We start from the raw sequence: 57,671 nt of genomic DNA, 5'->3' as shown, positions 1-57,671 counted from the left end.
CCGAAGGCTGACGGTGGTGAGCGTCCGATCAGTGTATTCTGTCTGGAAGATAAGATAGTCCAGCAGGCAGTAGTCAAGGTATTGGAGGGGATTTACGAGAATGATTTCCGTGGTTTTTCTTACGGTTACCGACCTTTGAAAAGCCAACATGATGCATTGGATGCTCTGACGGTGGGAATCAAACGTAATCCGGTGAACTGGGTGCTGGATCTGGATATTCGGAAATTCTTCGAACAGGTCGAACATGAGTGGCTGATCATGTTTTTAGAGCATCGGGTGAGGGACAAGCGCATTATCCGCTTGATAAGACAGTGGATACAAGTAGGGCACTACGACGGGGATGGTCGTCGTGTTCGAAGCGTAAGAGGGATGCCACAGGGATCGGTGATATCGCCGCTATTATCAAATATTTATTTGCACTACGTGTTTGACCTTTGGGTTGACCAATGGCGAAAGCGGGAAGCCTCTGGACGAATGATTGTGGTTCGCTTTGCGGATGACAGTGTGCTGGGCTTTCAGCGTGAGCATGATGCAAAGGTCTTCCTGAGTGAGCTTGGTAAAAGACTTGGGCAGTTTGGTTTGTCCTTGCATGAGGATAAAACCCGATTGATACGCTTTGGTCGCTTTGCCAAAGTTGACTTGAAGAAAAGGGAGCAGGGAAAGCCGGAGACGTTTACGTTTCTTGGATTTACTCATATCTGCGGTATTAGTCGAAGCAGTGGAAACTTCAACATTGTCAGACGAACCAGCAAAGAGCGAATGCGAGCGACATTGAGCAAGATCAAAGACTATCTCCTGAAACACAGGCATGACCCCGTGCCGGAGCAGTTGAAGTGGTTGAGACGTGTACTGCAAGGTCACATGAACTACTTTTCGGTGCCTGGCAATGGACTGAGAATCAATGCCTTCAGGACAGCAGTGCAAAAGATTTGGTACAAAGCCTTGAAGCGGCGCAGCCAGAGAAGCAGACTGAACTGGAAGAAGTTTGGTGCCTTCATCAACACTGTGTTGCCCAAAGTAAAAGTTCTTCATCCATGGCCGGAGCAACGGTTTGACGTTAAATACTCGAGGTAGGAGCCGTATGCGCTAGCAGTGCAAGTACGGATCTGCGCAGGGGGTGGCGGGTGACCGCCATTCCTACTGTGACCACCATGCCAATCATGGACTTCACTAACGCGACGGTAACATTTGCACTGTCTTACTCTGACACTGAAAACGCTTACGGAAACAAAGGCCAGGATTCTGATACCACCGCCTTCCGTACCCGCTTCAACTACTACTTCTAAGCACCAACACGCTTAAAGTTAACCCAAAGGCTCCTTGCTCCGGCAAAGAGCCTTTTTTTACGACCGGACTTGTTCCCGCAATCCCTGGACTGTAGCGATGCCCGAAAGCAAGCCTCTCGCAGGTCAGCCTCCTGGTAAATTATTTCGATGAGTTTGATGTGTACAATCTCCGCTCACCCTGAGCGGAGTCGAAGGGTGATTGGCACAGTTTTCAGGCGATGGAGTTTACGCCTTTCGACTCCGCTCAAGACGAACGGGGTTTGGAGGTCAATAAAGGAACCCATCAATCACATTGAAACCATGTGCTAGCTTTCAGCAACTCCGGTTGCAGACGGGCCTGATACCGGAGCCGGGTGGTTTCTCTCCACTCCCCGCAAAATACAAATATCTTCTTGCAATCGGATCTTATCCTGTTCAAGGCGCTCCCGGTATTGGCAGTACCTGGTTTTGAGCAGGTCCTGGTAGAGTTCACTGACCGAGTGACTCCGGGTTTTGCCCAGACTTTCCTTAATGATGTGGTGAAAGATAAACATCATTCTGGCAAGATCTTCCTGGTCTTTTGCCGGGACAGGAAACTTGGTCATCAATCGTTTGAAATCCGGAAGTTCTGTTGCAGCTTCCGGGGAGTCGATATCCCCCATACTGGCAATAACGTTGCTAATATCCTCCTTCTTCACGCCATATTCACCTTCTAACACAGTGCTGAACTCATTCATGCTGTTATTAAAGTTACTCTGGTGATAGGCGGTGTGAATACCTGCCCATAATAGCCAGAGTGACTTCCAGGAATCCTGGTATCTATTGGTCATATTTTTGATAACCAAAAAGTCATTGCTGCTGTATTCATGGTCAGGCTGATCCAGCGGATGATTGAGCAGATAGGCTTCATCTTCCATGGTCTGCTCCAGTTCCTGGCTGGCATGCTCCAGTGGTGTCATGGGCCTGGCATTGGCGATGGCTCTCAATACGTTCAGTGTGGCACCCGCTGCTGCCGCTATGGCCACCGGTTTCCATGAGAACTCGCCAATGGCTCTGGTAAGACCAACATAGGTAACGCCTGCAATACCACCCAAGGCACCTGAAATACCACCTTTAGCGGCCATGCCTGCAAGATAGCCTGTTGATATATTGAGTTTTTTGACAGTATGGCGGCCTAGTGCCGCCTGTTTGTCATCTGCGGTATATACATGCCCGTCCGGGCTCTCTATGCCAAATGCGGCATTTGATGCGCGAATTAAAGATTCGCCCATTTGCTGTTGCAAAGCTGCTGATTCCATAAATTTTACCTTTGCTGCTGGAGTGAATAGTTATTTGAATTATCCAATATATTGCAACCGCCGCCGGACAGGTATAACAACCGGGTCAGTACCGATTGCAAGCACGTCATGAGATACTCACAGAGTCCTTCTATTTCTCTTTCAGCTGATTCTAGAGAATGATTTTCATTTTGTAATGTTGGAGAACTTAATTGAATACGGGGTGTCTAAAATATGTTGAAACAATCAATATTAAATATTCGGCTGGATAAACTCTGAATTTCCGGCTCAATTAGAGGTCTCGGCTAAATTTAATGCCCTTTCCCTGGCTAGCCAATTACAACTCTACTCGTTTCTGTTCGTCAGTAAAGGTGAAAATGCGTGAATATGGACTCAGCAATTGTCTGCTTTCACCCGTCAGGTATTTCGCTAGTAAAAGCCTGTCCTATACCTAATTTAGTAGCTGATGTTAATAGCCCCTCTCCTGTTGTCTTTACGAGTTACTGTTCAGGGGGTGTTCAAGCCATTCCCAATAATGTCAGGGCTGAGATGAAAGCCGCTCAAGACAGTCCGAAAACAGAAGCGGGTTTCAGTTGGTTGGAAAGGGAAAAAAGGGAAATATGTGACTATAAAATTGCCCTGGAGGAGTTTATGGCCTTTGGGATGCCAGTTTCAAAAGCGTCCCCTGACTGTAATGATGATCCCATGTTTCTCGATCAGCTCAGCGCTACAGGCAGGATAAAGGTTCCTCACACAGACTACCCGGAACGTTTCAGCCATGGGCCCCTGGCTGAGCAATTCGCCAACAGCATTATCCACTGGCTCCAGCTCATTAACACACCCTACGCTGAACGAGACTCTTATTCAGTGACGGAAGATGATGCTGCAAAGCAACAGCTGAAACCACAAAAAAAATCTCTGGGAATCTTTTATCCTGAGGATTATCAGGTTCATGAACTTCCCAAACTGTCTAAAAGCAAGCTCTACGGGATGCACTCTCTACCGGAATATTTTGACTCGGAATTCAAAGCCAGCTTTGTCGCAAAGGGTAACAAACATACCCCAAGTGAGTCTCTTGAGGCTTTTTTTCATGGTCCTACCATAGCGGACTGTGCCACAGCCATGCTGGCCTGTCAGTATCGAGCCATTGAAACCATCATTGGCACCAGCAAGTTCAACAGGATCTTTGGTTCACCGGTCTCAAAATTCAGAATTGCCCGCTGGCTTTATGATGGCAGCAACAATACTGATCCGATCGATTTTAACAACCCTCTTTACAGTCTGTTTGACGATCTTCTGTATGTGAAACAACCTTCCCTGGATCCAGTGAAGAAGCTGTCTGAGTCGGATATCAATAAGGGTGATATCCTCTATATTCTGGGCGTTGACAGCTACCGCGCAAAGCACAAAACCGGTGATTATATGGGGTATAATCTGATATGCACCGGGCAAAACAGCAGTGGCCGCAATCTCTATCTGGGGTTTGGTCCGGATAGTTTCGTTGAGCCGAAAACCTATGACCAGATAAAACGCATGTTGATTAATGGTTATAACAAGCCACCGAGTACTGAGACACTCCGTGCTATCAAGCGGGGGGAAACGCATTATGCTCAGTGGGTTGACCACATCGTGCCTGATGACCATTCTATTGGTGGTATCAAATGTGCGCTTCGTTTCAGTCTTTTTCGTTGGGAATGCTTTACGGCACGTTACGATCAAGCCTGGCATCAGCAACCACCGTTGCCTTTACCATCGGTCAGGGAACCAAAGCCGGTGGATCATGGTTCACCGTTCCCCAGTGAAAATCTTGTTGATGATTTCGAACATTTTGAATCCGCCTCATCACAGCAGGACCTGATGAAGCAGACTGCCCTGAAGTTCACTTACTCCGTGATTAATAATCTGAATGGGACACCGGACAAGAAAAAGCCCATGGGACTATTCCTGACCGGACAGCCGGGAATAGGAAAAACCCATCTTTGTGTGGCGGTTGCCAGAAAGGCAGCTGAATATGGTGTCAACACCCTGTATATCAACGAAGCAAAAGCAGGTAGCCTCTTGCAGGATTTTGGCGGTGATCTAAAACGATGGTATAAAAATGTTGACGAAATCCTTGCCGGTAAGGATTTGGTGGTATTCGATGATGCCAACAGTGAGTCCGGGTGTACCCAACTATTTCTGGCGGAAATAATGGAACATGTGATGACGGGTAACAACGCCATCTTGATCAGCTCAAATCACCTTATTCCGGTCAAAAATGCAACGCCTGGCTTTGTTGACCCTTTAACTGAAACTGCCCATAACTTTTTTTACCTGAGTGAATTGCAGGGACGCAGTTACCGTTCCCAATGGTGGGACAATCCTGAAGTGAACTCAGCTGACGCATTATCGCGACTGGGTCAGTATCAAGGTTGCAAAGCGGCGGCCGTGCTTACAGAGCAATCGGTATCAATGGACGATGTCGCTAAAAAACTCAGTATTCCGGTGTGCCAGATCCGTCGTGTGGGTCGCTGTCATTTGTCTGGAAGCCGTTGTTTCAGCCCCGATTACTATTTCAGCGATTTATCCAAGGCACAGCATCAGGCTGTTTTTATGGAGTGTCGTATCAAGGGTGATGAATCTCACTATTGCAGAAATAAAATCGAGCAGTTCTTACATGTTGTTCAGAGAGTACATAACGAAGGCTTGAAGCTGGTTGTCAAAACCGATAAACGCCTACTGTTTTTACAAGATGTGCAGAAATTTCTGGATAAAAATATTTGGGAGCGAGAGAACACCCCGGGAATTATTGACCGGCTAAATCATATGTTTCCGGACTTCATTACGACGCGCTCAATATAGACCAATCTGTCAGAAAAAAGTTTGAACGCCGATTACTGACGATAACTATCAAACCCATCTGCTTTTGTGGCGTATTCATTAATTGTTTTATTAAGATCCTCTGGAATCTCCTTCAGTGGTGCTTCGGATGGTGTGAATTCATACAATGTGAATAATGCATCCAGAGTATCTCGGAAAACTTTTACGTCCCGGGTAAACAGAAGAACGGTAGAGCAGAAGTTAGCTACCGTATTGGAAGAAGATTCCGGATAATACCCATTCCCCAGCTCCTCTTTTATAAATTTAATATCTCTCTGGTCGGCATAGTTCTTACGTCCATATACAATATCTTTCTGTTGGGCATAGTTCTCATGAGCTGTTGCTGTGAGTAGCTTGTCACAAAATTCAGTGAGTGCCTTTTTTTGGTGATCAGTAGGCCCCTCGGTTTTGCTGCATTGACCAGTACTCTCGAACAATCGATAGATCGCTTTGGAACACCGGCTGAAATCAGAGGGGGTCATAACAAGCTTGAAAACATCCAGTGTGGATTGTATGAAATTAGGTCTGTAATCATAAGGGTTAAAACATCTTTTATTGAGTTGAGTGGCTATTCTGGTCAGGCCGTGAGCCTTGGCAGTAATTTCCTTATGATTTTTACTATCGATTATTCTCTCAAATTCCGATACTTCTTCGTTAAATCCCTCTACCAGTATGTTTAAACCTTTTAACAAATCAGTATTTCCATCTGCTTGCATCAGTTGTCTGATTGGGGATAATCTTGTTGGGACACTTACACTACGTTCAGATAAATGCGGGCCAGAACCAGCTCCTCCAACTAATTCACCAATATTAATCTGGTACTCATCCAGTAGTTCTTTAATCACTTCTTTCGCTTTTACAAGAGCTATATGCCGGGGAAGCGACTTTAAGCCTTGCAAAAAAACTATCTTTGCAGTTGTTTCATATGCAGGTGGTGCGTCAGCAGGTGGTGTGTGGGTGTCGTTAAATGTGGGTAGTGTGTTACTGCCAAGCCCAGTATTCAATTTTTAATCCTCATCAATTATTTTCTTACTGTAAACCTGAAGCTGTTCCATCCTCAGCAGACAATTCATTCGACGCGATTATTGTAGACCAATCTGTCAGAAAAAAAGTTGGAACCTTTTAACCAATTACTAATCCAAGTTATATACAGGCTTGTTTATTAGAACCAACCTACTAATTATGATTTATGCAGGAATGATAATTGATGCTGTAGTGACTGTTGCACTTTGGCTATTAACTATCTGAATTTAAACGCCAACTTTTAACAGATTAATATAAATCACAAAGGTCAATCAAGTATGGATACTACACCCACCACCTATCAATCAGGCGTTCGTCTTGAATCCCAAAATCAAGAATCCAGGGGGAGAGAAACGGCTACTCAAAATAGCAACCCTCCGACTTTTTGTGGTCATACCTTAAGTGGTGATCACCCCCTAACCCAAAAACAACCATGCCAGAACGGGAGCGCTGATGAAGGCCTGAAAAAAATTCCTGATTCTGATGGGCAGAGGCCCGTGGCAATAAGTAAGGAGATGAGTGATTTCAGAATTACCAAAGGTAATCCAGCCGCCTGTTTACCAGGTACCAAAGCGTCTTTTCGCGAAGATAACAGTACTTTAAGAATTCATTTTCAGGCTGTAAGCATGATCACTCCTCCTCAGGAATATTTCCCGAAAAGTAACAGCAATGCGCCCCTGGATGAGCAATTAACCAATGAAACGATTCGCTGGCTCCAGCACAGCAATACACCTTACGATAAACGGGGTTCAGTCAAGACGAAGTATTACCCACCTGTGAAGGTAACAAGTGACAATCGAATGGGACCGATACCAAGAAGATATAGACCGCCACCACTGGAGGTTAACAAAAGCCTTGGGATCTTTTACCCTGAGGACTATCAAGCCCGTGATCTTGATCTTAGAGATCTGATCAACGGTTCGTCTCTCGGTTTTCACTCACTACCGAAGTATTTTGACCCGAGATACAAGTCCAGTTTTGTAGCAACCAGTGAAGGAGAAACACCAAGTGAGTGTCTGAGTGCTTTTTTTCATGGCCCTACTACTGCGGACTGTGCCACGACCTTACTGGCCTGTCAGTATCGAGCCATTGAAACCATTCTTGGCACTGATGAATTCAACCGCCTGTTTGGTTCGCCGGTTTCGACATTCAGAATTGCCTGTTCGCTTTTCTGCAACAGTGGAACAATGGTTCAAGATGTGTGTGAAGATATGTCACTTCCCTCTGGCGTTTTAAAGCCATTCGAGATGATCAACCCTTTCTCTGGCAGCTTGTTTAGCTTGTTTTCGTTCGGGGAGCCTATCTCGAATCCAACGGGCATTGAAGCGGGCGATTTGGATATCAAAAAGGGGGATATTGTCTATATCCGGGGCGTTAAGAGCTACAGTGCAAAACACAAAACCGGCAGTGCCATCGGTTTTAATCTGATATGCACTGGACAAGACAGCAGTGCACAAAATCTCTACCTGGGATTTAGCCCAGATAAGTTTGCTGAACCGAAAACGTTCGAGCAAGTCAAAAAACTCCTGATTGATGGCTATAACCAACCACAGAGTACGGATACAATTGCTGCTATCGCAAAGGGGGAAACGGGGTATGCCGATTGGACCGATCATACCCTGAGCTATCAATCTCCCATTGTTGGTCTTACCTGTGGATTGCGCTTCAGACCTGAGCGCTGGACACAATTTTTTTTAAGTGATAAAGCCTGGCATCAGCAACCGCCGTTGCCTGTCACACCGGTTCTGAAACCAAAACCGGTGGATCATGGTGAACCGTTCCCCATTGAAAATCTTGCTGCCGACTTCGAGAATTTTAAAACCGGCTCATCACAGCAGGACCAGATGAAACAGACTGCCCTGAAGTTCACACACGCTGTGATTAATAACCTGGATGAAACTCTGCCCAAAAAACCTATGGGGCTATTTCTGACCGGATCAGCGGGAATAGGAAAAACGCATCTTTGTGTAGCCGTTGCCAAAAAAGCAGCTCACTATGGCGTCAACACCCTCTATACAAGCGATGAAAGAGTAGGTTGCCTGTATCTGGACCTCGGCAGTGATGATAAACAATGGAATAGAAAGGTTGACGAAATGCTTGCCGGTAAGGATTTGGTGATAGTGGATGATGTTACCAAATGTCAGTCCGGCATCACCAAAATGTTTCTGGCGAAAACCATGAAACATGTGATGGCTGAAAACAAAGCCATCATGGTCAGTTCAAATTATCCTGTCCATATCGATAAAAAACATTTCGGCATTATTGATCCCTTGACCGAAACTGCCCATAACTTTTGTTACCTGAAGGATCTACAGGGAGACAGTCGACGTTCCCGATGGTGGGATAGCCTTGAAGTCCAGACTGATGATGCATTATTGCAACTGGCTCACTATCAAGGGGACAAAGCGGCAGGCGTGATCACTGAGCAGGCGGAATCAATGGATGAGATTGCCATAAAACTCAGTATCCCGGTGGAGCAGATCCGTGAGGTGGGTCCCTGCTTTTGCCCGGAGGCCAAAGGCTAATGTCTGATTTCTATTTAAGCGATTTATCCAATACAAAGCATCAGGCGGTTTTTCTGGAGTGCGATATGACCGGCAGTCAATTGAGTCGCGGGTTGAAAATTGAGCAGTTCTTAAACATTATTCAAAGAGTTCACGATGAAGGCTTGAAGCTGGTTGTGAAAACCAATGATCGCTTATTGTTTATAGAAAAGGTAATGAATCATTATGAAGACGACTTTCTTGCTGAGCAACAGAAAAAGATTCGTACTACTGACCGGCTGAAGAATATGTTCCCAGATTTTTCGTAATGATTTTACGGTTCAGAACATTCCTCATTTGGCAGTGAACTAAAACTTTTCCCTATGGTCAGAAATCCATGTTGGATGTGTCAGAAAGTCATAACTGGCACATCTTCTTGAGATCACGTGTAACACTGTCATGAAGAATTGACCATGTTAACTACTACTGCCAGTCCCACCATTTCTCAACCAGAAATAGCAACATCCGCCAACTCATCAAAAGTACCTGCTTCCCCTGCAAATTGGCTAAGCCCAGTGCTGAATTGTGCTTATGGGACTGTCAGCGCTCTTCACAAAATTACGCGCAAGATCGTATCTGCTCCTGCTCAGACGTTTATTTTTCTGGTCCTGGCGAACAGATGTATAACACCGGTGAATGCCTCCCCCCATTCTCCGTCCTCGGCCACTCCTGCAACAATGGGGCTGGGGCCGTCGGTTAAAGTACCCTCTGCACCCCCTTATTTACCGCCACCACCTGAACCCGGGTGGATGGCTACGCTGACAAGTGGTCGTCCCGCTTATCGGGACCATGAACGCCCCCGTACTGCAAACCGTGGCTCACCGGCAAGGAACGGTCGACCCGGTATGGACAGGGTCACTCCGCCCCGCCCTGAGAACCGGTGTGTTGAAAAGAACCTGTTCCCCTTCTATTCAGGACCACGGATCAGCCTTGCCTGTCCCGGAAAGATTTTGCCATTGGATCAAAGCCGCAATGTACGACATGAGTACCTGCAGTGTGGCAGTGCCGAATCCTCCTGGACTCGCTTTCCGGATCCGTTGGATGAAGCCGCCTGGCATGCATTGAAAAAAACAGACCCTGATCAGGCCGTCCAATGGTTGCGCGACCTTCCGGCCCCTGAGTATGGGGGCATTTTGGACTACCCGATTGACGTTGTCTGGAAGTGGGAAGATTGCCGACTGATTAAGGATTCGGCTATCTGTGGGACTTACCGGGTATGTGATCAACAAACGCCCACCGGACAAAATCGACGTCAGTCCGATACCAGGAATTGCAGGGATGTTGCCCGAAGTTGCTACGCCGATGTTGTCCAGGTGGGACGCAGCCCCTGTGGCATGGGCAAACTGGTCTATAACGTGAAATTTGTGAAAATAGACTCGCCTGACTTGAGTCCTGGAAAACCCGGGGTTATCACGCGTCTGGCCAATGGTTATGACTTGTTACCTGGTGAAAAAGAGCAGCTGTCGGTCAGCATTTTTTGCCCGGCCAATGGTGATGACCTGTTAGGTGGTGAAGAAGGGCAGCTGTCGGTCAGTAATTTATGCTCGCCTTCGGTTCGGCTGAAACCAACACTGAATATTAATGACCCAAAGAATGCCTACCAAATTCACACACGTAATAATAATCTGTGGCAGCCTGCATCCCTGCAATGTCGCCTGAACGGTTTTGACAATGTCAGCTTTGAGGTGCTCACCGATCGACGAATTCTATCCAGTCCACCCAATACTCTCTGGTTCCCTGACGGCGATATGTCGTCAGCCATTGTGTGGGGGGGCGCATTTGATCTGAACGGGGGCTATCAATCCAGGGGCTATCCTTGTGGGTTAATCGTCGCAGACACGGCAAGTTACACCTTTAAAGATCTGTCGTTATCAACCATGTCTGCCGAAACATCACCACTGATCAGGGTGCAGCTTTACCAATCCACCTGGCTGGGAGAGCGGCTGAAATCCACCGCCTATTTTGATGAACATATCCAGCAGCTGGTGGACCCCGCGACAGATAGCGGGGCCAGTGATACCCTCAGAACTTCGACACGCTACCAGCTCAGTTTCGATTATGGAGCCGGCGCAGCAATTTACCGGACTTATTTACCCGGGCTCATCTATTATCCGGGGCGACTGTTATTCTCCCCTGATGCGTTGAGCTTCGAAGATTATCTGGCTCCCGATAGCAGATACACGTTCAAGGTAACCATGAATCTGAAAAATATGCCGTTCTACTACCAGCCCTGTGCATCAGAGCCTGCGGCTCCGGATTGCCAATGGTATGCATTATGGGGGTTGTTCAGCCCGGAGCGATATGAATCACGCAGTTTTTCCCTCAAAAGCCTGGATATTACCGTCACAACTCCGCCGCAAGTTGAATTGAGAAGCTGGCAGCCGATATTCTGGGAGTTTGTACGGTACGCTCAGTTTGTCGCTCCGCTTTATGGGGCCTGCAAAGTGGTAATGGCGGGGAATTAATACTGATACCCACCAGGGGGGCGGAGTGCTTACTACAGCAAAATAAATGCCCGTCGATGGAACCTTTTATTGGTCGGATGGTCGAATCTTATAAAATAATTTTTTAATTACCTTTATATCCCTTTCATGGAGGAAATATGACCACTTTAACGGTAGTACTCACATCGATATTTGTTTTCTTCAGTGGTCAGCTCCAAGCCGGGGGTACAACCGCTGAAAAGCACTACGCCGTTGTTGTTATTGGTGGTGGGCTGATGGGTAGTGCCGCTGCCTGGCAGCTGGCCCGGGACGGCAAAGAGGTTATTCTGCTGGAAAAACAGGATCGTGAATACAGTCAGGGTTCCAGTAAAGGGCTGACACGTATTGCCAGAAGCAACAACCTGGGCAGGGATCTTTGGTCTTACCTCCACAACCGTTCGGTTCAGGAAACAGCAACGCTGGTCAACTATCTCGGTAATCAGGGCTACGATACCTCGATGTCTGCTGTCTACCAGACAACACCGGTCAATTATATGAGGCCGCTGAAAGCGGCTGATGCCATTATTGCTTCCTCTGAACGACAAAAGGTGGACTACAAATTAGCTCTAACGCCGGAGGAGGGAATGGATATGTTTGGTGTCCAGCTGCCGGAGGGGGTTTTTCTGCATCGTGAATTCAATGAACACTCTGGCACCCTTAATCCTGAAGCACTGATTTCACTGTTGCACAAGGCCATTAAACTGAAAGGGGGGACAATTGTTTACAATGCTTCCGTTAGCGATATCCAACGTCAGGGTAACCACTACGTTATTGCCACCAAAGATTCGCAAGGTTCCGAAAGGGAATTGACAGCCAGCCAGATCGTCAGCGCTGCGGGCCCTTACACCGGCCCATTGCTCACTGAGTTGGCACCCTACATGGATAAACTGATCACGCCAAAGCGGGTATTTCTTGCGTTCCTGCAGATCAATACGGCGAAGTATCATCAACTTGATGATCACGCCCGCAGTCAACTGAGACGGGCCTATCCGGTGATTAACAGCTCCGCTGGCACCCGGGAGGGTAGTTTTTATTCCATGTTTGAATCTTCTGATGGAGATGGAAATCCGGTCATCAAGATTGGTGGCCATTTCCAGCGCAGCGACATTAACAACCTGGACGATGTCTGGCACCAGGCGTTGTCCGAAGAGGAGATTCGCTGGAGCATTGAGAACACCGGTCGGTATTTACGCATGCATGGGGTGCCGGTGAATGATGAGGATCTGCAACTGGTTGGTGATGTTTCCTGCGTCTACAGCCTGACCAGTACCGAAGTACCCATTGTTTCCCAGCTGGTCTCGCCATCCGGTGACATGGACAGCAACTTTGTGGTGATGGCCGGAATGTCCGGCGTCGGTGCCAAAGGTGCCATGACCTACGGAAGAATTGCCGCCAACCTGCTTCAGGGCAAGAGCGAAAGTGATCCCGGTTATCTGGAGGCTGTGGAAGCTGTTGGCTTTACCAGACTCAAAGAGGATGTTGATCAACTGCAGGTAAGCCCGGAAAAATAAGGCATTGAGAACCGACCGTGTCCTGTTGGGCAATGGCTGGTGTCACTGTCATCAATCAGCAGGACTTTGTTGTGGTTTGGTTTCCATCTGCCCATTTTCCAGATGCGAGTACGCCTTCTATTTCCCGGCAGAGTAGCCTCTTTGACGGTCAGAAGCAGTTGGTAGGACGCGGCAGTCCGGCAATTCGGGCAGCAACTCTGGCCGGGCTTTCAGGAAAAAGCGTCATTAGGTAGAGGCTGTTCCCTTTGTCTTTGCCAAGGGTATTGGCAATATGCTTAACAAAAGGCCGCTGGTTGGGGGCCAGTTCATATTGTTGATAGAACGCCCGCAGCGCGTAAATCACTTCCCAGTGCGCTTCAGTAAGCACTATACCCTCAAGCGCCGCCAGCTCTGTGGCAGCTTCTGTATTCCATTCGTCAAGGTTGGCCAGGTAGCCATCGTTGTCGAGATTCAGGGGCATTGCTGATTCCGCTACAAAAAAATGAACAGGGCGGGGAGTTTACACCGGAGCCCCGCACATAGACAGGGGCTTCAGCTGACGATTTAACTGGGTTGCAATAGGCCAGATGAGGTATTGCGATTACGGCTTTTCCAACGACAGTTTTTGGAAAACTGGGTTCTGAGATAGTCCGCCTGATCCGGCAGGATCCGCTGGCTGTTGACCAGGGCAAGATATTCGGCCGCATTGGGGCGATAGGGCAGGGCGATCAGTGACATCCCGGAGTTTTCCAGCAGTTTGTCACCTTTAAACTGGTTGCAGCGCCGACAAGCAGCAACAACGTTCATCCAGTCATCAACGCCTCCTTTGGATTTTGGCACAATATGATCCCGGGTAAGCTCCCTTGTTTTGAAGAAACGGCCACAATACAGGCATTGATGATTGTCTCTTTCAAACAGCGAGTAATTGCTAAGGGTTGGATTTCTCCGGCAGGGAAAAAGCCGTTTACCGCCACAGGCAACGATACTGGGGAGTTCGATAATCGTTCGATCTCCATGCCATCGGTTATAGCCGCCATGGATCCGGTAAATAATATCTCCCAGGCTCCAGTGAACCAACTCTCTTGAGTAAAGGCATACTGTTTCCTGCCAGGTAAGCCACTCAACAGGCTGGCCAGCAGTATTCAACCGCAGAATATACACGACAGAGGCTCCCGTTTATCAGTCCCTGATAAAGGTCAACCTGACGGGCCATTCACACTCACGATCAACGCATTCGCTGAGCAGAGTTCTCTGTAACCGGGCAGGCTGCTACGACCATAAAGGTCGTTTGGTTAATTTTATCGACTCTATTATTCTGATTCGTATCCATTTCAGGCTAACACATTCATTCAGCATTAATAAACCCGAAGCAATGATATGGCCTGATCCAGTCAATCTGACCATTCGTACAGATAAGGCACTGCTATCCTTCACTGTGAGACCAAAGGAGAACCTGGTGGATCGCTTTCAACGACTCATATACTGGCTCGCCTGGCTTGGGATAATGCCTTTCATTATTATGCTTTCTCTGTCCATCAGGGGGCAGTCTCTGTTTGATAACTCAGGGGAACAACTGTTCATTATTTATTCCGTCGTTATCAGCAGTTTTATGGCTGGCTCATTATGGGGGCAGGCCGTCTACAGTGAGAATCAATCCAGAAACATTGTTAAAGTACTGGCCAGTAATGTCATTGCACTGTTTTCTCTATGCCTCCCTGAAAATGACGTAAGCGGGGAGCCTTGCTTTTCTGAAGGAGTCAGTCCGTGGATCAACATATCGATATTCAAAAGTGTCTTTTGGCATTTGCCCGAATTCTGGACAGGGGTGAACAGGTGGCCGGGGGCTACTTGCTGGAAGGTGTTACCGCAAAGTCAATGGATGATGGCTATACCGTTATACTCGGCAACAGGGATTGTCAGCTGTCCATCTATTTTCATAATAAATTCGGGATTGAGTCCCCCAGCCAGAAAAGTACAGACGCCTTTATCAAGCTGCTTTATCGCATTGCCGAGCAATAGTTTGCTGTTCACCAGGACCAGTCAGCAGTGTTGATTTGATTATTCTCCTGATTGTGTTTTTCTATTACTGTAATATGCATTAACCCTTAAAAATACCGGGGAGTCGGTCAATGAAAAAAATTAAACTGGGATGCAGTGAACTGCAGGTGACAGAGGTTTGCCTGGGATCCATGACCTGGGGAAAGCAGAACTCTCTGAATGAGGCGTTAGAGCAGATTGACTTCGCGCTGGACCAGGGAATTAACTTTATCGATACGGCCGAGATGTATCCGGTTCCCCCTGATGAACAGACCAGTGGTGAAACTGAGCGCTGCATTGGTGAATGGATCCGGGCCAATCCGGGCAAGCGTGATGAGGTTGTCATTGCCACGAAAATTGTCGGTGCAGGACTGCCGTGGATACGCAGTGGCAGCCCAATCAGTGGTCAGCGTATTAAAGAAGCGGTGGAAGGCTCTCTGAAACGCCTGAATACAGACTGTATTGATCTTTACCAGCTGCACTGGCCAAACCGGGTCTCTCCCCATTTTGCCAGACACTGGCCAGGGATGGTGCCCCATACCCAGGTGGATCGAGCGCGGCAGGAAGCGGAAATGGTGGATATTCTTCAAGGGCTGGATGATTGCATTAAAGCGGGGAAGATCCGTTATTGCGGCCTTTCCGATGATACGCCCTGGGGCATTGGTGAGTACGTGCGGTTGAGCGAAAAGTATGACCTGCCCAGGATGGTATCTATCCAGAACGAGTTCAGCTTAATACATGCCAAGGACTCACCCTATGTATTGGAGTCCTGTGTATTAAATGATGTCGCTTATCTGCCCTGGTCGCCACTGGGTGGCGGCGTGCTGTCTGGCAAGTACCGAAATGGACAGATTCCGTCGGGTTCCCGCTGGTCTTTCCAGCAGAGAAATGGTCTCTTCCGTAATACCCCTGTGACGCACAGGGCGATTGAAGACTATCATGGGGTAGCTAAGCGCCATGGGTTGTCTCTGGCGCAGATGGCACTGGCCTGGGTATATCAAACAGAGGGTGTAACATCGACGATTATCGGAGCCAGTTCACTGGCGCAGCTTAAGGAAAATATTGATGCTTACCAGCTGAAATTATCAAAAGAGGTGCTGGGTGAGATCAATGCTGTATTCCGTCAATACCCGGTGCCTTTTTGAAGCAATCGATCACCGGGGGCAGGTGGAGCGGTTTACTCCTTTACCATTATCGCCATCTGCCGGGAAACGGTTTCAACCTGATCAAGCTCCTCTGAAGTCAATGGGCGATAAAAACGTGGATACTCCCAGCCAAATCCCCAGCGGAACGGTGTGGGCCATAATGGACTGCCGCCAAACCGAACCCCGGCATACATCACGGTGCCAATCCGGGGATGGCCCGCTTCTCGGAGACACTGTCGCAATGCCAGGTCTGAATGTAATCGGCCTTCTTCGGTGCCGCCCTGCCAGTAAGTAAAATCATGACTAACACAGCAGTGCAACCATTGATCAGGCTGGGATAATGTGCCATTCGGAAACAGGCTGCAGCCATCACTGACAAAGGGTTTTAACTCACTGGCTGTTGCAGAAGAGAAAACCAGCAGTAATGTCGGTAATAGCAACTTTGCATGCATCATTCTATTGCTCAGTGAGAAAATCGTTTTATACCTTTCGGACCTGTTGGCGTTTCGTTACCGCATTTACTCCAGTAACCACTCGGCACTCTCTTGCCATGCCTGTCGGTTCATGCTTTTTTTGAAAAATCCGAAGTGGTCAATGGATTTCATCCGGTAATCCCCAGGTTTCAGAATTCTGACATGACTGTCTGCATTACTGAATAGCTTCTCAAGCTGATAAACCGTTGTCGGTGGTGCAAAACGTCGATCATCGGCCATGCCGTAAAAGCGCATCTTGCCGGTGTATTCCCGAAAACCCTCCCGTAATGGCCGTCCTTCGGGGTCAGCAATATAGGCCTTTCTGCGCCCAAAACGGCTCCAGTCCCGGGCAACCTGTCGGGGCAGGTACTCTGCACCTAATACCCATTTAGGTAAACCGCCCGTCAGGGTATAGAACAGTGGTAGTACACCAAAGAAAAACGCCACAGTTAATGGACGGTCTTTCAGTGGCCAGTGCTTCCAGTAAATATGCTGTGATGCGATGTTTAAAAATCCGCAGTAGCGGTTATTATCCGGTAAAACGCCCAACAGTTGGCCACCCACGGAGTGACCAATGCCTTTCACGGTCAGCTGTGGGTGGCGCTGGATAAAATCAGTCAGTACTGCATCCATATCCCGTTGCCCCCAGTGGAGCATGCTGGGAGCCGGGGCATTGCTGTGAATCGGCTGGCTCTCGCCAATCCCCCGAAACTCATAGCTCAGCACTGTAAAGCCCTGTTGGCATAAGAACTCGGCATAATCCTGGTAATACCTGCGCAAAACACCGGTGGCACCATTGATAATTACACCAATCCCATTGGCTTGTTCAGGCAGAAACTCGGTACCGGCAAGGTGATAGCCATCCGGGGTTTTGATAATCATTGTTGTTATTTTCATAAATACGTCTTTGTGGGGTTATAACTCAAGCAGTCCAGTGTTGCCGCCACTGGTGGTCAGTGTCAAGGATTCATGGGTTGGGAAGAAATAAGGAAACCTGGATTTCATGATGTCTGGCGGTTGATCAGGGCAGTTCCATTTCCAGTGAGGCCGTGAGCCAGCCTACGAGGGGGGGGGGCTGGTTTGACTTTACTCAAGGCATGAGTCCTAGGGTTTTAAAATAATCAGCAACAACAGGATTCGATAGATTAAAGCGATAATGCTGTCTTGGCAGGTGGGTGCCATTCTGATCAAATTTAGTCATTATGCCTGTGGTATAATAATTCCTGATTGCTCTTGCAATATTTTCAAAGATAACGGGAGTTGTTCTTTTTCTGTGAGTGGTCCATTGCTCTGAAAATTTGTCGAGATCTTTAAATTCAAAGATACCTTGTCTGATATTTACCCAGGAAGTGGAGTTATCTCGATTGTTAACAATATTATTTAATATAAATTTCCAGAGATGTTTTTCGTTATTTACATGTCTCTTTTTTTTACCAGGCTGTGGCACATAAGATTGTGGCTGCCTTATTATGCCAGCATCAGAAAAATAGGGATGCATAGTTTCAAAGGTGTTACTTCTGACTCCTGGGTTATCATCATAAGTATTTTCTAAGAAATAAGGAGGATTCAAATGGTTAAAAGGATGATAGTTAATCTCCATCTGTCTCTGTGACAAGTTGGTTTGATATTGTATTGAACTGAATTGGTCGTTCGTAAATATTTGCCGTGTGGTGGTATAAGGGGTGTATCTCAGGTTTTTTTCTTTATTCCGTACCGTTGTGGAATATCTTCGGTGCAGTTGATCATCGTTAGGGTTAGAAATTTTATTTAATGTATTGTTGGCAGATATCGGGTTGCTCATAATAAATTTGTCCCTGAGTTTTTTTAGCCTTTCTCTTTGTCAATATTATATGGCTAAAAGTTCCATCTTTGAGTTATCTTTTTTGTCAGGTGGAACTATTTTTCAATGTGTTGATACCTATTCATTGTCGCTCTGTTGAAAGATAACATTATGATAGTGCTTCCTTCTTGTGCGCCTGACTGCGTTTCCTCTTATAGCGCTCCCTTTGGATCCTCTTTCGATACTCTGCATACTCGGGATTATTCCTGTAGCGTTCTCTCTGGTAATTTCTGAAGCGCAGCCTCTGTTTCTCTGCGAAAGCAGGATCTTTGCAACGCTCCCTGTAGCGTTCCCTTTCGATTGCCAGGTAGGCAGCACTTCTTTTCCGCGTCCTCTGTTTTTGTGCGTAATTGGGGTTATTCTTGTAGAACTCTCTTTGACGCTCTCTTTTGCGCTGAGCGAAGACGGGATCATTCCGGTAATGCTCCCTCTGGTGCGCCCTTTTACGCTCCTTTTGACGTTCCGCCTCCGCAGGATCTTTGCAACATTTCCCATTGCGCTTCACTGTCAGGGTGGCACTTGCATCCGGGACCTTATCTCTTGATCGGGCTGATTCAGCTGATGAGCCAATACCTAAAATAGACTGGATCGAAAAACATTCATTAGCAGGAATATATGTGGGGGCATGATCAGTAGTCTGCTGCTCTATCCTGACGGGTAAATACGGCAAATGGCTATTAACAATGACTATCGTTCTTTTTTCAAACCGGGGGTCATCAAATGGGTTATGAAAAGGTACTGCTGACTGCTGAAGATACCTTTCAGGCATTGTATCAGCAGGCATGGCGTATTGTGCAGTAGCTGATCTTGCAACGTCACGGCAGAACGCCTGACCCGATACAACCGGAGATGAAAATGCAGCATCCTGAAAATAAGAGTAGCAGTCAAAATCTGCGTTTAATTGAGTAGGGGGATTCGCTATATCCATTGAATTATTGAATGATGGAAAATTAGCATTCTGACCAGTCTTTTTACATAAAGTTCCCCTCCTGACACCACGCATTTAAAATCCTGATTATGGATTGTCAGATACCCGTATATCATGGCAGGGGTTGCGGTGAAGTGAAGACAGGATGATTACCGGGGTGATTCTGTGTGGGTATTATCGCTTGTCTGCACTATTCGAGATCCTCTTCCCAGTCATCAATCAACCAGTCACCTGTCATCCAGTACTGGTCAATATCCATGCTACGCACTGGGTCATCACCTCGATCAAACATGTCCTTGCCTTCTTTAAAGGCTTCCAAACACTCTTCTGCCAGTACCTGGCCATGAATGCTTAAGCCATTGGAGAATTCATCCGGAAAGTGCTTGAGGCTTTCAGCCAGTCCCTGGCTTGGGTCAGATGGCCACAGTTTTTTCAGCACAGCGCGGGAAGCGCCGTAGGTGATCTCATCAATATGAATTCCCTGGCAGTGAGCCCGGTAGATCGCCATCAGGCTCAGGTCATCTGGCTCGGCGGTGGTGATCATTACCAGGGGCTGTTTCTGCTGGCAGTCAAACTCACTGGCCAACAGGTGAAGCGCCAGCCCTTCTGCGGAATAGAGAGGGCTGATATGGCAGGCATTGCAGGCAGTAATCAGTATCTGTCCAGAGGCATCAAGAATACAGGCTGTATAGGGCGATGCAGGGTTTGCATTGACGCCAAGCTCCAGCAGCTCACCCATCAACTCGGTGTAATCAGACATGTTGATAACTCCAGATCACCGTGATCCCAACAGGCGGTCAAGACTCACAGTCATCGATATTGAGGCATGTCTAAACATAGTTGATGGCCAGCATTTTGTCTGCCCATAGTCCTAAAGGGTGATTACCAGTCCATCATGGCCAGCTTCAATATCTTTTGGTAACGGATTGGTATTCATCCAGTTATCAAGCTCATGGCCAATATGGGTAAGAATCGTGCGTGATGGTTGTATCCTCTGGTGCAGCTCCATAACATCATTCAGGCTGTTATGAGCTCCGGGAGACGCTGACATGTCCGGAGGGTAACTACAGTCAATAATCATGACATTGACCGGATTGCCGGTAAAAAAGGTGAGGGTCTCCTTTGGCAGTCCCAGGGTATCGGTCAAATAGACCAGTGTCCTGCCATTACGGTGAAAAACATAGCCCATGGTTGGGCGTGAGTGGCTGAGTGGCACAGGGGTTATCCTGACACCGTTGACTGTAAAGGGAGCGAAGGGCGTCACTGTCTGGCTGAAATCCAGAATGCCGGAATGTTTCAACAGCTCTTCCGGGGCATCCGAGGTGTCTGGCCCGGTCACGGATATTTTCAGGCCACTTCCCCAGCGCAGGCTGAATAAACCGGCAATATGATCCATATGGTAATGGGTCAGGATAATCTGTTTCAGGGAGCCTGCTGGAAAACGATCTTCAATATCCGTAAGCCCTGCATCAATAAGCATCATTTCATTGTCGGACTCCAGGATAGCGGAAGCCGGGCGGCGAGCGAGAAAAGGGTCCATGATGGCTTTAATGCAGGCGGGGCAGTCACAACCATAAACCGGGCATCCTTTCACGCTGCCTGTGCCGGTCAGGGTAAACTTCATCGGGAACTCCATAAAAGACTCTATAAGCTGAGGGGCAGTACCGTGGTGGATTTAATGGCAGAGAGAGCCAGGGCCGTTTTAATCTGGCTGATGCCGGGAATTTTCATCAGTTCTTCCATCAGGAAAAAAGAGAGTGCGTGCTGATTTTTGGCCACCACCTTTAACAGGTAATCGCCATCACTGCCAGTGATGGCATGACACTCCATAACCGGAGACATATCCAGAATGGCCTCTTGGAAATGGGTTGCAGAGTCCGGGGTATGATTATCCAGGGAAACCGTGATAAAGGCTTCAACATCCAGGCCAACCGCCTGCGGGTTCAGTAAAGTCACCTGTTTCTGTATATAGCCTTTTGCCTTCAGCCGACTGATACGGCGGGAGCATTGTGATGCAGAGAGGCTGACCAGCTCTGCAAGACATTGCAGGGATAGCGCATCATTCTTCTGGAGTGCAGACAAAAGTCTGATGTCGTAGGTATCCAATACATTTCTGCTCGCCATCCGATCCCTCGCTGTGTTGTTGGCCGCAATTCTGATCAATGCAGACATAAGTAGCTAACCATATGAAATCATACATTTCTGACTCCTTGTTCAGGTACTCCCGGCAACTGCTCCTGCGTTGCTCTAGCTCCTGCATCCATGCAGTCGTGCTTCGTTACAACTCCGGTCACATAGCTACGGCTATGCTCCCTCCGTTGTGCCTCGCATAGCACCTGCCCAAGTAGCCAGAAATATATGATTCCATATGGCCAGCTACTTACCCGGATTAAGCATCTTCTCTAACCGTAATAATGCACTTCTTTCATTAACAACCTCCGGCAATCAGGGCAGCTGCCGAATTTATTGACAGGATCCCGACAAAACTGGCTGGCTGCTTTCAGGTAGTGTAAGCCCGGTTTGATGGCTCCGCCAATTCATCTGATGCAAACCTTTTGTATCATCTTGCGTAATGAGGCTGCATATCGCAAGGCTTTTGCATCAGGGCGATCGTATACTTTTTCTATACTGTGGCTGGACTGTAAAAGAGGACGAAGCATGACAACGAACAAAATGTCAAAGATTACCAGCACGAACCCGATGGGAACCGACGGGTTTGAATTTGTCGAATACGCAGCGCCGGATGCGCTGGCTCTGGAAAGCCTCTTTAAACAGTTCGGATTTGTTGCGGTAGCGCGCCACCGATCCAAAGAGGTGACACTCTATCGCCAGGGGGGAATTAACTTTATCGTTAACAGTGAGCCTGACTCCTTTGCCCAGAAGTTTGCCCGGGAGCATGGCCCTTGTGCCTGTGCCTTTGCCATTCGAGTAGAAGATGCGGCGTTTGCCTATGAGAGGGCGCTCAAGCTGGGCTGTCAACCCGGGCCAACCCAGAGTGGTTCCATGGAGCTGAATATCCCATCCATCGTGGGCATCGGTGGCTGCCTGATTTATCTGGTTGACCGATATGGCGACAAAGGGTCGATTTATGATGTGGACTTCGTTCCTGTTGAGGGCGTTGATCAGGAACCTGAAGGTGTCGGCCTGACCTTTATCGATCATCTTACCCACAATGTCCAGCGGGGCAATATGGATAAGTGGGCATCTTACTACGAGGATATTTTTAACTTCCGTGAGATTCGATATTTTGATATTGAAGGCAAGTTGACCGGGTTGAAATCCAGGGCAATGACCAGTCCCTGCGGGAAGATCAGAATTCCCATCAATGAATCTTCTGATGACAAGAGCCAGATTGAAGAGTATCTGCACCAGTATAATGGCGAGGGTATCCAGCATATTGCGCTGTACTCCAAAGATATCTATCAATCGGTACCGGCGATGCGGGGCAACGGTGCCGCCTTTCTGACCCCGCCACCGGACACCTATTACGAGATGCTTTCTGAAAGGCTGCCCTGGCATCAGGAAGATGTTGCTAAGTTGAAAGCCAGTGCCATCCTTATGGATGGTGCACCTACTGAGGAGGGTGGATTGCTGTTACAGATTTTCACTGAAACCGCCATTGGCCCGATTTTCTTTGAGATCATCCAGCGCAAGGGGGATGAAGGGTTTGGTGAAGGTAACTTTACCGCGCTGTTTGAAAGCATGGAAAGGGATCAGATGAGAAGAGGGGTGTTGTAGCTTTTTCTCTGATCTGACTGATCACCAATCCGTCGGGTTTTCTTATGGAGCTGGTTCTATTACAGGGCTTTTCAGGGGAATAAACTATCAATCCGGTGGGGTAGTGATTCACTACCTTGCTGCAAGGCCGGGGAGAGTTTTATGAAGTCATCCAAATATCAGGCCAGGAAGCCTGACGAGTCAGGCTTTATTGAATATACAGATGAGGAGCATGAAACCTGGAGTATTCTGTATCACCGACAGATTGAGTTATTGCAAGGTCGGGCATGTGATGAATACATGGACGGCATCGAAGAATTGGCCATGCCGTCAGAGCGGATTCCACAACTGGATGAAATAAGCCGTGTGCTTAACGGTAAAACCGGCTGGGGGGTTGCCAGGGTACCGGCGCTGATCTCCTTTGATCGTTTTTTTAAGCTTTTAGCCGACAAACAATTCCCGGTTGCCACCTTTATCCGCGTCAGAGATGAGCTGGATTATCTGCAGGAACCGGATATTTTTCATGAAATATTTGGTCACTGCCCTCTGTTGACCAATCAGGATTTTGCTGACTTTACGGAAACCTATGGCAGGCTCGGTCTGGCTGCCAGCAAAGAAGAGCGGGTTTACCTTGCCAGGCTTTATTGGATGACGGTTGAGTTTGGCTTATTGAATACCTCCCGGGGGTTGCGTATTTATGGCGGTGGAATTCTCTCCAGCTTCGGTGAAACGGCCTATGCCCTGGAGAGTGATATTCCCGTTAGAACCGCCTTTGACCCACTGACAGCACTGAGAACGCCCTACCGGATCGATATTTTGCAGCCATTGTATTATGTACTGGACGATATTGCGGTGCTTCATCGCCTTGGTGAAATGGATATTATGGCGCTGGTCCATCAGGCGATGGCGATGCCTCTGCTTCCCCCAATGTTTGAACCCAAGTCTGAAGAGGGTGCTGCGTGAGTCAGCACCCTGTAACTTATTGGTTTTATATTATCCAATCATATTCGTTATATTCATCGGGATGTTCGGAGAAGTCAAGGCGAAGGACTGATAGCCTGTTCAATCACGGTTGTGCTTTAAACGACTATGTTTCTATTTTCTGATCTGGATCAATAAAGTGTGTTCGGGAAATACGTATTCTGTAGTCGCTCCTTTAGCGGGTTGCCGAATTCAGCAGGTCGCAGCAAAAAAAAGAAGGCGGGATCGGATTCCCTGCCGCTAAAGGAAAAAGAATATATACCACTCCAATAACAATAAAAATCGCTCTGTGCTGTCTGACAGTAGTTCCACCCCGTTTTTACGGGGTTTCTGTTTTTGTTGCCTCCCTGTGTTAACATTCACGATTTCTCTGATAGATTGGCTGTGATTGCAATGATCAGCCATTCGGCCTTACTTCTTTCCTAAATAAGTCAATACTTTGAATTGCAAGGAGTCTACGATGCATCCAAGGGAGCTGAACATTCAAACACCGCATTTAACATTTGCTGCGTTGGAGTGGGGGGACCCTGAGGGTGTTCCGGTGATTGCACTTCATGGGTGGCTGGATAATGCGGCCAGTTTCACTCCCATGGCCCCAAAGTTAGAGGGCATCAGGCTGATAGCTCTGGACCAGGCGGGCCATGGTCTTTCGCAACATCGTCCAGCATGGTTCAGTTATGATGTTTGGCACTACGTTGAAGATCTGGTTTATATCGCTGAGTCATTGCAACTTGAACGGTTTGGTTTGCTGGGGCATTCCATGGGCGGTGTGGTCAGTGCGATGGCAGCGGGTTCCGTGCTGAAAGATCAGGTTAGCGGGTTGGTAGCTATTGACGGGCTTTTCCCCTGGCCAAGAAACCCTGAAGATGCTCCTCAAGCACTGGCGAACTATATCAATCAACGCAGAACACCGGTTGATCAGCTGCCAGTGACCCGCTATCGATCGAAGGAGCTGGCCGTTCGGGCCAGGGCCATGGGTCAGTTCAAAGTTTCCAGGCAATCGTCAGAACTGCTGGTGGATCGATCTATTATTCAGGATGGAGATGACTGGATCTGGACGGCAGATCCCCGTTTAAAGCTGGGATCTCCCACCCGTTTTTCCCTTGAGCAGACCCTGGCATTTCCCCGGCAGATAACCTGTAATGCTCATATGGTCTATGTTGACAGTGGTCCGATCAGTGACGCTATTAACCAGTATCATCAGAAGCTGCAAAATATTCATTTTCACCCGATGAGTGGCAACCATCATCTTCACATGGACGATCAGGTGGAAGCGATTGCCAATATAGTTAACTCTGTTTTAGGCAGTAAATTATGATAGTCTGAAACGTCGTTGGGGGAAGACTTGGATGGTGTTTCATGAATAAAGTGATTGTGGATATCCCGGGTCTACTGAAGACTCTTAAATCTGGCTCCTTAACCATTGCCTGCAAAATAATCAGTACCCTGCTTTGCCTGGTAATTGGCGCTTCAACCTATGCGTCGGGACTTCCTGCGTATCCTAATGCCCGCATAGAGCTTGCCATCGATGAGAACCGACAGAACCACCCGATCATTACCAACCGGATGAAGCGGGTCAACGGCGTTGTCACCTCGGATGGCGCTCAGTGGCTTGACGGGCACCTGATCAGGGACCTCTACTTTCTGCCGCCCGGGCACAGCAGCAATCAGGGCTATGAATTTTATGTCAGCCTGTTGCAAGGGGAGGGTGTTGAGACGCTGTTTGAATGCCGCAGTTTTTCCTGTGGTGCCAGTAATTTTTGGGCTAACGATGTCTTCGATATTTCCACGCTCTATGGTCAGGATAAGGAACAAGCGTTTTATATTGGGAATAAGCTGAACACTTTTTATACGGTCTACGCGGTTCGCCGGGGCAATGGACGCATTTATACATTGGTGGATATTTTTAAGCCCCATGACTATGAGATGGAACGTACAATCGAACAGGATGCTGGCAACAATGTCTTCAGGCTGGAACCCGGTAAATCCGGGATAGAAAAAAGTTCTGATCTGGCCTCATTTATTACAAATATGAACATTGACTCATCAATGAACGCACTTCTTATTATTCACAGCACGGTACCCGATACTTTGGCAGAGCTGGATACCTGGCAGAACAAAATGGAAGTACTGCAGGAGAATATTGTTCAGCATTTAAATGAGCAGGGGATCAGCGAGTCACGACTACGCTTCAATATTTCTATTGGTACGGAAGATAATTCGCTGGATCCGGGAACAACGCCATCTTTCGGGCTGGAAATTGTGCCTTTAAATTAAAGGTCGAGTGCCATTTCAAATTGGGCTTATGTTCACGGACTTATCCGCACCTGATGATCTTTATCCGGAACTATTAGCGATTTTACAGGTCGAACGTGTTCAAGCAGTGAAATAGCTGCTGATAATCAGCGATTTTAAAAGAACTCGATTTTAAAATAACTATCGTTAACTACTTTCGGATTGATCCAAAATGCAAAGCTTGCCTGCTACACCGTCAGGAGCGAATGGTTACATTAATAATCCCGGCTGTACTTTAGAAAATGATAATTGCCGTTCAACATGCCTCGGCTCCATCTGGGGCGGTGCAACTTTTATCGGTGGGGCGGTTGGTTCGTGCTTACCCTTAGAAGGCACCATGGTAGCTAAAGTGTGTTTCGGTGCTCTTGCTGGTTCGGGTGTCGGTATTTTAGCAATGCTTGGAATAGGTGCCTATTTCGATGCTAAATATGGTGGCTGTTGCGGTATAAAGTCTCGGGAGGCTGCTCCTGTTCACACAGATCTTTCAATTAGCAGAACAGCCCAGCAACCAGGGAGAGAGTCCATCGTGGCGGTTCAGCCCTTGCCTATGCACAACGATTCAAAGCATAGAGATTCAGACCAGACATTGACGGTTATTAACCAGGAGTCTGAGGATTTGTTGCCAGAGCCACCTCCATCTTACGTGACGGTTATGAGCTCGCAGTTAGAGCTTCAGCCGCCACCTCCATCTTACAGAGAGATTTTTCCCAGCTAAATCATGAAGCATTAACCCGGAAATCGCTGTGTGATCTCGATGGTAATGCTGTCGGTAGCATTGCCAACAGTTATCTGCTGATCTTGTATAATGCAGTGTAGTTTCATGGTTTTACCAATCAACCTGGCCAGTTCATTACCCTCGGCAGGGATTTGATAAATGTACAAATTATCAAATCGCTGTACTTTACCCTGATATTGTTGCCACCAGATATTCGAATGGCGTCCGCCATAGTTATAGATATAAACCTTCTTTGCCCGGCCACAGGCCTTTCTTAGCCGCTTTTCATCCGGTTGACCAAGTTCTATCCAGGTGTCAATTTCACCACTGAGATTCTTCTGCCAGATATCAGGCTCATCATCAGTGCTGATACCTTTGGTAAACTGAAGCTCCCCTGAAGCATGGAGTGACCAGACCATCAGTCTCAACATTGCCCGTTCATCATGTTCCGATGGGTGGCGGGCAATGGTTACATCATGGTCTGCATAATAGTGGCGGTTCATATCCGCTATATTGATACTTGCTTTATAGATCGTTGCTTTGAGGGCCATGGATCATTAACTCGATAAAAAGTGGAGTTTACCCTGAAGCAATCAGGAGATTATGAAAAGGATGATGTAATGTTGATTCAGGTCAATATGTCAGAAAAAAACAATACGTATTATGGCTTACGCCTGAAGGGGAAAGAGATGGGGGGATTTCTCCAGAAAAGGCCTTTACGTCGCGGGGGAGGTGACACAAAGGCCACAAAGATGAGACAGGCAACAACAATAAAATTTTGAAACCGGTTCTTGTGACCGGTTTTTTGTTTCTGCTCAGAAAAACTCAGATTAAAAAAAGCCCGTAAATGGGCTTTTTTAATGACAATGGCAGTTGCAACCAATGTATTGAATGCCTTCACGGGTTTCAATCAACTTACCTTTCCCAACAAACTGATCAACCAGTTCTGCTGCTGTCAGTTCCTGTGCGGAGCAGGTGTGGTATCGGGCTTCTTCACCAAACTCTGCTGACATTGCTGCTAGGAGCGCCTCTTTACTCAGCGCAGCTTCCTGTTCTCTGATCATATTCAGTACATTATGACCGTGTACGGATTCCATGGGCTTATTCTCATATAAATAGTGTGGACTTCAGCCAACAATACGCCGACTAATGCAATTAAACAGTCGTATATATTCGTATTAGTTTGGTGTCACCATTCTGAATGTCTTTGTGTGAAACGGCCGCGAATGCACTGCGGTGGTCGCTAAATTCAGCTATGTTCATGGGGTGTATATGGTTTGCAATGTGGCCTTGCTATGACTTCGACATCGACCATCAGATCATACCCTTCAAACATTGATAAACTGAGCCGGATAAAGGGTGGGGTGGCTGGCCTGCTCATTGGTGATGCCCTGGGCGTCGGCACCCACTGGTATTATGACCTGGATCAACTGGCTCAGGATTATGGCCCCTGGATTGATACTTATCAGGACCCGGCAGTTAATGGCAGCCATGGTTTTGCCAATATCAGTCATTTCCGTTATCAGCAGGGGGTCAGGGCAGGCGACGTTTCCCAGACGGGCCAGGTGATCGTATTGCTGCTTGAGTCTCTGGCCCATTGTGATGGCTTGGTACTGACAGATTTCCTTGCCCGGCTTGATGATTTCTTTGCGCCATTGTCCGGTGAGTCCTTTTCCGGGCGCTATACCGATGAATTGATGGTGGACCTGATCAGGGCACGTCGCACGGGGTTACATTGGGGTGATCCCGGGATTGCTTCGGGTTGTGACACAACCGAGGGAGCGCAGTTTGTATCCCTGCTGGCTCTGGCGATTGATGACCCGGTTGAGCTGGTAGACGCTGCTGGTCAACTGCTGCAGACGTTCTATAGGGAGCCTTTTATACGGCAGAATACGCTGGTATTTGCCCTGGTTGTTCAGGCCATGGTCAACAGCGTTCCTCTGACCGAATTACCGGCCTATTTAGCGGCTATGGCAAAACGCTCAGATGTGATGTCGGCAATACAGCGTTACGACCATCTACTGACGCCCGGGAATGGGCAGGTGGCCTGGCAACCGGAGACCGTTCGTATAGAACCGGCCCTGCATATCAGTCAGGTCTATGGCATGGATTGCCAGCTTGTTCACCTGCTTCCCTGTGCTTACTACCTGATGCACCGCTACCCTGACCAGTTTGAGCAGGGTGTTTTGTCTGCCATTAATGGCGGCGGCAACAATATGGCCAGGGCGGCGTTAACGGGTGTGCTGCTGGGAGCGATGAATGGGCTGGAGGCGATACCGGAGCGTTTGCTGAGTGGGCTCCATGACAGTGACCGCTATTTGCAGCTGGCAGACATGATGAGAACGCAGTGATGTTTCGGCAGCTATGTTGAGAATGTTTGCCGGCGAGTTTCCCGCAGAGTCTCATTGAATTTTCCCCCTATAATCCCTGTCGATGGCAGTTTATCCGCTGCCACCGAAACCAGGTTTGCGTTATTTCCCAACAAACCGGGCAATCATTACCGTCGGACTCAATACACCCACAATCGCTTCGAGAGATACCAGACCCTGTGCCAGAGGGCTGAGGGGCAGAATGTCACCATAACCCAGCGTGGTCAGGGTGACAAAACTGAAGTAGAGATAATCCGGCCAGCTGGAAATACCCTGATTAGCAAGATCAAATGCCCCGGGGGTAATCAGGTTCGCCAGTAGATAAAGATAACTGAACGTGATGCCCGTCAGTAAATAGAAGTTAATCGCCGCCAATAGTTTCTCGGCCTGGGGCTTAATGCTGAACAGGTGCCCGATAAGCATCAGCATCATGCCCAGGTGGAACAGCATGCTGGCTATTAAGGTGAAGAAGGGCAGCCAGTTTGGCGGGTTTGGAAACTCAACCACCGCCCTGAGTATCACGATAGTGGTGCCGGTGATCTCTAACAAGAGACGGATTTTTGGACTGTTTTCCGTCAGCGATCCGAGGGTCAGAACCAGACTGGCAATCATCAGGCAGGAAAACAGGGTGACCCCAATGGATTGGTACTCCATGACAATAGGGGAGAACAGGATACTGCACGTCAGGGTGGTCAACAATAGACCCATTGAAACAGCCGGGTGGCGGCTCATTCGCTGTGAGAAGTCAAGAAAGGATGGTCGTAACATGGGGGATTGGCCTTAAGGGCGCTGTCTGATAAGAAACAGCGCTCTAAAATACCCTGCAAGCAGATCCGGGGCTACAAAAACTGTTCATTTTGACCTAATTGGTCGATGTTTGTTCTTTGTATAAGAATGGATGCAGGATTGTCCGCAGTTAAGGGCTCGTGTTATCTTCTCGGGTTAAACTACTGTGTTTATAATCAGTTATCTCAGGGAGCCGAATGGCAGGGTCCGTAAGCAAAAAGAGTCATCAGCCGGATAAGAGTCATCAGCCGGATAGTGATCAATCACAAGAGCCTGTTTCCATACGACGGCGCAAGCGTACAATCCCGGGCGAAGCAGCGGCGGAAACGCTCTCATCACGGGTGCGTGAAGGCATTATGTTTGGCTGGCTGGTACTGGCCGCTTTTCTGGTATTGGCACTGGCCAGTTATGATAAGGTCGATCCCGGCTGGTCTCATGTTGGCCCGGTCAGGGATATTGCTAACAGTGCCGGCAGAATCGGGGCATGGTCAGCGGATTTGCTGTTCACCCTGTTTGGGTTTCTGGCCTGGATGGTGCCGGTTATCCTGGTGATCAAGGCGATCCGGGTTTTTCGTTACCGGCATGAACCGGATGAATGGAATTCCTGGTTACTGCTGATTCGCAGTATGGGTTTTATTCTGTCCATTGCTTCAGGGGCTGCCCTGGCTTCACTCCATTATCATGGGTTGAGTGGACTGTTTCCTTCGTCCAGCGGCGGGATTATTGGTGAGCTGCTGATTCATCTGTTCCTGCCAGCCTTTAATGTCACCGGCAGTACACTGCTGCTGATGGCGCTGTTTCTCCTCGGCGTGACACTTTATACCGATCTTTCCTGGTTTCGTTTGATGGACAGTGTCGGCTATTGGAGCCTGCGCTTCGCCGTTTACTGCAAAGAAAAGTTGATTGCGCTGTATTTTGCTTTGCAGGAGAAGCTGGCCGCCAGAAAGCAGCGGGAACCTGAGCAAAGCGACCTGTCACCGGTGCAGGAGCCTGCATTACAGCTGCAGGAAGATGCTATGCAACCGGCTCCACCGGTGGTTGAGAAGAGAGCCGAAAAGCCAAAGCCGGTAATAGTCCCTCCTCCGGCGAGGGAGCAAGCGCCACCTCTGGTGGAACATACCCCGCAGGGAAGTTTACCAACCGTCTCGTTGCTCGATGAAGCCCGCCCCTCCGGCAAGGCCATGAGTCCAGAGTCTCTGGATGCCATGTCCCGGTTGCTGGAACTGAAGCTGAAAGACTTCAGTGTCGATGTCGAAGTGGTTGCTGTCCATCCCGGGCCGGTTATCACCCGTTTTGAGATTCAACCGGCACCCGGTACCAAGGCCAGTAAAATTACCAACCTGGCCAGCGATCTGGCCCGTTCTCTGGCGGTGGTCAGTGTCCGGGTGGTGGAAGTGATTCCCGGAAAGTCAGTAATGGGGATTGAGATTCCCAATGATGACCGCGAAACCGTTTTCTATAGCGAAATTATTTCATCCAGGGCGTTTGATGACGCCCAGTCTCCGGTCAGCCTTGCCCTGGGACATGATATTTCCGGTCAGCCGGTGATTGTTGACCTGGCTAAAATGCCGCACCTTCTGGTGGCCGGTACCACGGGTTCCGGTAAGTCCGTCGGTATCAATGCCATGATCCTGTCCATGCTGTTCAAGTCCAGCCCGGAAGATGTACGGTTGATCATGATTGACCCGAAAATGCTGGAGTTGTCCATCTATGATGGCATTCCGCATCTTCTGGCACCGGTAGTGACGGACATGAAAGAAGCGGCCAATGCCCTGCGCTGGTGTGTTGCCGAGATGGAGCGTCGTTACAAGCTGATGGCACATCTGGGGGTTCGTAACATTGCCGGTTATAACCGCAAGGTGAAAGATGCCCTGGAAAAGGGCGAGCCACACCGGGATCCCTTCTATCAGCCAGTATCAGCGGAAGATGTGGCACCAGAGTTAGGCTCGCTGCCCTTTATCGTGGTTGTGGTTGATGAATTTGCCGACATGATGATGATTGTTGGTAAAAAGGTTGAAGAGCTGATTGCCCGTATTGCCCAAAAGGCCCGGGCAGCGGGTATTCATCTGATTCTGGCCACACAGCGCCCATCCGTGGATGTGATTACCGGTCTGATTAAGGCCAACGTTCCTACTCGCATCAGTTTCCAGGTATCCAGCAAGATTGACTCCCGAACCATTATTGACCAGGGCGGCGCTGAGCAGTTACTGGGCCACGGTGACATGCTCTATCTACCCCCGGGAACAAGCGTTCCTGTTCGTATTCACGGGGCTTTTGTTGCTGACGATGAAGTGCATCGGGTGGTGGCTGACTGGCAGCTGCGGGGAACGCCGGATTTTGTTGAAGAGATTCTCAATGGTGTCAGCGAGAGTTCTGAAGGCAGTGCATTTTCCGGCGGGCTGGATAACAATGAGCAGGATCCTCTTTACGATGAAGCCGTGGCTTTTGTTACCGAGTCGCGCAGGGCGTCCATTTCTTCGGTTCAAAGGCAGCTGAAGGTGGGTTATAACCGGGCGGCCCGAATGATTGAAGCCATGGAGGCGGCAGGTGTTGTCAGCCCGGCATTGACTAACGGCAATCGTGAAGTGATTGCTCCACCACCGCCCAAGCATTAATTATCCAGATTAAGTTCCTGTTTATGATCAAGAAAACGCCGTTATTGACTGTTTTACCAATGGTTTTTGCCATCAGCATGCCAGCCTGGTCTGCTGAGCAGGCGTCAACTCATTCATCCATGCAGGCCAGGGCACAGAGCAATACGCCGGCCAGTATAAAACATGATCAGATAGCCGCTGATGCGCTGGCTCAAAAGCTGCAGGCCATGAATACGGTCAGTGCCAATTTTTCTCAAAGTACCATTGATAAAAGCGGACGCTCCAAAGTTGAGAAGGGGAGTATGCAGCTTAAGCGGCCAAATCAGTTCCGCTGGCATATTACTTCACCGTTTAACCAGGAGATTATTGCTAAAGATGGCAAGCTCTGGATGCTCGATCCTGACTTTAAGCAGGTGGTGATTAAAAAGATGGACAATCAGTCAGGACCGACCGCCGTGCAGCTACTGAGCGGCGATGCCAGTGAGTTTCTGATGGAGTACGCGGTGACTCGAATGAACTATGGCCCGGAGGTAGTTTATACCCTGAAACCCGGTAAAGCGTCCGATCTTTTTGAAAAGCTGGAGATCCATTTTTCCAGGGAGGAGATTTCAGCCATCACGATTGTGGACTCCCTCGGTGGTAAGCGACGAATTGACTTTACCCGGGTGAACCTCAATCAACCGGTGGACAATACACTGTTTGAACCTGACCTGCAGACATTAGAGAAGGCCGGTTTTGATATTATTGATGAGAGCAGGGTATGACCTCACTCTTTGATGCCCCTGCTTCCGGTCGCTATGAACCCCTGGCGGCAAGGATGCGCCCCAGAGTCCTCGATGAATACCTGGGCCAGGAACATATTCTTGCCAGGGGCAAGCCCCTGCGTGAAGCGCTGGAGCAGGGTATGCTCCACTCCATGATTTTCTGGGGGCCGCCCGGCGTTGGCAAGACGACGCTGGCAAGGTTGATTGCGACAAAAACCGATGCCCATTTTGAAACCCTCTCTGCCGTACTTTCCGGGGTTAAAGACATAAGGGAAGCGGTAGCAAGGGCAAAGGATGAACAGCGTTTTTACCAGCGGAAAACAGTACTGTTTGTGGATGAGGTTCACCGGTTTAACAAGTCGCAACAGGATGCATTCCTGCCTCATATAGAAGACGGTACCGTGATTTTTATTGGGGCCACCACCGAAAACCCATCGTTTGAACTTAACAATGCATTGCTCTCAAGGGCCAGGGTCTACGTACTTAAGTCGCTGGGGGAAGAGGCTATTGGCCAACTGGTTGACCAGGCTTTGACCAATGAAGAGCGAGGTCTGGGCGGCAAGGGGATTCAGCTGGAGCAGAGTGCCAGGGATATTCTGATTCGCTATTCTGACGGCGATGGTCGCAAGGCGCTCAATACTCTGGAAGTTGCATCGGATCTGGCTGAGAACGGCATTATCACGTCTGAGGCGGTTCAGGCCATTCTTGCCGATACCGGGCGACGTTTCGATAAAGGCGGTGACGCGTTTTACGATACCATTTCAGCTTTTCATAAATCAGTGCGCGGCTCTAATCCCGATGCCGCACTCTACTGGGCCGCTCGAATTGTTGATGGGGGAGGGGATCCTCTCTACGTGATTCGTCGGCTGGTGGCTATTGCCAGTGAAGATATTGGCAATGCTGACCCGAGAGCACTGGAGATTGTTATTAATGCCTGGCAGGCATTTGAGCGGCTGGGGGCACCGGAAGGACTGTTGGCCATGGCCCATGCAACGGTCTATTGCGCCTGTGCACCAAAAAGTAATGCCGTTTATAAAGCCTGGAAAGCGGCATGGGACGATGTAAAAAGTCATCCATCCTATGAGGTGCCTCATCACCTGCGGAATGCACCGACTCAATTAATGGGCAGCCTTGGCTATGGTGCTGGTTATCGCTATGCCCATGATGAGCCCAATGCCTATGCCGCAGGGGAGCGCTACTTTCCCGAAGAGATGGATGTGCCGGACTATTACCAGCCGAATGATCGCGGGTTGGAGATTAAGATCAAGGAAAAGCTGGCCTGGCTGAAACGGCTTGATGAAGAGAGTGCCGTAAAGAGATAGTCTTTATATTATCCAATCATATATTTATAATTTCAAAAAAACCACACGACCTGAATTACTTAATTTTAGGTTGCCTGGCCTTTTGATATGGTTAGAACCGTTTAATGGCGATGAATTCAAAATTCTCTATCCCTCATCTGAAAGGAAGCTCTGATGCAATACCCGTATTTGCTGAATTACCTCGCTGTAGCCGCCGGTGGAGCCCTTGGGGCACTGGCGCGTTCATTGGTTTATGAGTGGTATGCAAAATCCGGAAATGATCAGTTGTTTCCACTACCGACCTTAACGGTAAATATTATTGGTTCGTTGCTTATCGGGATTGGCTGGTACTGTCTGGTAGAGAAAAGTCTGCTTCCTGCGGTCTGGAAAGATTTTGCCACCGTCGGCTTTCTGGGAGCATTAACCACCTTTTCTACGTTCTCACTGGATATTTTCCGGCTTTTTCAAGCCGATCGGTTGGTTGAGGCAATCGTTTATATGCTGGCCAGTGTGACTCTGTGTCTGGCTGGTACCTGGTTGGGTTATCAGGGCATTCGAGTGGTCCTGAACGGTTAACTTTCCTCACTTCCTGTTTATTATCTTTATCGAATGTCGCAGAGTCATGGTGTATCATCAGCAGGTTATCCGTGACGAGAATGGTAAACGTTTGCAGCGTCTGCCCGGATAAGAAAACCATCGTCCAATCAGTTAATTTGGTAGGAATATGCTAGACCCCAAAATCGTTCGCAGCAATCCTGAAGCTGTGGCGGAACAGCTGTTGAAGAAGCACTACAAACTGGATATTGAGCGTCTGGTTTCTCTGGAGGAGCGTCGCAAGTCGCTTCAGGTTAAAACTGAGCAGCTGCAGAGCGAACGTAAGTCGGGTTCCAGGGAATTTGGCAAGATCAAGGCCCAGGGCGGTGATGTTTCCGCGCTTAAAGAACGCATGGATCAGGTAAATGCCGAACTCAAGGAAAATGAGCAGGCCCTGACCGAACTGCAGGAAGCATTGAATAACCTGCTGCTGGAAGTGCCTAACCTGCCAGACAGCTCCGTGCCAGAAGGTAAAGACGAAAACGACAACGTACTGGTTCGTACCTGGGGTGAGCCACGACAGTTTGAGTTTGACGTCAAAGATCACGTTGATCTGGGTGAAGTTCTTGGTCTGGATTTCGAAGCGGCTGCCCAGATTTCCGGCTCCCGGTTTGCCATGCTGCGTGGCAAAATTGCCCGCCTGCATCGGGCGCTGGCGCAGTTTATGCTGGATGTTCAGACCACTGAGCACGGCTATGAAGAAGTTATCACCCCGCTGCTGGTTCATGATAAAGCCCTGTATGGCACTGGCCAGCTGCCCAAATTCGGGGAAGACCTGTTCAAAACCGCCTGTGATGATGATTCCGGTGCTGACCAGAAACAGTTTTTCCTGATTCCTACGGCAGAAGTTACCCTGACCAACCTGGTGCGTGAACAGATTGTTGATGCTGATCAACTGCCCATTCGTCTGACGGCTCACACGTCCTGTTTCCGAAGCGAAGCGGGCAGTTATGGTCGTGATACCCGTGGCCTGATTCGTCAACACCAGTTTGAAAAGGTTGAGATGGTGCAGATCGTCCATCCTGATAAGTCCTATGAAGCGCTGGAAGAGATGACAGGGCATGCAGAAGCCATTCTCCAGAAGCTGGGGCTGCCTTATCGCGTTGTGGCACTGTGTGGTGGCGATATGGGCTTTGGGGCCGCCAAGACCTACGACCTTGAAGTCTGGCTGCCCGCCCAGAATCAGTACCGTGAAATCTCTTCCGTCAGTAACTGTGTTGATTTCCAGGCACGTCGAATGATGGCGCGATTCCGCAACGAATCAGGCAAGCCGGAGCTGGTTCATACGCTGAATGGTTCAGGTCTTGCCGTGGGTCGTACTCTGGTGGCGGTACTGGAGAATTACCAGGATAAGGATGGGCGTATCCATATTCCCGCAGCACTTCAGAGCTATATGGGGGGCATTAGTATTCTCTAACAAGATCAGCAGGGTGGAACGTTTGATTTCACCCTCTTAATTTACATCTAAAGTATTATCATCAATCAACTTTGTTCAACAATAACGGTAGTCATGAACAAAAGGAGAGCGTGGTGAATAATCTTTCCGCGAGGGACCCTGTAGAGACAACTGTTGATTTGGGCAGCGATGATGAATCTGATGTTTATAATGCCCATGCGGCGGCTGTTTCAAGATATCAGTCATACCTTGTAAGGCCAATTGCCAGTCCATCAGGCAATTATTTATCGGGTAACCCGCAGCCTGTTGCTAATACTGATTCCTCTGGTCATGAATATGACCTTCCTTCAGGTTTTCAGAGTCACCAGAATCAGGCGGGGAGTTCTTATCAATTTATCATTAATGGCCAGACTAAAACATTTAAGTCGCTACGGTTACTGCTCCAGATTCAGCCTTTTATGGATAACTTCAGGGCGAGTACCGGAAGATATCTTTCTGATGTCCATATCCCCCGTGAGGATAGCGCACTCAAAACACTGATTCTTGAGAATGCTCGTGTTCAGCAAGTATTCTTGTTGGTGAATGACATAGAAACAATAAATGTATTCACACCAGCGGATCAAACACATGTGACGGAACAGGCAGCAGCCAGTGGATACAGGTCAGATGACTATCGTTTACCGGCAACATACAGTGGCTTGCAGCGAATGGTTGCCCGTGAAAACCGGCGGTTGAATTCAATCACTGGTCAGATAACACCAGTGCAGTATTGCCAGCCTGCTCTATCTTCGGAAAGCTCAAATCCTGCTGCTGACGTTAACAGCACTACCCGGTATTTCGGCCATATAAATGGAGAAGATAAACAATTTGATTCGATTGCTGCGTTATTATCGGAGCGGAAACTGTTACGAAACTTTCGTGATAGTGCTGAGTTATACAATGTAGGTTCAGATATTCCTATTAACAATACTGAACTGAAACACTTTATTATCAATAGACAGGACCGGTTTAATGCATTTCTGTTAATTAATGATATTACCGCGATACCAACCACTAATGCTGGTAATGGTGCTGATCATGCCGCAGCCTCTGATGCGGGGCTGGTTTCTACAATCTTTAACCCATATATGGTAAACAGTAACGATCGCAGAAACTCTATCGTTCGGCATGGTGCAGTCAGGCAAATGAGATTTATACGTGATTTTCCAGCTGGCAATAAGAGTGCTTTTACAATATCAGATGCTGGATTTTATTTGTCACTGGTGGAAAAAAGGTTGTTATGTTTCACCTGCGGAGGTTCAATTAAAGAGTGGCAAGAGGAGTGGGGAGTGCGCTCCCTTGATGAGGTTCATGCAAGACTTTACCCTGAGTGCTCTTTTTTGCGGGAAAAAAAAGGTGAAGGGTTTATCGAAGCCTGTCAACAACAATTAACTCAAGCACAACAATGTGTGTTAGCCCGACCTTTGGAAAGTCATCCCCATTTGTATCGCTCACCTTTGGATGTGTATCAATGGCAGCAAGAACAAGTAGAAGTGGATTATTATAAATTTCTATCCGACTGGCGTGAAGGACGAGCACGATTGGACGGAATGACGTTACATGAATTGGTACGGGCGCAAAATCAAGCTGGTCAACACAGTAGTTACAGACAGAGTCAGGCAGATGCCACTTATTCTATCATACGCAATATTCAAAGATGTCTGCAGGCATTTCACCGTAGCTTTGTTCCTGGCTCAGCGCTTCACAATGCAATGGACCGATTGCATGGGAAAGTTAATGCTGCTCAGAACCAAGGCTACGTGCTTAAATTAAAATTATTGCAAATCCTGCAGAATCTATTGGCACTTCGAGAAGATCAGTCGGAAGATGTAGGTGCTGAAATTGCTTCGATTATTGACGCTGCTTATGACCGGGATTGTCAGGATCATACAACAGAAATCATTGATCAGATCCAGACTCGAATGGCTTTAATTGATATCAATCGGGAGCTGGAGTTTGATTCTGATGTTGTCCATATATTCAACCTGCTGAAGAAATTAAAATTATTTTACAACGAGTCAGTACTTTACAGTGTATTGTCTACTACAAGGGGGGTAACTGGTACTCTACTTATTGCGGGTAGTGAATCCACTGAAACAAGAGGTTACATTAAGAATCTGTTTTCCCAAAGTATCTGCCAATTCCCTGAGAATCAAATTCCACAATGTTACGGCACTATTGGCAGGCAGCCAGCAATTGTGATGGCTGAAATTAAGAGAAAATTCATCAGCGGTATTATGAATCTGGCCGATTTTCAAAATTTTATTATGGACATGTTTAGCACGGATCCGGCATTACTTAATCTTTTAATAACGAAAAATGCTGAGTTTTCAGTTTGGCATGGCAAGACAGAGAGTAGCGCTGAGTTATTGATGGAACAGTACAGTCCCGATACACCAGGGCTCTCTGAGCAGGAGATTATTGAAGGTGCCGCTAACGTTGCTGATGCTCGTGCAAGGTTCATGCGTGAAGATCTTTACCAATTCATCAGCGAGAAGCTGGACATGTTCTGGGATAAGATTATTCGGGAAACATCCCGATAGTGAGATGCTTCAATAGTGCATTGTCAGTACCCGGTAAAGCAGCAAAATCGCTTTAGACACTTCTTCCATCAGAGCGCAGAGAAATGAGCACTACGCTGGCCATGTTCAAGGTGTCATCCTGAAGTTTTCCGGACATCATTAAAACGGTTAGTCAATCTAACCATTTTGATAGCTACATTTGAAATCTAAAACACTATTATTAATCAATTTTGTACAAATATTTAACGGTCATAATGAACTCAAGGAGAATCATGATGGATCATATCACACCCGGGGAGCTTACACAGAGAACTGTTCATGGGAATGAGGCGATTAATAGTGACCGTCCCGATACTGATGATTCGAGGTATCGTCTATACGGTGTAAGGTCGATTGCCAGCTCGAACAACTTATTATTATCTGATCAGGGAGCTGTTGGTGGTGCTGATTTTTCTGAGCGTTCATATCCCCGGGCTGCAGGTTTCCAGAGTCATCAACACCAGCCGGTAAGAACTTATGAAGTTACTATTCGTGGTTATACTCAAACATTTACTTCGCTAGGGGAATTGCTCCAGATACAGTCTTTTATGAATAACTTCAGGGGTAGCGCCGAAGTGTATCTTCCTGGTATCGATATTCCCCCTGAGGATGCTGAACTGAGGAAATTGATCCATGGGAATGAATGTATTCAGCAAGTATTTTTGCTGGCTAATGAAATAGAGACATTAAATGTAGCCGCATCATCGGATCAAACGCAATTGATCGAACACGCATCAGGCAACGACTATCATTTACCGGCACCATCAGGTAGCCGACAGCGCACTGTTTCCATTGATAACCATCAAATTAATAATATTGAAACGGTGCCCTCTGGCGTGGAACCGGTTGTTACGATTTATAACCAACGTATGGCATGTGCGACAGAGCGAGTGTACTCTTTCGTTAAGCACCATGCATCCAAGTGTGTAGAATTCCTGGATGATTTTCCTCATGATAATAGAAATGCCCTTAGACTATCCGATGCAGGATTTTATTTGTCACTGAATGAAGAAAAAATATCCTGTTTCTCCTGCGGAGGCTCCATTGGAGAGTGGCAACAGGAGTGGGGAGTTAGTACCATCGATGAGGTTCATGCCAGACTTTACCCGAAATGCTCTTTTTTACAGGAACACAAGGGCGAACATTTTATTCAAAATTGCCAGCAACAGTTACGACCCGAACAGCAACACTGGTTGGCCCAACCTTTGGAAAGTCATCCGCATTTGTATTCTTTACCCGTGAGTGATCATCAATGGCAACAAGAAGAGGCTGCAAGATCCGAGCGGGAAGCGGTGTTTAACTTGTATAATGGACAAACACTGGTGGATGGAATGACTGTACCTGAAATCCTGCGTCAAAACAGGGTTCATACTCAACGTGTCCAACAGAATTGGGGCTGGCAAAGTCAATATCAGCCTGGTGCTTCCTCTGCGATCGAAGGCAATATTCAAAGATGCCAGCGAGAATTACACAGTAGCTTTCCCGTTGATTCTGAACTTCACCACGCAATAGACAGGCTGCATGGAAAAGTGAATGCAGCCCGAGACCGAAACAATCAGCTTAAATTGAGCTTATTACAAATCCTGGAACATCTGATAACACTCCCGGAAGATCTGCGGGCAGATACTGGTGTTGAAATCACTGAGATGATTAACGCTGCTTATGACCATGATTGTCAGGATCATACTTCGGAAATCATCGATCAAATCAAAACCAGAATGGCTTTCATTAATATCAGACGGGAACTGGAGGCAGGGCATGATATTGTTCAGATATTTGACTTGTTGAAGAAATTAAAATTATTTTTTAATGAGTCAGTACTCTACAAAGCCATGTCTACTACAAACAGTGATGGAACTCTACTTGTTGCTGCCAGTGAATCCACTGAGATAAGAGGGCGTATCAAGAATCAATTTTCCCGAAGTATTTGTCAATTCCCGGAGAATCATGTTTATCAGCGTTTTGGAGCAATTGGTAAACTGAAGCCGGAAGTGATGGATGAACTTGAAAGAAAATTAATCAGAGGCATCAGGAATAAAGCCGATTTTCAGAATTATATTGTTGACATGTTTAAAACTGAGCCTCAATTACTTGATCTTTTAAGAAAGGGAAACGCTGAATTTTCAGTTTGGCATGGTAAGACAGAGAGTAACACCGAGTTATTGTTGGAACAGTACAGCCCGGATACCCAGGGACTCTCTGAGCAGGAGATTATTGAAGGTGCTGCTGGCGTTGCAGATTCTCGCAGAAGGTTCATGAATGAGGATCTTGAACAATTTATCAGCGAGAAGGTGGACTCTTTTTGGGCGGAGATTCTTCAACAAACATCCAGCCCATGAGCAAGTCGCCCTTGCTGAATTAGCAAGGGCAATTGGTTAGCATTCAACTGTAAGATTCTTCAACCAGTATTTTGCCAGCACCCGGTAAAGGACCAGAATTGCTTTAGTCACTTCTTCCATCAGAGCGCAGATAAACACCAGATGCAGTGGCCAATGCCAGATATTCACCGCTGCCCAGGTCAGCGGTACACCGACAAACCACATACCAATAATATTGATGGCTGCCGTGGCTTTCACATCGCCGCCGCTGCGCAGTACACCAACAATCCCGGTCAGGTTGATGACCCGGATGCATAGGGCAAATCCGGCAATAATCAGCACCTCACTGGCCATTTTCAAGGTGTCACCCTGAAATTTGCCGAACATTCCGACGATCTGCTCATTGAAAATCAGGGTAAAAATGCCGATCACCAGGGCGGTGGCCGGGGCGACCAGCATAAAATAACGGCTCTGTTTCCAGGCCAGCTCAAATTCTCCAGCGCCGAGCTCCTTCCCGAGTATGATTGAGGTAGCGATAGCGAACCCGATAAACAGGGAAATCAGCACGCCTTCAACGGAAGAGATGGCGCTCATCACCGCCAGCTCAACAACCCCCATCTGGGCAAACATCAGGTTGTAAAGCACCAGACCAAATGACCAGAGGCCGTCCTGAATCAGCATGGGAACACAGATGCCGATGTATTTCATCCAGTGTTTACGACTCTTGCATTGCAACAGGTCAGCTTTTACCGGTTTGAGCCCCGGGCGAACCTCAAGGATGTAATAGATAAGCAAGCCCACCTGAATCAACCGGGAAATGGTTGTCCCCCATGCCGAACCGGCAACCCCAAGGGCTGGAAAGCCAAAATGACCATAGATCAGCAGATAATTAAACAGCACATTCATAAGAATGGTGATAAAACCGATGCGTGTCGGTGTTTTTGCGTCGTTATTGGTTCTCAGCAGGGCTTCCAGCGGGATGGTGACCGCTATGCAGAGAAAGGAGGGTGCCGTGATGAATAGATAGCTGCTGCCCAGAGCCTTCAGCGTGAGGTCTTCACTGATCAGGCCCATGATCTGTTCTGGAAAGAGCAGGTAGACAATGGCAAATGGGGTGGTGATGGCCAGTGTGGCAATAATCGTCTGAACCAGCGTCCTGCGCAAACCATCCATATTTTGGGCACCGATATACTGCGCCGCCAGAATGCTCATGCCACTGCCCAGGGCAGCGATCAGAATCAGGTTAAAGAAGAAAATCCGGTTGCCCATGCCGACCGCAGCAACTTCTGTTTCACCCAGCATGGAGACCATGAAGATATCGATCAATCCAAGCATTGAGAACATCATGGATTGCAGCGAGATAGGCAGTGCCAATTGCCAGAGATTGCGCAGGAAGTCCCTGTTTGGGGCTGGGTTTTCAATAGTTTGACTGGTCATAAAGCGACTAACAATGATAGGGGCCTGAAGCGCGTTTCCATCCGTGAAAGAGGGGAGTAGTCTCATTCGGATATAAACAGCCATGGACTGTATAGCATTCTCTATATGGTTATGTCGGAGTGATGCAATAACAGTATAAAAAGCTATATCGTCATATTTACTATCAACTGTACTCTTATAGTCGTATAAGTGAGAAGTCGGATTTTTCCCTATCCTCCGTTCAGCTTCCTGCTTTCTATAACTTTTAATAATAAAAAGTAAGAAAATATTGTTATCTTTATTCTGTCGTAGGCTGGTAAACTCGGCCAATACATGGTTCGGCCAGCCGGACCGCAGGCTTACATGATTTGTGCCTGCAACCTTATGTCAACAGAGCTATATCAATAACGAGAAAAACATGGACTATCTGCCATTATTTCTACAGGTACGTAACCAGCGTTGTCTGGTGGTGGGTGGTGGCGATATCGCCCTGCGTAAAATCAGGCTTCTCAACGCCTCAGGTGCCAATATTCGAGTGGTGGCCAGCGAGATATCAGCAGAAATTCGTGAGTTTCTTGCCAGCGGTGAGCACCAATTGCTGGACAAACCCTTTGAAAATCATGACCTGAACGATGTCTGTCTGGTCATTGCGGCAACGGATGATGAGGGTGTTAACCGCCAGGTAGCCAGAGTGGCACAGCAGCGACAGCTGTTTGTTAATGTGGTGGATGACGCACAAGCCGGTAATGCGGTAATGCCGGCGATTGTTGATCGCTCTCCGGTGGTGGTTGCCTTTTCCACCGGTGGTAAAGCACCGGTTCTGGCCCGTCTCCTGCGGCAGAAACTGGAAACGCTGTTGCCCCGGGGATATGGCCGTCTGGCGGCACTGGCAGGTGAGTGTCGCGATATGGTCAAGGCCCGGTTCAGTGAGATCAATGATCGCCGGTATTTCTGGGAGAGTGTGTTGGCAGGGCCTGCTGCGGAAAAGGCACTGACAGGTGATCTGCAGGGGGCCCGTAGTTTGATTGAACAGACTCTGGCTAACACATCGGAGCAGAAAATTGGCGAAGTGTATCTGGTGGGCGGAGGCCCGGGCGATCCAGATCTGCTGACATTTAAAGCACTGCGGTTAATGCAGCAGGCGGATGTTGTGCTGCATGATCGGCTGGTGTCTGAAGATGTTCTGGCACTTTGTCGTCGGGATGCAGATTATATCTACGTTGGTAAAAAGCGGGATCGACACACACGCCCCCAGGAAGAGATCAATGCCCTGCTGGTCACATTGGCCAAAGAGGGCAAGCGGGTTTTACGGTTGAAGGGCGGTGACCCCTTTATCTTTGGGCGTGGTGGTGAAGAGATTGAAACGCTGGCCAGTGAGGGTATTCCTTTCCAGGTGGTGCCTGGTATTACTGCCGCTTCCGGCTGTGCCAGTTATGCCGGTATTCCCCTGACCCATCGGGATCACGCCCAGTCTGTCCGTTTTGTCACCGGGCATCTAAAAGATGGCAGCTACGCCCTGAACTGGCAGGAAATGCTCGACCCCGGTCAAACGCTGGTGTTCTACATGGGGTTGCTGGGGCTTCCCCGGATCTGCCAGGAGTTAATGGATCATGGCAGGGATGCACAGACACCCATTGCCTTGATTCAACAGGGTACTACCCGGAACCAACGGGTCTTTACCGGAACCCTGGCCACCATTGATAAAATTATTGAGTCCGAAAAGGTAAAGGCTCCAACAATCATCATTATTGGCAGTGTGGTTAGCCTTAGAGACAAATTAAGATGGTGTTAGCCTTTTTTTGAAGGCTTGTATTGAACGTGAAATACAGGTGATGAAAAATCTCTGGAAAGTTCATATTGTCGAGCTGATGGCCTGATTAGATAATTGATTCCGTCTATGGTTGTGAAGAATTTATAGTTGCCTTTGCAGATCTCCTCCTGATTCTTTGGTTTACATTTTTTATCCCGGAACTCCCTATTGCTTGCAAAACGATTTCTGGCAGCGTAACGATAAATTGGCAGATATAACTTGTCAGAATCAGGATTTACTTCAATGAAATCATGCTTGATATATTCAGGCTGTAACTTGGCTGACATTGGTCGTGGTGTCATCTTATACCCATTGATTTCCTCACGGCTAAAAGGCACGTGTAGCTTTGTTAGCAAGCTGTAATCATAAGGGGTAACTTTTCTGATTATTTCTGGCGACTTAATCAATGTATAACCATATCGGGTTTCAGGTGCGGGCGTTATATAAAGGCAGTTTTCTATATGGCATTTGTCATGTCTTATATCTTTTATTATTCTCTTCTTAAACATTGGATATCGTTGGTCCAGAAAAGAGGAAAATGGACTGTCATTTTCTAGAGACAGGATGTTTATATCTGGTTTAATAAATATGGCCAGTATGGTGATTGGGTTTCCCTTATTATAACCTTTATGGAGGTAACCCCTGGCGGCAGCGATGCTTGGAGTACTGTATAAGCCAATACCATGGGCCTGACCCTGTTGATTGATCGTTTTAGGGTCAAAAATTTTCTCTTTCAGGATGGAATTTCTGCTGCGGCCCATTTCGTCATTGACACAAGTGAATTTGCCTGCACGGAAAAAAATATTCGTGCCTGCTGTTTTTGGGCAATATTCACTATGTATAAAACTTTTTATTGCCATTTCGGTGGTTATATTAAATTCCGTAAATAATGAGATTGTCCGTAAGTCCTCATTAATATGTCTGAATAACGTATTCTCAATCTTTCGTAGTAGATAATTCGACCTCACTTTAAAGCGTTCAAAAATAAAATTGGATATATCTTCCTGGCTGAGAAGATATATCTTATGGCCTCTCAGGGTTTGGCATTCAATATTTATAATATCGAGCAGGATATTTGCTGCCTGTTCACTTGCCTCAGGTTTAAGAAAAGACCGTATTTGCGACAGTAGTATACGGCGTTGCGACAGGTTGCTGCAAAATGGAGTTTCTCTGGTGTCCAGATTCATTGCAGGTTCATTGGAACCTGAACCGGGAATAACATGGCGGTTGCCAAAACATGAACTTTGATCAACGGTTTTGGTGTTGCTGGTTCTGAAGGAAGTGGGCGCTGGGCCAGGATCTAAGGAAAAAGGGTTCATTGGCTCACACTCATCTAAATGGTTTTTGGTATATTCCATCCGCTCAAGGAATATACCATGCCAATTAAATATTCGACGTAGATCTAGTCAGACAATGCTGTTAATGGGTCTGGATAAACAAACTGATAGTTCAGCGCTTTTTTCAATTTATCGCAATTCACCAGGCGATAGGGCATGGGTTTGTCAATAAAAACGGGCGGCTCAATGCCCATGATTTCGCAGGACCGGGTATAGAGTTGACGACGGGTAGGGTGCTCATCCGCTGAGGCGTTAAAGACTTCCCCAAACAGATTTTTAGCAATAATCTGCCCGATGATTTGCAGGCAGTCTTCCCGGTGTATCATATTCACCGGATCATCAGCGCCGCCCAGCTCTTTGCCGGAAAAGTATCGCCCTGGCTGATATTCACCGCCAATAAGGCCTGAGAAGCGAAGCACCGTGGTTTTCAGGTCGTCATGGTCCGTGAACAGCTGCTCAATATCCAGCCAGGCAGTATCAGAGAAGGGGGACTCAATACGAATGGCATCGTCTTCCGTTACTTCAACGTTATTTTGCGGGTAAACGGAGGTGGCACTGATCAGAATAATTTTTTTAACCCGGGACTGCTCTATGCGGTTAAGCAGTGCCTCCATCTGGCGAAGGTAAAAGTGGGGTAGGCCATCGCCTTTTCCGGGTGGAATATTGATAAAGAGAATATCGGTATCCAGAAACGAGTCAATATCACCCTCAGGCTCTGGTGAAAGACCGATAATATAAGGCTTCATGCCAACCGCAGAAATAGCTTCCAGCTTTTCCTCCCGGGTGGTTGATCCCTTGACTGGATAGCCATCTTTCACCAGTTGTTCGCCCAATGGCATGCCCAGCCAGCCACAACCCAGAATGCTGATGGTTTCTTTCATTATCGGTCTCTTGCTTGTCGAGGAAAAGGACGATGAATTGCAAATGCGAACTATTCTCCCCGATTGTTCCCATAAATGAAACCGTTTTGAATAACCGAGTTGTCAGGTAGGGATTCTCTGAAGCGCCCCAATGACATAGAATAGCCATGAAGTTAATAGAGGAAGTGTTGCGTTGAACATTACATTCACTGAAGCCGCACAGAAGTATCTTGCCCAATTATTAGAAAAACAGGGGGTTGAGGGGATTGGTGTACGCCTGTTTGTCAGCAACCCCGGCACGCCCCATGCGGAAACCTGCCTGGCCTATTGCAAGCCGGGGGAAGAGAAAGAGGGTGATCTGACGCTGGAGCTTGAGTATTTCAACTGCCATGTTGAAGGCACCAGTGAGCCATTTCTTGAAGAAGCGGTGGTTGATTTTGCCGAAGACAAGCTGGGTGGTCAGCTGACCATCAAGGCACCCAACGCCAAGATGCCCAACGTTAATGAAGACAGCCCTCTGGATATGAAGATCAACTACTTCCTGCAAATGGAAGTGAATCCCGGGCTGGCTTCCCACGGTGGCGTGGTATCCCTGGTGGAACTGGATGATGGTATTGCTGTTCTGCAGTTTGGCGGTGGTTGCCAGGGCTGCGCTGCGGTCGATATGACCCTCAAGGATGGTGTTGAAAAAACGCTGATGGAGCGTATTCCGGAGCTGAAAGGCGTTCGTGATGTGACGGATCACAGTAATACTGAGAATGCTTTTTATAAATAAAGCAGATCAATAAAGGGAGGTGGCATCCACTTCCTTTCTCCGTTTTTTCAATGTTGTTTCAATTTTACCGTTGGTGTTCGGTGCTACTCTATGAAGTCTCCCCTTATTACCCGTGCCGGAAAGGAAAATCTTGAGCAGGAGCTTCAGTATCTGTGGCGAATTAAGCGCCCTGAAGTCACGCAGGCTGTTTCTGAGGCCGCAGCGCTTGGGGACCGCAGTGAGAATGCGGAATATAAAGAGGGCAAGCGACAGCTCCGGGAAATTGACCGACGCATACGCTATCTGACCAAGCGGCTTGAAATCCTGAAGGTTGTCGATTATTCGCCAGAGCAGGAAGGCAAGGCTTTTTTCGGTGCCTGGGTTGAGCTGGAGAGCGAAGAAGGTGAAATACTCCATTGTCGTATCGTGGGTGCCGATGAGATAGATGTGAAAAACAACCACATTACCATCGATTCCCCCATGGCCAGGGCAATGGTTGGGCGTCAGGTAGACGATGAAGTTGTGGTCAATGCACCGGGTGGACGCAAGATCTGGTTGATCAATAAAATACAATATCAGCCTTTTTCTGATGTTGAATAGGTAAAGCTATGGTTTTTCACGTTTTATTAATGGTATTTTTACCGCCTGTTGAGAAAAGGGTAAAGATACCGGTATAACTCTCTGAAATAATGGTGTATCTTTCCCCGCCTTTTTGAAATCCCAAGCTCATTTACTCACCCGGTAGTCCGACGGAACTGTGAAGCGTTATAAACAGGCCATTTTATCCAATTTTTTTGTCACCGAAGACGGCAGTGCTGTGCGCCATCTGGTTGAGGCAAATCTGGATATTGAGTCAAGAAGTGACCGTACGCTTTGTACCGAAGTCCTGAACAGTGACTGTCGCTACGAGGTGCTGGTTAATGGGCATCTATCCACTGTCTGTATGATCTGCTCAGCGATTCTTGATCGAAGAATCAGCAATATGCCGGTGGAACGTAAAGTCAGTTATGGCAAAAAGCAGACGATGGAGATCTTTACACCACCGGATACCCAGTTATCGCTTCCGGGTGTGGTTGAGCCTGTTCAGGTTGAAGAGGGTAAAATGATCACCTCAATAGAAGAACAGCCCGAGCAAATCGAGCTGTTTATGTGAGTAAAAATCAGATCTGCCAGTTGCTGCACTAGCGACGACCCGGCAGAACATCCTTCAATTTATCCCTGATGCTGCGTAGAGTCTTCTCTGTGGTTTTCCAGTCAATACAGGCATCAGTAATAGAAACACCGTATTGCAGATCGTTCAGGTTATCAGTCATCTTCTGATTGCCCCAGCCAATATTGCTTTCCACCATCAGACCGACAATGGATTGATTGCCTTCAATGATCTGGTTGGTCACATTCTCCATAACCAGTGGTTGCAGGGCCGGGTCCTTATTGGAGTTGGCGTGGGAACAATCCACCATGATATTTGGCTTGATGCCGGCTTTTTCAAGCGCCTTTTCACACAGTGCAACACTGACAGAGTCGTAGTTCGGCTTGCCGTTACCCCCACGCAGAACAATGTGGCCATAGGGATTACCTTTGGTATGGGTAACAGCCACTTGCCCCTGGCCATTCAGCCCGAGAAAACGGTGTGGACTGGAAACAGACTGCAGGGCATTGATCGCGACTTCCAATCCGCCATCGGTGCCATTTTTAAAGCCAACGGCCGAGGACAGGCCGCTGGCCATTTCGCGGTGAGTCTGCGACTCAGTGGTTCTGGCCCCTATTGCAGACCAGGCAACCAGGTCCTGAAGATATTGAGGCGAAATCGGGTCCAGTGCTTCTGTAGAGGCAGGAATGCCCATTTCGGCAACATCCATTAACAGGCGGCGTCCGATATGCAGGCCTTCTTCAATTTTAAATGAGTCATTCAAATGCGGGTCATTGATCAGGCCTTTCCAGCCCACCGTGGTTCTTGGCTTTTCAAAATAGACGCGCATCACCAGATACAATGTGTCCTTCAGCTCTTCACTGAGGGCTTTCAGCCGTTGGGCATAATCTTTCGCCGCGGCAACATCGTGGATTGAGCAGGGGCCTATGACGACAAACAGGCGATGGTCTTTGCCATCGAGAATATCCCTGATGACTTCACGGCTTTCAGAAACCGTTTTTGCTGCTGCCTCAGTCATCGGAATCACAGCCTTAAGGCGTTCCGGACTCAACAGAATTTCCTGAGATTGAATATTAAGGTCTTCAATGGGTAATACAGCCATGTGCGCGGTCCCGTTTTTTTAATAAGACTGGTTTAAAATCTCCTGATCAGTGGCCTGACGCCCCTGATGCCAGATGAAAATATGGCACCCATACTGCCAGATAGTCACCTCACCCTGTATAAAGCCCTGGTAACTATGGGTTTTCAAGTGGCCTGGTGAGGGATTTCCACTTTATTCAAACTGACACAGGCCTGCAACCCTGGATAGGGTTAAAAAAGGTATTTCAGGCCCAGTCCGAGCAAAATAATGGCCAATATGATGCGCATGAAGGTATCCGGTAGCTTCATGCCGACACGGGTTCCTACATAAATAGCAGGGATAGAGCCAATCAAAAGGCTGCCTAACAGCACAAAATCGACATTACCCAGCCAGATATGGCCAAAGCCTGCAAGCAACGTTAACGGTACCGCATGAGCCAGGTCGCTACCCACTACCTTGACGGGTTTCAGCAGCGGATAGAGCAGAACAATAGCGGCAGTGCCCAGTGCCCCGGCCCCCACCGATGAAAGTGTGACCAGAACCCCGAGGAAGATACCGGCAATAAATGTTAAAGGTGTCTGATATTTCTTTGGAATCATCGAGACACGAGAGAGCTGTCTTCTTTTCAAAAAAGGACTCATAAATAGCGACAGCGCAGTGAGGGTTAACATTATCCCAAGGCATAATGTAAGGATCGGGCTATAATCAGCGCTTCTGTCAAAAAAAAACTTGAGCAGCACAATTGTCAGGACTGTGGCAGGAAGACTGCCAGCACAGAGCGTTTTGACCAGTGTCCAGTCAATACTTTTCTGACGATGATGGACAATGACTCCGGTTGACTTGGTAATGGCTGCATACATCAGATCCGTTCCAATGGCGATATGAGCCGGAAAGCCAAACATTAACAGCAGTGGTGTCATCAATGAACCACCGCCGATACCTGTCAGGCCAACCGCAAAACCAACGCCGGCACCGGTGGCAATATATGTTAAAAAATCCATAAGCATCCCAAAATCTATGGTCTAAAGTTATAACTAGCCAAGGCGATGTTTGAAAATATTGACTAAAAATTGATGATTCGCTGGTAACTATATTGACTGGCTTGTATTCTGGAAAAGAATTTAATGTCATTCTTTTATGCTTTATAGAACTAACGGATCCTGTTTCAATCTATTCATTTTTGTCAGCACAACCTGCCCGACCGGAGGCCATCAATGAAGCTGCAACAACTGCGCTATATCTGGGAGGTCGCCCACCACGATCTCAACGTATCAGCTACAGCGCAGAGTCTATACACTTCTCAGCCCGGTATAAGCAAACAAATCCGGCTTTTGGAAGATGAACTTGGCGTTGAGGTTTTTGCCCGAAGTGGCAAGCATCTCACCCGTATTACCCCGGCCGGTGAGAAAATCATTGATACAGCCGGTGAGATCCTTAGAAAAGTTGAGTCGATCAAGCAGGTTGCCCAGGAATTCAGTGACGAGCGAAAGGGCAGTCTGTCCATTGCCACAACCCACACGCAGGCTCGCTATGCCTTGCCGGGCATTATCCGGCAGTTTATTGGTCAGTATCCCGATGTTGCCCTTCACATGCATCAGGGCACACCCATCCAAATTGCCGAAATGGCAGCAGACGGTTCCGTTGACTTTGCTATCGCAACGGAAGCACTGGATCTGTTCAATGACCTGGTGATGATGCCATGCTATCGCTGGAATCGCTGTATTCTTGTACCCAGGGATCATCCTCTGACCCAGGTATCTGAATTGAGCCTGAAAGATATTGCCCGGTATGCCCTGGTCACCTATGTTTTCGGATTTACAGGTCGCTCCAAGCTGGATGAAGCCTTTATGAATGAAGGGTTGTCACCCAGGGTAGTGTTTACTGCCACCGACGCTGACGTGATCAAAACCTATGTGCGCCTTGGGCTGGGCGTCGGGATCATTGCCAAAATGGCCTACGATCCCGAACTGGATTCAGACCTTGTACCCCTGAATGCTGATCACCTGTTTGAGCCAAGCATTACCAAGATCGGGTTCCGGCGTGGTACTTTCCTGCGTGGATTTATGTACGACTTTATTGAAGAGTTTGCCCCTCACCTGACCAAAGATGTAGTTCAGGAAGCAATCCTTCGTCATAACAAGGCGGAAGTGGATGAGCTCTTTTCACATGTTCAGCTACCAAACCAGTAACTACCTTATAAGCGGCTTGGTTCAAGCCGCTTTTTCCAGTACTTCCTTTACCAGCTTAAAATAGATGGTGTAAATCGCTGGCTCACTGCCTTCTTCTTCAACAATGAAAAAAGGTGCTTTATCTACCTGGTACAAATTTGCCAGTAAAGCACCTGTGCTGTCCGGGTCGCCATCAACGGCGGTGACAAATTGATCAATGCGATTGATATGACCTGAACTCTCCAGTCTTTCCTGCACTTCCTGGCATTTTTTGCAGAGGTTGCCATCGGCCATTATCTTTTTGACCATGGTGATTTTCATAATCCAGTTCTCCCGGGGGATGGTTTTCATTTGCCGATGGTTGTTTATTGTAGCAGCGGTTATTTAGTTGATAATAGAATCAATATCTATATTTATAGGTGTTTATGCTATATTCTCAACCAGCCTGTCAGGCCGCAATAAGTCTAACCATCAAAGAGAGAATAACCAATGGATGTCGTCTGTCTTGACCTTGAAGGTGTACTGATTCCGGAAATCTGGATTGAATTTGCTACCCATACCGGTATTGATGAACTCAGGGCAACGACACGTGATATTCCCGATTACGATGAGCTGATGACCATGCGCTTATCCATACTGGATAAACATAAACTCGGGTTGAATGAAATTCAGGCAGTGATTTCCGGCATGAAGCCGCTGGAAGGCGCTGTGGATTTTGTCAACTGGCTGCGCAGTGAATTCCAGTTAATTATCCTGTCGGATACTTTTTATGAGTTTGCCGACCCATTTATGGTTCAGCTGGGTCGTCCGACACTGTTCTGCCATCGCCTGGAGGTAGCAGAATCAGGGAAGGTAACCGGCTATAAGTTAAGACAGAAAGACCCGAAACGTGCATCGGTAAAAGCACTGAAAAGCCTCAATTACCGGGTTCTTGCTGCGGGTGACTCCTACAATGACACCACCATGCTCTCTGAAGCAGATGCCGGTTTTCTGTTCAAGGCACCCGATAACGTGATTGCGGAGTTTTCCCAATATCCCTCCATCACCAACTACGATGATCTGCGCACAGCTTTGCTTGCGGCACGGGGTTGAGGCAAGGAGCGCACAGTTCTGTGCGTCAGTTATTGCCTCAATGAATAAAATAACGGTAATAAAAATAACAATGTGGTTCTGGCTCTGTTTGATCGCAGGATGTGCCAGTCAGCAAAGTATGCCTGAAGTGAATTCCGGGGACTTGCGGCAGTCATTAAGTGTTGTTGTTTATGATCAGGCTTACTGGCCAATTTATACCTGGGCACCGGAAAAATCAGTCACTCGAACCCTTAGAATTTATATTGAAGGGGATGGTCGTGCCTGGTTAAGGTCCAATCGTCCGTCAATGGATCCAACTCCGGTTAACAGGCTTGTTCATCATTTGATGCTACAGGATAAATCACCTGATCTTGCTTATATTGCCCAGCCCTGCCAGTACGTTATGAATGAAAATTGCAGCAGGCAGGTATGGACTTTCAAACGTTACAGCCCGAAAGTACTCAAAGTCATCAATACTGCTGTGGAATCTCTTAAAGAGAGTGGGCAGTATGAAAAGCTGGAATTGGTCGGTTATTCTGGTGGTGGAGCGTTGGCTCTGTTAATCGCCGCACATAGAAATGATGTTGCAAGTGTTCGTACGGTAGCGGGCAACCTCTCTCCTGAGTTTTTAAACCGTCACCATGGTGTATCCGAAATGCCTGCGGCACTGAATCCGGTCGATTTTAGTGCTCAATTATCGTCGATAGCACAAATTCACTTTTTGGGAGCCAGGGATTCGGTAGTCCCGGTTCAGGTCAGCCAGCATTATCTTGAAGCATTTGAAGATACTTCCTGCATAAATGTAGAGAGAGTCAATGCAGATCATCAATCGGGTTGGACTGAGCAGTGGCAATTATTATTGGCAAGGCCACTGCCATGTGGCCTGTGAAGATCAATGTTTTTGTAAGCAGGTTTCTAACTTACTCATCAGATTTTTTACTTTAGTAATGGACTCCTGGTATTCCGATTCACAGTCAGAGTCAGCAACAATCGCCCCACCTCCCCAGCAGTGCAATTCGCCATCTTTTGCCAGAATCGTCCGTATGGTGATGCTGGTATCCATATTACCATCACAGCTGATATAGCCGATGGAGCCACAGTAAACAGTGCGGGCTACCGGTTCCAGCTCCCTGATAATCTCCATGGATCGTATTTTTGGCGCTCCGGTAATCGAACCACCGGGGAATGTGCTTCCCAGCAGGTCAAATGCATCATAATCGTCCATCAGTTGGCCCTTCACAGTACTGACCAGGTGATGCACGTTGGCATAACTTTCCAGGGCAAATAATCGGGGTACTGACACGGTACCTGTCTTGCAGACCTTACCAAGATCGTTTCTCAGCAGATCGACAATCATCAGGTTTTCCGATTGATCCTTCTGGCTATGTTGTAGCTCTTCAGCAATGGCTCGGTCTTCTTCAGGAGAACGGCCCCTGGGACGGGTACCCTTGATGGGCTTGGTGGCAACATGACCGTTTTTCAGTCGGATAAACTGCTCCGGAGAATGGCTGAGAATGCTCAGATCAGGGCGTGCAATAAACGCAGAGTAGGGCGCTTTGGTGACGGTTCTGAGCTTTTTAAATGCTTCCCAGGAATCGCCGCTATAGGGCGCAGTAAACCGCTGGGTAAGATTCACCTCATAGCAATCTCCCGCCACAATATAGTCCTGAATTTGCTGAAATGCGCACTGGTATTCAGCCGGGGTTTGTGTCGGGGTGAATCTGTCGAGCAGTTTGAATGGTGAGCGGTCTGACTTCCTGACTTTATGGTCAATAGCTTGCAGAATTTCAGTTTTCAATGATTCGGGTATATCAGGATGAAACACCAGACAGGCTCGTCGTTCCTTATGATCACAGATCAGCGCCCACTGATAGAGCCCGACGGACATCAGCGGTGTTGAACTGTCTCGATGGGCTATTCGGTCCGGCTCAAGGTGTTCACACAGTTCATATCCCCAATAACCAACCATGCCTCCAACAAAAGGCAATCCGGCATTGTCGACTTTGCTCATGGCATTAAGCCGTTTTGGCAATGGCGCAAAAGGTTCAGCTCCAGAAACAGTTTCTGTTTTTTGTTGAATAAGATCTTCAATCATCAAATCACCTTCCGGGGTGAAGGTGAAGTGCATTTCTGGAGCTGCGGTCATAATGTCATAACGGCTGGAATGATCTTTATAGACTGCCTGCATTCCATCGAATACCGAGCTATCCAGAAAACATGGATAAGGGAGGTGAATAAAATGTTCAAAGTAGAGACTGGTATCGTCTTTATATTCCAGTTCCAGAATTGTCAGCGTCTTCATACAGGTGTCCGAACAAAACAGTCGGCATTTTAACTGGTGCCGGGGCACTATGCCATCACCTGCAATCCATGAACCAGCCATCAAGTGCTAATCATCGGTTGTTGGAATGGTGGTAGCTATATAACTTCCCTGTCAACAACTGCACGTAAAACCGTACGATAGTATCTCAACTAGTACCGTTTTTAGGTACAGTGGTTGTATGTGTAAGGTGCACTTCTTGTCGTCGTTTCCAAGATATGACTCCTTAGGATTTATTAGAGTTAAATTCGGTCCCGTGCGATTGACAGGGAGCAAAGGTCAGGCATTCAAACAGTTCTCAGCCTGACTCTTTTCACTGTTACCAAATTCACTGTTACCAAACGTCAAGAGGCAGAGTGAGTTAAAAACTCCTCTGCGTAACAAGCCTAGCCTTTTAGCTCAACACAATGCAGCTTTTCTGAGATGTTTTTTGAATAAGCCATTTTGATCTATATGTCACTGATTTAGTTATATGTTGTTTTCAATGCAGGTAGAAGTGCTGAGTAAAGTTCGGTATAAATATCTCGGTTTAAAATATTGGCAACCATGCTCTATGGTGTTTATGACGTCGACAGGGTCCGCAACATGGATAATGCTGCTGTTAACACTCTATATATCAAGAATTAAGAACCAGAGGTAACGCCATGAATCAAAAGAATAATGCCTTGAGTCGGTTGATCGCTGAGCAGGGCATTGTCACCGCTCCCGGGGTTTACGATGGTATTTCGGCCCGGCTCGGTGAAGAAGCCGGTTTCTCAGCGCTATACGCCAGTGGTGGTGCCATTGCCCGCAGTACCGGTGTGCCTGATATTGGTCTGCTGACACTGACGGAAGTGGTTGACCGGGTTCGTCAGATTGTGGCAGCCACCTCTCTGCCAGTCATTGCCGATGCGGATACCGGTTTTGGCAACGAGGTGAATGTCAAACGCACCGTGGAGCTTTTTGCCAATGCGGGCGTCAGTGCTTTTCATCTGGAAGACCAGGAGTTTCCCAAGCGCTGCGGGCATCTGGACGGCAAGTCTCTGGTATCTGTAGACGAGATGTGTAAGAAAGTCTCGGTGGCCAGGAAGTATGCCGGCGATGTCACCGTGATTGCCCGTACCGATGCCATTGCCGTTACCGGTTTTGACGATGCTTTGGATCGTGCCAGGGCTTATGTCGAAGCAGGGGCGGATATGCTGTTTGTTGAGGCACCACAAACCATTGGGCAGATTGAAGACATTGCCAAACAGGCTCCCGGTCCCAAGCTGATTAATATGTTCTATAGCGGTAAAACACCGCTGGTACCTACTGAAGACCTGAAAGCGATGGGCTATCAGCTGATCATTATTCCTTCTGACCTGCAGCGGGCTGCTGTGACCGCGATGCGGGAAGTACTGCAGGTGATCAGGCGTGACGGTAACAGTGGCGCTATCGCCGACGGCATGATGACCTTCCAGGAGCGTGAACAGCTGGTGAAAACCAGGGAGTTCCTGAACCCATAAATTGTCAGCTGCTAAGGCGTGATTAACCGATGCCCGGCAGTTTTATCGTCAATTTGAGGGAAGTCTTTTTTCAGGCAATAACAATAATAACCGGTACCTTCTGGTGCCATGATAATCAGCAAGTGCACGAAATAAAAAAACGGAGAAGTACTATGTCGACGAACTCTGGGGAAAAAAAATTAAGCGGTGCCGGTTTGCGTGGTCAGTCAGCCGGTGAAACCGCGCTCTGCACCGTTGGCAAAACCGGTTCGGGCCTCACTTACCGTGGTTACGATATCAAAGAGCTGGCCGACAATGCCCAGTTTGAAGAAGTCGCTTATCTTCTGCTTTATGGCAAACTGCCAAACCAGGCTGAACTGGACGCCTACAAAACCAGGCTGAAAGGGCTTCGCTCTCTGCCCGATGCTCTGAAAACGGTACTCGAACA

The 57,671-nt window shown here is 47.9% G+C and carries 51 protein-coding genes (2 of these 51 running past the window's edge); 30 read left to right on the top strand and 21 right to left on the bottom strand.

Annotated features, from left to right (window positions below):
* On the top strand, positions 1-1,074 hold the 3' portion of the coding sequence (gene ltrA, locus O3276_RS03785) for a group II intron reverse transcriptase/maturase (protein WP_269673230.1). The gene continues 312 nt to the left of window position 1, outside the view; only the last 1,074 of its 1,386 coding nucleotides appear in the window; the start codon falls outside the window, past its left edge; the stop codon is at positions 1,072-1,074.
* A gap of 517 nt (positions 1,075-1,591) precedes the next feature.
* Here ltrA and O3276_RS03780 read toward each other — a convergent pair.
* On the bottom strand, positions 1,592-2,563 hold the full coding sequence (locus O3276_RS03780; protein WP_269674444.1) for a hypothetical protein: 972 nt from the start codon (positions 2,561-2,563) through the stop codon (positions 1,592-1,594).
* Positions 2,564-3,091: 528 nt separating this feature from the next.
* On the opposite strand from O3276_RS03780, the gene O3276_RS03775 reads away from it, so the two are divergent.
* On the top strand, positions 3,092-5,383 hold the full coding sequence (locus O3276_RS03775) for a hypothetical protein (RefSeq protein WP_269674443.1): 2,292 nt from the start codon (positions 3,092-3,094) through the stop codon (positions 5,381-5,383).
* A gap of 32 nt (positions 5,384-5,415) precedes the next feature.
* On the opposite strand, the gene O3276_RS03770 is transcribed toward O3276_RS03775, so the two are convergent.
* On the bottom strand, positions 5,416-6,405 hold the full coding sequence (locus tag O3276_RS03770) for a hypothetical protein (protein WP_269674442.1): 990 nt from the start codon (positions 6,403-6,405) through the stop codon (positions 5,416-5,418).
* Between the two features lie 297 nt (positions 6,406-6,702).
* Between O3276_RS03770 and O3276_RS03765 the strand changes: the two genes are divergently transcribed.
* The 4 genes from O3276_RS03765 (at position 6,703) to O3276_RS03750 (ending at position 12,961) form a co-directional block, all read left to right on the top strand.
* Positions 6,703-8,949 carry an ATP-binding protein gene (locus O3276_RS03765; RefSeq protein WP_269674441.1) on the top strand — a complete coding sequence of 749 codons (2,247 nt, stop codon included), beginning with the start codon at positions 6,703-6,705 and terminating at the stop codon, positions 8,947-8,949.
* Positions 8,949-9,236 carry a hypothetical protein gene (locus O3276_RS03760; protein ID WP_269674440.1) on the top strand — a complete coding sequence of 96 codons (288 nt, stop codon included), beginning with the start codon at positions 8,949-8,951 and terminating at the stop codon, positions 9,234-9,236. Before O3276_RS03765 ends, O3276_RS03760 begins: the two co-directional genes overlap by 1 nt.
* A gap of 480 nt (positions 9,237-9,716) precedes the next feature.
* The gene (locus tag O3276_RS03755; protein ID WP_269674439.1) at positions 9,717-11,432 is read left to right on the top strand and encodes a hypothetical protein; all 1,716 of its coding nucleotides are present in this window, start codon (positions 9,717-9,719) and stop codon (positions 11,430-11,432) included.
* 137 nt (positions 11,433-11,569) lie between these two features.
* Entirely contained in the window at positions 11,570-12,961 is a 1,392-nt protein-coding gene (locus tag O3276_RS03750) for an NAD(P)/FAD-dependent oxidoreductase (RefSeq protein WP_269674438.1), read from the top strand.
* Between the two features lie 148 nt (positions 12,962-13,109).
* Here the strand turns inward: O3276_RS03750 and O3276_RS03745 are convergent, their stop codons facing one another.
* Both O3276_RS03745 and O3276_RS03740 read right to left on the bottom strand, forming a co-directional pair.
* Positions 13,110-13,421, bottom strand: coding sequence for a TusE/DsrC/DsvC family sulfur relay protein (locus O3276_RS03745; protein WP_101745945.1), 312 nt, complete (start codon positions 13,419-13,421; stop codon positions 13,110-13,112).
* An 83-nt stretch (positions 13,422-13,504) separates the two neighbouring features.
* The gene (locus tag O3276_RS03740; protein ID WP_269674437.1) at positions 13,505-14,101 is read right to left on the bottom strand and encodes an HNH endonuclease; all 597 of its coding nucleotides are present in this window, start codon (positions 14,099-14,101) and stop codon (positions 13,505-13,507) included.
* Positions 14,102-14,704: 603 nt separating this feature from the next.
* Here O3276_RS03740 and O3276_RS03735 point away from each other — a divergent pair.
* Complete coding sequence (locus O3276_RS03735) at positions 14,705-14,959, top strand: DUF3081 family protein (RefSeq protein ID WP_269674436.1); 255 nt, start codon at positions 14,705-14,707, stop codon at positions 14,957-14,959.
* Positions 14,960-15,069: 110 nt separating this feature from the next.
* Positions 15,070-16,122, top strand: a complete 1,053-nt coding sequence (locus tag O3276_RS03730) for an aldo/keto reductase (RefSeq protein WP_269674435.1) — start codon at positions 15,070-15,072, stop codon at positions 16,120-16,122.
* Positions 16,123-16,154: 32 nt separating this feature from the next.
* On the opposite strand, the gene O3276_RS03725 is transcribed toward O3276_RS03730, so the two are convergent.
* From O3276_RS03725 to O3276_RS03695, 7 genes are all read right to left on the bottom strand, one after another.
* The gene (locus tag O3276_RS03725) at positions 16,155-16,577 is read right to left on the bottom strand and encodes a hypothetical protein (RefSeq protein WP_269674434.1); all 423 of its coding nucleotides are present in this window, start codon (positions 16,575-16,577) and stop codon (positions 16,155-16,157) included.
* A 63-nt stretch (positions 16,578-16,640) separates the two neighbouring features.
* Positions 16,641-17,492 (bottom strand): alpha/beta hydrolase family protein, encoded by an 852-nt coding sequence (locus O3276_RS03720; RefSeq protein ID WP_269674433.1) that lies wholly within the window; start codon positions 17,490-17,492, stop codon positions 16,641-16,643.
* A gap of 193 nt (positions 17,493-17,685) precedes the next feature.
* Entirely contained in the window at positions 17,686-18,396 is a 711-nt protein-coding gene (locus O3276_RS03715) for an ETS domain-containing protein (RefSeq protein ID WP_269674432.1), read from the bottom strand.
* A gap of 148 nt (positions 18,397-18,544) precedes the next feature.
* On the bottom strand, positions 18,545-19,363 hold the full coding sequence (locus O3276_RS03710; protein WP_269674431.1) for a putative RNA-binding protein: 819 nt from the start codon (positions 19,361-19,363) through the stop codon (positions 18,545-18,547).
* A gap of 190 nt (positions 19,364-19,553) precedes the next feature.
* Positions 19,554-20,123, bottom strand: coding sequence for a hypothetical protein (locus tag O3276_RS03705; RefSeq protein ID WP_269674430.1), 570 nt, complete (start codon positions 20,121-20,123; stop codon positions 19,554-19,556).
* Positions 20,124-20,234: 111 nt separating this feature from the next.
* A complete protein-coding gene (gene phnP / locus O3276_RS03700) occupies positions 20,235-20,987 on the bottom strand; it encodes a phosphonate metabolism protein PhnP (protein ID WP_269674429.1) in 753 nt (250 codons plus the stop codon).
* 20 nt (positions 20,988-21,007) lie between these two features.
* The gene (locus O3276_RS03695) at positions 21,008-21,535 is read right to left on the bottom strand and encodes an Lrp/AsnC family transcriptional regulator (protein WP_269674428.1); all 528 of its coding nucleotides are present in this window, start codon (positions 21,533-21,535) and stop codon (positions 21,008-21,010) included.
* Between the two features lie 486 nt (positions 21,536-22,021).
* On the opposite strand from O3276_RS03695, the gene hppD reads away from it, so the two are divergent.
* The 5 genes from hppD to O3276_RS03670 all read left to right on the top strand — a co-directional run bounded on the left by hppD (position 22,022) and on the right by O3276_RS03670 (position 27,071).
* The gene (gene hppD / locus O3276_RS03690) at positions 22,022-23,101 is read left to right on the top strand and encodes a 4-hydroxyphenylpyruvate dioxygenase (protein ID WP_420841683.1); all 1,080 of its coding nucleotides are present in this window, start codon (positions 22,022-22,024) and stop codon (positions 23,099-23,101) included.
* Positions 23,102-23,242: 141 nt separating this feature from the next.
* The gene (phhA, locus tag O3276_RS03685; protein WP_269674427.1) at positions 23,243-24,043 is read left to right on the top strand and encodes a phenylalanine 4-monooxygenase; all 801 of its coding nucleotides are present in this window, start codon (positions 23,243-23,245) and stop codon (positions 24,041-24,043) included.
* A 478-nt stretch (positions 24,044-24,521) separates the two neighbouring features.
* On the top strand, positions 24,522-25,379 hold the full coding sequence (locus tag O3276_RS03680; RefSeq protein WP_269674426.1) for an alpha/beta fold hydrolase: 858 nt from the start codon (positions 24,522-24,524) through the stop codon (positions 25,377-25,379).
* Between the two features lie 41 nt (positions 25,380-25,420).
* Positions 25,421-26,338 carry a DUF4892 domain-containing protein gene (locus O3276_RS03675; RefSeq protein WP_269674425.1) on the top strand — a complete coding sequence of 306 codons (918 nt, stop codon included), beginning with the start codon at positions 25,421-25,423 and terminating at the stop codon, positions 26,336-26,338.
* Positions 26,339-26,528: 190 nt separating this feature from the next.
* Positions 26,529-27,071, top strand: a complete 543-nt coding sequence (locus tag O3276_RS03670) for a hypothetical protein (RefSeq protein ID WP_269674424.1) — start codon at positions 26,529-26,531, stop codon at positions 27,069-27,071.
* An 11-nt stretch (positions 27,072-27,082) separates the two neighbouring features.
* On the opposite strand, the gene O3276_RS03665 is transcribed toward O3276_RS03670, so the two are convergent.
* The gene (locus O3276_RS03665; RefSeq protein WP_269674423.1) at positions 27,083-27,622 is read right to left on the bottom strand and encodes a YaeQ family protein; all 540 of its coding nucleotides are present in this window, start codon (positions 27,620-27,622) and stop codon (positions 27,083-27,085) included.
* A gap of 306 nt (positions 27,623-27,928) precedes the next feature.
* On the bottom strand, positions 27,929-28,168 hold the full coding sequence (locus tag O3276_RS03660; RefSeq protein WP_269674422.1) for a YecH family metal-binding protein: 240 nt from the start codon (positions 28,166-28,168) through the stop codon (positions 27,929-27,931).
* Between the two features lie 198 nt (positions 28,169-28,366).
* Here O3276_RS03660 and O3276_RS03655 point away from each other — a divergent pair, with 198 nt between their 5' ends.
* The gene (locus O3276_RS03655; RefSeq protein ID WP_269674421.1) at positions 28,367-29,422 is read left to right on the top strand and encodes an ADP-ribosylglycohydrolase family protein; all 1,056 of its coding nucleotides are present in this window, start codon (positions 28,367-28,369) and stop codon (positions 29,420-29,422) included.
* 120 nt (positions 29,423-29,542) lie between these two features.
* Here the strand turns inward: O3276_RS03655 and O3276_RS03650 are convergent, their stop codons facing one another.
* Positions 29,543-30,208 carry a potassium channel family protein gene (locus tag O3276_RS03650; protein ID WP_269674420.1) on the bottom strand — a complete coding sequence of 222 codons (666 nt, stop codon included), beginning with the start codon at positions 30,206-30,208 and terminating at the stop codon, positions 29,543-29,545.
* Positions 30,209-30,423: 215 nt separating this feature from the next.
* Between O3276_RS03650 and O3276_RS03645 the strand changes: the two genes are divergently transcribed.
* From O3276_RS03645 to O3276_RS03615, 7 genes are all read left to right on the top strand, one after another.
* A complete protein-coding gene (locus O3276_RS03645; protein WP_269674419.1) occupies positions 30,424-32,841 on the top strand; it encodes a DNA translocase FtsK in 2,418 nt (805 codons plus the stop codon).
* Between the two features lie 23 nt (positions 32,842-32,864).
* Positions 32,865-33,584 carry an outer membrane lipoprotein periplasmic chaperone LolA gene (gene lolA, locus O3276_RS03640; RefSeq protein ID WP_269674418.1) on the top strand — a complete coding sequence of 240 codons (720 nt, stop codon included), beginning with the start codon at positions 32,865-32,867 and terminating at the stop codon, positions 33,582-33,584.
* Positions 33,581-34,906: a replication-associated recombination protein A gene (locus tag O3276_RS03635; RefSeq protein WP_269674417.1), complete on the top strand. Its 1,326-nt coding sequence runs from the start codon at positions 33,581-33,583 to the stop codon at positions 34,904-34,906. The genes lolA and O3276_RS03635 overlap by 4 nt, the downstream gene beginning before the upstream one ends.
* 153 nt (positions 34,907-35,059) lie before the next feature.
* Positions 35,060-35,461 carry a fluoride efflux transporter CrcB gene (gene crcB / locus O3276_RS03630; protein WP_269674416.1) on the top strand — a complete coding sequence of 134 codons (402 nt, stop codon included), beginning with the start codon at positions 35,060-35,062 and terminating at the stop codon, positions 35,459-35,461.
* Between the two features lie 148 nt (positions 35,462-35,609).
* Positions 35,610-36,896, top strand: coding sequence for a serine--tRNA ligase (gene serS, locus O3276_RS03625; RefSeq protein WP_269674415.1), 1,287 nt, complete (start codon positions 35,610-35,612; stop codon positions 36,894-36,896).
* Positions 36,897-37,009: 113 nt separating this feature from the next.
* Positions 37,010-39,457, top strand: a complete 2,448-nt coding sequence (locus O3276_RS03620; RefSeq protein WP_269674414.1) for a baculoviral IAP repeat-containing protein — start codon at positions 37,010-37,012, stop codon at positions 39,455-39,457.
* Positions 39,458-39,708: 251 nt separating this feature from the next.
* Positions 39,709-41,814 carry a baculoviral IAP repeat-containing protein gene (locus O3276_RS03615; protein WP_269674413.1) on the top strand — a complete coding sequence of 702 codons (2,106 nt, stop codon included), beginning with the start codon at positions 39,709-39,711 and terminating at the stop codon, positions 41,812-41,814.
* A 36-nt stretch (positions 41,815-41,850) separates the two neighbouring features.
* On the opposite strand, the gene O3276_RS03610 is transcribed toward O3276_RS03615, so the two are convergent.
* A complete protein-coding gene (locus O3276_RS03610) occupies positions 41,851-43,230 on the bottom strand; it encodes an MATE family efflux transporter (protein ID WP_269674412.1) in 1,380 nt (459 codons plus the stop codon).
* Positions 43,231-43,627: 397 nt separating this feature from the next.
* Here O3276_RS03610 and cysG point away from each other — a divergent pair, with 397 nt between their 5' ends.
* Positions 43,628-45,001 (top strand): siroheme synthase CysG, encoded by a 1,374-nt coding sequence (gene cysG, locus O3276_RS03605; protein WP_269674411.1) that lies wholly within the window; start codon positions 43,628-43,630, stop codon positions 44,999-45,001.
* On the opposite strand, the gene O3276_RS03600 is transcribed toward cysG, so the two are convergent.
* Both O3276_RS03600 and O3276_RS03595 read right to left on the bottom strand, forming a co-directional pair.
* A complete protein-coding gene (locus O3276_RS03600) occupies positions 44,998-46,377 on the bottom strand; it encodes a hypothetical protein (RefSeq protein WP_269674410.1) in 1,380 nt (459 codons plus the stop codon). The genes cysG and O3276_RS03600 overlap by 4 nt on opposite strands.
* A gap of 44 nt (positions 46,378-46,421) precedes the next feature.
* Positions 46,422-47,237: a Rossmann-fold NAD(P)-binding domain-containing protein gene (locus O3276_RS03595; protein WP_269674409.1), complete on the bottom strand. Its 816-nt coding sequence runs from the start codon at positions 47,235-47,237 to the stop codon at positions 46,422-46,424.
* Positions 47,238-47,409: 172 nt separating this feature from the next.
* Between O3276_RS03595 and nfuA the strand changes: the two genes are divergently transcribed.
* The 3 genes from nfuA (at position 47,410) to O3276_RS03580 (ending at position 49,123) form a co-directional block, all read left to right on the top strand.
* Positions 47,410-47,991, top strand: coding sequence for a Fe-S biogenesis protein NfuA (nfuA, locus tag O3276_RS03590; RefSeq protein ID WP_101747352.1), 582 nt, complete (start codon positions 47,410-47,412; stop codon positions 47,989-47,991).
* Between the two features lie 90 nt (positions 47,992-48,081).
* Complete coding sequence (gene greB, locus O3276_RS03585) at positions 48,082-48,570, top strand: transcription elongation factor GreB (RefSeq protein WP_101747351.1); 489 nt, start codon at positions 48,082-48,084, stop codon at positions 48,568-48,570.
* A gap of 157 nt (positions 48,571-48,727) precedes the next feature.
* Complete coding sequence (locus O3276_RS03580) at positions 48,728-49,123, top strand: hypothetical protein (RefSeq protein ID WP_269674408.1); 396 nt, start codon at positions 48,728-48,730, stop codon at positions 49,121-49,123.
* Between the two features lie 28 nt (positions 49,124-49,151).
* Here O3276_RS03580 and O3276_RS03575 read toward each other — a convergent pair whose 3' ends face one another.
* Both O3276_RS03575 and O3276_RS03570 read right to left on the bottom strand, forming a co-directional pair.
* A complete protein-coding gene (locus tag O3276_RS03575; RefSeq protein WP_269674407.1) occupies positions 49,152-50,222 on the bottom strand; it encodes a 3-deoxy-7-phosphoheptulonate synthase in 1,071 nt (356 codons plus the stop codon).
* Between the two features lie 209 nt (positions 50,223-50,431).
* Positions 50,432-51,202: a sulfite exporter TauE/SafE family protein gene (locus tag O3276_RS03570; RefSeq protein ID WP_269674406.1), complete on the bottom strand. Its 771-nt coding sequence runs from the start codon at positions 51,200-51,202 to the stop codon at positions 50,432-50,434.
* A 213-nt stretch (positions 51,203-51,415) separates the two neighbouring features.
* Here O3276_RS03570 and cysB point away from each other — a divergent pair, with 213 nt between their 5' ends.
* Entirely contained in the window at positions 51,416-52,390 is a 975-nt protein-coding gene (gene cysB, locus O3276_RS03565; protein WP_269674405.1) for an HTH-type transcriptional regulator CysB, read from the top strand.
* Between the two features lie 21 nt (positions 52,391-52,411).
* Here the strand turns inward: cysB and O3276_RS03560 are convergent, their stop codons facing one another.
* Positions 52,412-52,690 carry a hypothetical protein gene (locus tag O3276_RS03560; protein WP_269674404.1) on the bottom strand — a complete coding sequence of 93 codons (279 nt, stop codon included), beginning with the start codon at positions 52,688-52,690 and terminating at the stop codon, positions 52,412-52,414.
* 168 nt (positions 52,691-52,858) lie between these two features.
* Between O3276_RS03560 and thrH the strand changes: the two genes are divergently transcribed.
* Both thrH and O3276_RS03550 read left to right on the top strand, forming a co-directional pair.
* Positions 52,859-53,461, top strand: coding sequence for a bifunctional phosphoserine phosphatase/homoserine phosphotransferase ThrH (gene thrH, locus O3276_RS03555; protein WP_269674403.1), 603 nt, complete (start codon positions 52,859-52,861; stop codon positions 53,459-53,461).
* 118 nt (positions 53,462-53,579) lie between these two features.
* Positions 53,580-54,329, top strand: a complete 750-nt coding sequence (locus tag O3276_RS03550) for an alpha/beta fold hydrolase (protein ID WP_269674402.1) — start codon at positions 53,580-53,582, stop codon at positions 54,327-54,329.
* A gap of 3 nt (positions 54,330-54,332) precedes the next feature.
* Here O3276_RS03550 and pabB read toward each other — a convergent pair whose 3' ends face one another.
* Complete coding sequence (gene pabB, locus O3276_RS03545) at positions 54,333-55,742, bottom strand: aminodeoxychorismate synthase component I (protein WP_269674401.1); 1,410 nt, start codon at positions 55,740-55,742, stop codon at positions 54,333-54,335.
* 662 nt (positions 55,743-56,404) lie between these two features.
* On the opposite strand from pabB, the gene O3276_RS03540 reads away from it, so the two are divergent.
* The gene (locus O3276_RS03540) at positions 56,405-57,244 is read left to right on the top strand and encodes an isocitrate lyase/PEP mutase family protein (protein WP_269674400.1); all 840 of its coding nucleotides are present in this window, start codon (positions 56,405-56,407) and stop codon (positions 57,242-57,244) included.
* A 152-nt stretch (positions 57,245-57,396) separates the two neighbouring features.
* Positions 57,397-57,671 carry the 5' portion of a bifunctional 2-methylcitrate synthase/citrate synthase gene (gene prpC, locus O3276_RS03535; RefSeq protein WP_269674399.1) on the top strand. 865 nt of this gene lie beyond the right edge of the window, so the window shows 275 of its 1,140 coding nt (coding positions 1-275); it begins with the start codon at positions 57,397-57,399; its stop codon lies off the right edge, out of view.

Origin of the sequence: Endozoicomonas sp. GU-1 (genome assembly GCF_027366395.1) — a bacterium.
Classification (GTDB): Bacteria; Pseudomonadota; Gammaproteobacteria; order Pseudomonadales; family Endozoicomonadaceae; genus Endozoicomonas.
Note: the sequence above shows the minus strand (reverse complement) of the source record. Positions and strands in the feature narration are given on the sequence as shown.

Coding starts and splice junctions, on each gene's coding strand:
- O3276_RS03560 (WP_269674404.1), bottom strand. CDS start 52,690: ATGAAAATCACCATGGTCAAAAAGATAATGGCCGATGGCAACCTCTGC.
- cysG (WP_269674411.1), top strand. CDS start 43,628: ATGGACTATCTGCCATTATTTCTACAGGTACGTAACCAGCGTTGTCTG.
- greB (WP_101747351.1), top strand. CDS start 48,082: ATGAAGTCTCCCCTTATTACCCGTGCCGGAAAGGAAAATCTTGAGCAG.
- O3276_RS03575 (WP_269674407.1), bottom strand. CDS start 50,222: ATGGCTGTATTACCCATTGAAGACCTTAATATTCAATCTCAGGAAATT.
- cysB (WP_269674405.1), top strand. CDS start 51,416: ATGAAGCTGCAACAACTGCGCTATATCTGGGAGGTCGCCCACCACGAT.
- O3276_RS03730 (WP_269674435.1), top strand. CDS start 15,070: ATGAAAAAAATTAAACTGGGATGCAGTGAACTGCAGGTGACAGAGGTT.
- lolA (WP_269674418.1), top strand. CDS start 32,865: ATGATCAAGAAAACGCCGTTATTGACTGTTTTACCAATGGTTTTTGCC.
- serS (WP_269674415.1), top strand. CDS start 35,610: ATGCTAGACCCCAAAATCGTTCGCAGCAATCCTGAAGCTGTGGCGGAA.
- O3276_RS03670 (WP_269674424.1), top strand. CDS start 26,529: ATGCAAAGCTTGCCTGCTACACCGTCAGGAGCGAATGGTTACATTAAT.
- thrH (WP_269674403.1), top strand. CDS start 52,859: ATGGATGTCGTCTGTCTTGACCTTGAAGGTGTACTGATTCCGGAAATC.
- hppD (WP_420841683.1), top strand. CDS start 22,022: ATGACAACGAACAAAATGTCAAAGATTACCAGCACGAACCCGATGGGA.
- O3276_RS03595 (WP_269674409.1), bottom strand. CDS start 47,237: ATGAAAGAAACCATCAGCATTCTGGGTTGTGGCTGGCTGGGCATGCCA.
- pabB (WP_269674401.1), bottom strand. CDS start 55,742: ATGAAGACGCTGACAATTCTGGAACTGGAATATAAAGACGATACCAGT.
- O3276_RS03600 (WP_269674410.1), bottom strand. CDS start 46,377: ATGGAATATACCAAAAACCATTTAGATGAGTGTGAGCCAATGAACCCT.
- O3276_RS03610 (WP_269674412.1), bottom strand. CDS start 43,230: ATGACCAGTCAAACTATTGAAAACCCAGCCCCAAACAGGGACTTCCTG.
- O3276_RS03710 (WP_269674431.1), bottom strand. CDS start 19,363: ATGGATATAGCGAATCCCCCTACTCAATTAAACGCAGATTTTGACTGC.
- O3276_RS03765 (WP_269674441.1), top strand. CDS start 6,703: ATGGATACTACACCCACCACCTATCAATCAGGCGTTCGTCTTGAATCC.
- O3276_RS03660 (WP_269674422.1), bottom strand. CDS start 28,168: ATGGAATCCGTACACGGTCATAATGTACTGAATATGATCAGAGAACAG.
- O3276_RS03775 (WP_269674443.1), top strand. CDS start 3,092: ATGAAAGCCGCTCAAGACAGTCCGAAAACAGAAGCGGGTTTCAGTTGG.
- O3276_RS03650 (WP_269674420.1), bottom strand. CDS start 30,208: ATGTTACGACCATCCTTTCTTGACTTCTCACAGCGAATGAGCCGCCAC.
- O3276_RS03715 (WP_269674432.1), bottom strand. CDS start 18,396: ATGAGCAACCCGATATCTGCCAACAATACATTAAATAAAATTTCTAAC.
- O3276_RS03680 (WP_269674426.1), top strand. CDS start 24,522: ATGCATCCAAGGGAGCTGAACATTCAAACACCGCATTTAACATTTGCT.
- crcB (WP_269674416.1), top strand. CDS start 35,060: ATGCAATACCCGTATTTGCTGAATTACCTCGCTGTAGCCGCCGGTGGA.
- O3276_RS03720 (WP_269674433.1), bottom strand. CDS start 17,492: ATGAAAATAACAACAATGATTATCAAAACCCCGGATGGCTATCACCTT.
- O3276_RS03675 (WP_269674425.1), top strand. CDS start 25,421: ATGAATAAAGTGATTGTGGATATCCCGGGTCTACTGAAGACTCTTAAA.
- O3276_RS03695 (WP_269674428.1), bottom strand. CDS start 21,535: ATGTCTGCATTGATCAGAATTGCGGCCAACAACACAGCGAGGGATCGG.
- O3276_RS03550 (WP_269674402.1), top strand. CDS start 53,580: ATGCCTGAAGTGAATTCCGGGGACTTGCGGCAGTCATTAAGTGTTGTT.
- O3276_RS03540 (WP_269674400.1), top strand. CDS start 56,405: ATGAATCAAAAGAATAATGCCTTGAGTCGGTTGATCGCTGAGCAGGGC.
- O3276_RS03635 (WP_269674417.1), top strand. CDS start 33,581: ATGACCTCACTCTTTGATGCCCCTGCTTCCGGTCGCTATGAACCCCTG.
- O3276_RS03760 (WP_269674440.1), top strand. CDS start 8,949: ATGTCTGATTTCTATTTAAGCGATTTATCCAATACAAAGCATCAGGCG.
- O3276_RS03755 (WP_269674439.1), top strand. CDS start 9,717: ATGGCTACGCTGACAAGTGGTCGTCCCGCTTATCGGGACCATGAACGC.
- O3276_RS03750 (WP_269674438.1), top strand. CDS start 11,570: ATGACCACTTTAACGGTAGTACTCACATCGATATTTGTTTTCTTCAGT.
- O3276_RS03745 (WP_101745945.1), bottom strand. CDS start 13,421: ATGCCCCTGAATCTCGACAACGATGGCTACCTGGCCAACCTTGACGAA.
- O3276_RS03570 (WP_269674406.1), bottom strand. CDS start 51,202: ATGGATTTTTTAACATATATTGCCACCGGTGCCGGCGTTGGTTTTGCG.
- O3276_RS03725 (WP_269674434.1), bottom strand. CDS start 16,577: ATGATGCATGCAAAGTTGCTATTACCGACATTACTGCTGGTTTTCTCT.
- O3276_RS03665 (WP_269674423.1), bottom strand. CDS start 27,622: ATGGCCCTCAAAGCAACGATCTATAAAGCAAGTATCAATATAGCGGAT.
- O3276_RS03705 (WP_269674430.1), bottom strand. CDS start 20,123: ATGTCTGATTACACCGAGTTGATGGGTGAGCTGCTGGAGCTTGGCGTC.
- O3276_RS03615 (WP_269674413.1), top strand. CDS start 39,709: ATGATGGATCATATCACACCCGGGGAGCTTACACAGAGAACTGTTCAT.
- O3276_RS03780 (WP_269674444.1), bottom strand. CDS start 2,563: ATGGAATCAGCAGCTTTGCAACAGCAAATGGGCGAATCTTTAATTCGC.
- phhA (WP_269674427.1), top strand. CDS start 23,243: ATGAAGTCATCCAAATATCAGGCCAGGAAGCCTGACGAGTCAGGCTTT.
- O3276_RS03645 (WP_269674419.1), top strand. CDS start 30,424: ATGGCAGGGTCCGTAAGCAAAAAGAGTCATCAGCCGGATAAGAGTCAT.
- O3276_RS03655 (WP_269674421.1), top strand. CDS start 28,367: ATGACTTCGACATCGACCATCAGATCATACCCTTCAAACATTGATAAA.
- phnP (WP_269674429.1), bottom strand. CDS start 20,987: ATGAAGTTTACCCTGACCGGCACAGGCAGCGTGAAAGGATGCCCGGTT.